This window comes from Phenylobacterium sp. T106 (assembly GCF_057219735.1).
On record NZ_JBXVWA010000016.1, the window covers coordinates 1 to 41,247 of the forward strand.

General features: G+C 71.5%; 45 protein-coding genes and 1 pseudogene. 29 read left to right on the forward strand and 17 right to left on the reverse strand.

Annotated elements, in window-relative coordinates:
- Positions 1 to 103: pseudogene (locus tag AC2D8W_RS21985) on the forward strand (IS5/IS1182 family transposase); the annotation flags it as partial.
- Positions 104 to 228: 125 nt separating this feature from the next.
- On the opposite strand, the gene AC2D8W_RS21990 reads toward AC2D8W_RS21985, so the two are convergent.
- From AC2D8W_RS21990 to AC2D8W_RS22000, 3 genes are read right to left on the reverse strand one after another with little or no spacing between them, the layout of a single operon-like run.
- Positions 229 to 1,398 (reverse strand): MFS transporter, encoded by a 1,170-nt coding sequence (locus AC2D8W_RS21990; protein ID WP_484673327.1) that lies wholly within the window; start codon positions 1,396 to 1,398, stop codon positions 229 to 231.
- Positions 1,399 to 2,058: a TetR/AcrR family transcriptional regulator gene (locus AC2D8W_RS21995; protein ID WP_293480635.1), complete on the reverse strand. Its 660-nt coding sequence runs from the start codon at positions 2,056 to 2,058 to the stop codon at positions 1,399 to 1,401. It abuts the gene before it with no gap.
- A gap of 43 nt (positions 2,059 to 2,101) precedes the next feature.
- Positions 2,102 to 3,289 (reverse strand): vWA domain-containing protein, encoded by a 1,188-nt coding sequence (locus tag AC2D8W_RS22000; RefSeq protein ID WP_293480637.1) that lies wholly within the window; start codon positions 3,287 to 3,289, stop codon positions 2,102 to 2,104.
- Between the two features lie 105 nt (positions 3,290 to 3,394).
- On the opposite strand from AC2D8W_RS22000, the gene solA reads away from it, so the two are divergent.
- On the forward strand, positions 3,395 to 4,495 hold the full coding sequence (solA, locus tag AC2D8W_RS22005) for an N-methyl-L-tryptophan oxidase (RefSeq protein ID WP_484673328.1): 1,101 nt from the start codon (positions 3,395 to 3,397) through the stop codon (positions 4,493 to 4,495).
- Between the two features lie 6 nt (positions 4,496 to 4,501).
- On the opposite strand, the gene AC2D8W_RS22010 is transcribed toward solA, so the two are convergent.
- The gene (locus AC2D8W_RS22010) at positions 4,502 to 5,500 is read right to left on the reverse strand and encodes an aldo/keto reductase (protein ID WP_484673329.1); all 999 of its coding nucleotides are present in this window, start codon (positions 5,498 to 5,500) and stop codon (positions 4,502 to 4,504) included.
- Between the two features lie 97 nt (positions 5,501 to 5,597).
- On the opposite strand from AC2D8W_RS22010, the gene AC2D8W_RS22015 reads away from it, so the two are divergent.
- Positions 5,598 to 6,494: a LysR family transcriptional regulator gene (locus tag AC2D8W_RS22015; protein WP_484673330.1), complete on the forward strand. Its 897-nt coding sequence runs from the start codon at positions 5,598 to 5,600 to the stop codon at positions 6,492 to 6,494.
- Here the strand turns inward: AC2D8W_RS22015 and AC2D8W_RS22020 are convergent.
- Both AC2D8W_RS22020 and AC2D8W_RS22025 read right to left on the reverse strand, forming a co-directional pair.
- Positions 6,491 to 6,985: a recombinase family protein gene (locus AC2D8W_RS22020; RefSeq protein ID WP_484673331.1), complete on the reverse strand. Its 495-nt coding sequence runs from the start codon at positions 6,983 to 6,985 to the stop codon at positions 6,491 to 6,493. The genes AC2D8W_RS22015 and AC2D8W_RS22020 overlap by 4 nt on opposite strands.
- A 155-nt stretch (positions 6,986 to 7,140) precedes the next feature.
- The gene (locus AC2D8W_RS22025; RefSeq protein WP_484673332.1) at positions 7,141 to 7,701 is read right to left on the reverse strand and encodes a GNAT family N-acetyltransferase; all 561 of its coding nucleotides are present in this window, start codon (positions 7,699 to 7,701) and stop codon (positions 7,141 to 7,143) included.
- Here AC2D8W_RS22025 and AC2D8W_RS22030 point away from each other — a divergent pair.
- From AC2D8W_RS22030 to AC2D8W_RS22055, 6 genes are read left to right on the forward strand one after another with little or no spacing between them, the layout of a single operon-like run.
- Positions 7,700 to 8,623, forward strand: a complete 924-nt coding sequence (locus AC2D8W_RS22030) for a histone deacetylase family protein (protein ID WP_484673333.1) — start codon at positions 7,700 to 7,702, stop codon at positions 8,621 to 8,623. The two genes, AC2D8W_RS22025 and AC2D8W_RS22030, sit on opposite strands and share 2 nt — an antisense overlap.
- A gap of 32 nt (positions 8,624 to 8,655) precedes the next feature.
- Positions 8,656 to 9,270, forward strand: a complete 615-nt coding sequence (locus AC2D8W_RS22035) for a histidine phosphatase family protein (protein WP_484673334.1) — start codon at positions 8,656 to 8,658, stop codon at positions 9,268 to 9,270.
- Positions 9,271 to 9,311: 41 nt separating this feature from the next.
- Positions 9,312 to 9,554: an exodeoxyribonuclease VII small subunit gene (locus tag AC2D8W_RS22040; RefSeq protein WP_293480652.1), complete on the forward strand. Its 243-nt coding sequence runs from the start codon at positions 9,312 to 9,314 to the stop codon at positions 9,552 to 9,554.
- Positions 9,554 to 10,432 carry a polyprenyl synthetase family protein gene (locus AC2D8W_RS22045; RefSeq protein WP_484673335.1) on the forward strand — a complete coding sequence of 293 codons (879 nt, stop codon included), beginning with the start codon at positions 9,554 to 9,556 and terminating at the stop codon, positions 10,430 to 10,432. The genes AC2D8W_RS22040 and AC2D8W_RS22045 overlap by 1 nt, the downstream gene beginning before the upstream one ends.
- Positions 10,433 to 10,448: 16 nt before the next feature.
- Positions 10,449 to 12,362, forward strand: a complete 1,914-nt coding sequence (gene dxs, locus AC2D8W_RS22050; protein ID WP_484673336.1) for a 1-deoxy-D-xylulose-5-phosphate synthase — start codon at positions 10,449 to 10,451, stop codon at positions 12,360 to 12,362.
- A gap of 13 nt (positions 12,363 to 12,375) precedes the next feature.
- Positions 12,376 to 13,167 (forward strand): thioesterase family protein, encoded by a 792-nt coding sequence (locus tag AC2D8W_RS22055; protein WP_484673337.1) that lies wholly within the window; start codon positions 12,376 to 12,378, stop codon positions 13,165 to 13,167.
- Positions 13,168 to 13,185: 18 nt separating this feature from the next.
- Here AC2D8W_RS22055 and flgH read toward each other — a convergent pair whose 3' ends face one another.
- The 4 genes from flgH to flgF are packed head-to-tail and all read right to left on the reverse strand — an operon-like array spanning position 13,186 to position 16,204.
- The gene (gene flgH / locus AC2D8W_RS22060) at positions 13,186 to 13,914 is read right to left on the reverse strand and encodes a flagellar basal body L-ring protein FlgH (protein WP_293480658.1); all 729 of its coding nucleotides are present in this window, start codon (positions 13,912 to 13,914) and stop codon (positions 13,186 to 13,188) included.
- 11 nt (positions 13,915 to 13,925) lie between these two features.
- Entirely contained in the window at positions 13,926 to 14,657 is a 732-nt protein-coding gene (gene flgA, locus AC2D8W_RS22065; RefSeq protein WP_484673338.1) for a flagellar basal body P-ring formation chaperone FlgA, read from the reverse strand.
- Positions 14,658 to 14,660: 3 nt separating this feature from the next.
- Entirely contained in the window at positions 14,661 to 15,449 is a 789-nt protein-coding gene (flgG, locus tag AC2D8W_RS22070) for a flagellar basal-body rod protein FlgG (RefSeq protein WP_293480662.1), read from the reverse strand.
- A gap of 14 nt (positions 15,450 to 15,463) precedes the next feature.
- Positions 15,464 to 16,204, reverse strand: a complete 741-nt coding sequence (gene flgF / locus AC2D8W_RS22075) for a flagellar basal-body rod protein FlgF (protein WP_484673339.1) — start codon at positions 16,202 to 16,204, stop codon at positions 15,464 to 15,466.
- A 210-nt stretch (positions 16,205 to 16,414) separates the two neighbouring features.
- On the opposite strand from flgF, the gene AC2D8W_RS22080 reads away from it, so the two are divergent.
- Genes AC2D8W_RS22080 through AC2D8W_RS22100 form a run of 5 tightly spaced genes read left to right on the forward strand, consistent with a single transcriptional unit; the run spans position 16,415 to position 22,576 of the window.
- Positions 16,415 to 17,023: a flagellar basal body-associated FliL family protein gene (locus AC2D8W_RS22080; RefSeq protein ID WP_293480666.1), complete on the forward strand. Its 609-nt coding sequence runs from the start codon at positions 16,415 to 16,417 to the stop codon at positions 17,021 to 17,023.
- Positions 17,024 to 17,055: 32 nt separating this feature from the next.
- Positions 17,056 to 18,132, forward strand: coding sequence for a flagellar motor switch protein FliM (gene fliM / locus AC2D8W_RS22085; protein WP_484673340.1), 1,077 nt, complete (start codon positions 17,056 to 17,058; stop codon positions 18,130 to 18,132).
- A complete protein-coding gene (locus tag AC2D8W_RS22090; protein WP_484673341.1) occupies positions 18,129 to 18,698 on the forward strand; it encodes a DUF6468 domain-containing protein in 570 nt (189 codons plus the stop codon). Before fliM ends, AC2D8W_RS22090 begins: the two co-directional genes overlap by 4 nt.
- Positions 18,695 to 19,648: a MotE family protein gene (locus tag AC2D8W_RS22095; RefSeq protein WP_293480672.1), complete on the forward strand. Its 954-nt coding sequence runs from the start codon at positions 18,695 to 18,697 to the stop codon at positions 19,646 to 19,648. The genes AC2D8W_RS22090 and AC2D8W_RS22095 overlap by 4 nt, the downstream gene beginning before the upstream one ends.
- A 3-nt stretch (positions 19,649 to 19,651) precedes the next feature.
- Positions 19,652 to 22,576, forward strand: a complete 2,925-nt coding sequence (locus tag AC2D8W_RS22100) for a tetratricopeptide repeat protein (RefSeq protein WP_484673342.1) — start codon at positions 19,652 to 19,654, stop codon at positions 22,574 to 22,576.
- On the opposite strand, the gene fliP is transcribed toward AC2D8W_RS22100, so the two are convergent.
- On the reverse strand, positions 22,573 to 23,367 hold the full coding sequence (fliP, locus tag AC2D8W_RS22105) for a flagellar type III secretion system pore protein FliP (protein ID WP_484673343.1): 795 nt from the start codon (positions 23,365 to 23,367) through the stop codon (positions 22,573 to 22,575). The genes AC2D8W_RS22100 and fliP overlap by 4 nt on opposite strands.
- Positions 23,364 to 23,636, reverse strand: coding sequence for a flagellar biosynthetic protein FliO (locus AC2D8W_RS22110; protein WP_484673344.1), 273 nt, complete (start codon positions 23,634 to 23,636; stop codon positions 23,364 to 23,366). Before AC2D8W_RS22110 ends, fliP begins: the two co-directional genes overlap by 4 nt.
- 87 nt (positions 23,637 to 23,723) lie before the next feature.
- On the opposite strand from AC2D8W_RS22110, the gene flgB reads away from it, so the two are divergent.
- The 3 genes from flgB to fliE are packed head-to-tail and all read left to right on the forward strand — an operon-like array spanning position 23,724 to position 24,921.
- Positions 23,724 to 24,161, forward strand: coding sequence for a flagellar basal body rod protein FlgB (gene flgB, locus AC2D8W_RS22115; RefSeq protein WP_484673345.1), 438 nt, complete (start codon positions 23,724 to 23,726; stop codon positions 24,159 to 24,161).
- 11 nt (positions 24,162 to 24,172) lie between these two features.
- The gene (flgC, locus tag AC2D8W_RS22120) at positions 24,173 to 24,592 is read left to right on the forward strand and encodes a flagellar basal body rod protein FlgC (RefSeq protein ID WP_484673346.1); all 420 of its coding nucleotides are present in this window, start codon (positions 24,173 to 24,175) and stop codon (positions 24,590 to 24,592) included.
- Positions 24,593 to 24,603: 11 nt separating this feature from the next.
- Positions 24,604 to 24,921 carry a flagellar hook-basal body complex protein FliE gene (fliE, locus tag AC2D8W_RS22125; RefSeq protein WP_484673347.1) on the forward strand — a complete coding sequence of 106 codons (318 nt, stop codon included), beginning with the start codon at positions 24,604 to 24,606 and terminating at the stop codon, positions 24,919 to 24,921.
- 28 nt (positions 24,922 to 24,949) lie between these two features.
- Here fliE and AC2D8W_RS22130 read toward each other — a convergent pair whose 3' ends face one another.
- A complete protein-coding gene (locus AC2D8W_RS22130) occupies positions 24,950 to 25,447 on the reverse strand; it encodes a superoxide dismutase family protein (protein WP_484673348.1) in 498 nt (165 codons plus the stop codon).
- A gap of 74 nt (positions 25,448 to 25,521) precedes the next feature.
- Between AC2D8W_RS22130 and AC2D8W_RS22135 the strand changes: the two genes are divergently transcribed.
- The 11 genes from AC2D8W_RS22135 to AC2D8W_RS22185 all read left to right on the forward strand — a co-directional run bounded on the left by AC2D8W_RS22135 (position 25,522) and on the right by AC2D8W_RS22185 (position 36,457).
- Positions 25,522 to 26,292: an ATP-binding cassette domain-containing protein gene (locus AC2D8W_RS22135; protein ID WP_484673349.1), complete on the forward strand. Its 771-nt coding sequence runs from the start codon at positions 25,522 to 25,524 to the stop codon at positions 26,290 to 26,292.
- 10 nt (positions 26,293 to 26,302) lie between these two features.
- Positions 26,303 to 27,847: an ABC transporter permease/substrate-binding protein gene (locus AC2D8W_RS22140; protein WP_484673350.1), complete on the forward strand. Its 1,545-nt coding sequence runs from the start codon at positions 26,303 to 26,305 to the stop codon at positions 27,845 to 27,847.
- Between the two features lie 147 nt (positions 27,848 to 27,994).
- On the forward strand, positions 27,995 to 28,903 hold the full coding sequence (locus AC2D8W_RS22145) for a PEP-CTERM sorting domain-containing protein (RefSeq protein WP_484673351.1): 909 nt from the start codon (positions 27,995 to 27,997) through the stop codon (positions 28,901 to 28,903).
- Positions 28,904 to 29,005: 102 nt separating this feature from the next.
- Entirely contained in the window at positions 29,006 to 29,269 is a 264-nt protein-coding gene (gene fliQ / locus AC2D8W_RS22150) for a flagellar biosynthesis protein FliQ (protein ID WP_293480838.1), read from the forward strand.
- A gap of 12 nt (positions 29,270 to 29,281) precedes the next feature.
- Positions 29,282 to 30,040, forward strand: a complete 759-nt coding sequence (fliR, locus tag AC2D8W_RS22155) for a flagellar biosynthetic protein FliR (RefSeq protein ID WP_293480840.1) — start codon at positions 29,282 to 29,284, stop codon at positions 30,038 to 30,040.
- Positions 30,037 to 31,122 (forward strand): flagellar biosynthesis protein FlhB, encoded by a 1,086-nt coding sequence (gene flhB / locus AC2D8W_RS22160; RefSeq protein WP_293480842.1) that lies wholly within the window; start codon positions 30,037 to 30,039, stop codon positions 31,120 to 31,122. Before fliR ends, flhB begins: the two co-directional genes overlap by 4 nt.
- A gap of 81 nt (positions 31,123 to 31,203) precedes the next feature.
- Positions 31,204 to 33,315 carry a cell cycle histidine kinase CckA gene (gene cckA / locus AC2D8W_RS22165; protein ID WP_484673352.1) on the forward strand — a complete coding sequence of 704 codons (2,112 nt, stop codon included), beginning with the start codon at positions 31,204 to 31,206 and terminating at the stop codon, positions 33,313 to 33,315.
- A gap of 60 nt (positions 33,316 to 33,375) precedes the next feature.
- Positions 33,376 to 34,428 carry a tetratricopeptide repeat protein gene (locus AC2D8W_RS22170; RefSeq protein WP_484673353.1) on the forward strand — a complete coding sequence of 351 codons (1,053 nt, stop codon included), beginning with the start codon at positions 33,376 to 33,378 and terminating at the stop codon, positions 34,426 to 34,428.
- Complete coding sequence (locus AC2D8W_RS22175) at positions 34,415 to 34,708, forward strand: hypothetical protein (RefSeq protein WP_484673354.1); 294 nt, start codon at positions 34,415 to 34,417, stop codon at positions 34,706 to 34,708. Before AC2D8W_RS22170 ends, AC2D8W_RS22175 begins: the two co-directional genes overlap by 14 nt.
- A 49-nt stretch (positions 34,709 to 34,757) precedes the next feature.
- A complete protein-coding gene (locus AC2D8W_RS22180; RefSeq protein ID WP_293480848.1) occupies positions 34,758 to 35,570 on the forward strand; it encodes an SDR family NAD(P)-dependent oxidoreductase in 813 nt (270 codons plus the stop codon).
- A gap of 149 nt (positions 35,571 to 35,719) precedes the next feature.
- On the forward strand, positions 35,720 to 36,457 hold the full coding sequence (locus AC2D8W_RS22185; protein WP_484673355.1) for a dienelactone hydrolase family protein: 738 nt from the start codon (positions 35,720 to 35,722) through the stop codon (positions 36,455 to 36,457).
- Between the two features lie 104 nt (positions 36,458 to 36,561).
- Here AC2D8W_RS22185 and AC2D8W_RS22190 read toward each other — a convergent pair whose 3' ends face one another.
- Positions 36,562 to 37,386, reverse strand: coding sequence for an enoyl-CoA hydratase-related protein (locus tag AC2D8W_RS22190; protein WP_484673356.1), 825 nt, complete (start codon positions 37,384 to 37,386; stop codon positions 36,562 to 36,564).
- A gap of 60 nt (positions 37,387 to 37,446) precedes the next feature.
- Positions 37,447 to 38,286 carry a phytanoyl-CoA dioxygenase family protein gene (locus AC2D8W_RS22195; protein WP_484673357.1) on the reverse strand — a complete coding sequence of 280 codons (840 nt, stop codon included), beginning with the start codon at positions 38,284 to 38,286 and terminating at the stop codon, positions 37,447 to 37,449.
- Between the two features lie 57 nt (positions 38,287 to 38,343).
- On the opposite strand from AC2D8W_RS22195, the gene AC2D8W_RS22200 reads away from it, so the two are divergent.
- On the forward strand, positions 38,344 to 39,207 hold the full coding sequence (locus tag AC2D8W_RS22200) for a TauD/TfdA dioxygenase family protein (protein WP_484673358.1): 864 nt from the start codon (positions 38,344 to 38,346) through the stop codon (positions 39,205 to 39,207).
- A 10-nt stretch (positions 39,208 to 39,217) separates the two neighbouring features.
- On the opposite strand, the gene AC2D8W_RS22205 is transcribed toward AC2D8W_RS22200, so the two are convergent.
- Positions 39,218 to 39,769 (reverse strand): TlpA family protein disulfide reductase, encoded by a 552-nt coding sequence (locus tag AC2D8W_RS22205; protein WP_484673359.1) that lies wholly within the window; start codon positions 39,767 to 39,769, stop codon positions 39,218 to 39,220.
- A 61-nt stretch (positions 39,770 to 39,830) separates the two neighbouring features.
- Positions 39,831 to 41,042, reverse strand: a complete 1,212-nt coding sequence (locus AC2D8W_RS22210) for a TIGR03862 family flavoprotein (RefSeq protein WP_484673360.1) — start codon at positions 41,040 to 41,042, stop codon at positions 39,831 to 39,833.
- Between the last annotated feature and the right edge of the window lie 205 nt (positions 41,043 to 41,247).

The window sequence follows — 41,247 nt, forward strand, 5'->3', positions numbered from 1 at the left end:
CCGCCTGAAGGACTGGCGGCGCATCGCTACCCGCTACGACAAACTCGCAGCCGTCTTCGCCGCGACCGTCTACCTCGCCGCCGTCGTCACCTGGTGGACCTGATTGAGTCCGGAACCTAGAGCCTCACCCGTTCAGACGGAACCGTCTGAACGGGAAAATGAGGCTCTAGATCAATAACTTGAGCGCGTTCGGATCCGAAAACCGGTTCCCACTTTTCGGAACGCGCTCTAGACCGGACCGGGACGCCGGAGGCGAAGCAGCCCCCACGCCGCGAAGGCCGCGCCCACCAGGGCCAGCAGGCCTCCATAGGCGGCGAAGGCCCATTGGTAGGTCGACCGCTGCGCCAGCAGGCCGAAGCTCAGCATCAGCACGCTGGTGGAGGCCTGCATCGTCAGGCCCTTCACCGACGCCACGGTCGCCCGCGTCTCGGGTCGCAGGGCATGCTGGAAGCGCGCGTCGGCGTTGGTGTCCACGATCCAGTAGAGGCCGACGAAGGCCATGAGGAAGCCGACCGACCATGCGCGGTAGCTCGCGGCGGCGGCGACGATCGCGAGGCCCGCCAGCATGAGCAGCCCATGCAGCACCCGTGGCGGCAGGTCGCGCAGCCTGTGCGCCAGGGCCGCGGCCACGGCGCCGACGGCCGAGATCGCCGCCACGAACAGGCCGATCGCCGGCTTGGGCAGGCCCACCTCGTGGCCGAACAGCGGCCAGTAGTCGGCGAGCGCCGAGACGACGGACTGCATGGCGGCGATGAAGACGAGCAGGCCGAGGACGCCGGGGAGCCTCGCCGCCTCGCCGGCGCCGCGCCGCAGGTGCGCCAGGTAGCCGCCCCGCCGGACGGCGGTGAGGCGCGGCGCGGGCGGCAGGGCGAGCGCCGCCGCGGCCGCGCCCAGCCCGGTCGCGATGCTGGCCCAGATGAGGGCGTCGTAGCCCAGCGACGCCGCCGCGCCCGCGCCGAGCGCCCCGGCCACCACGCCGGCGAACCTCGCGGCCTGCGTGCGTCCGAAGACGCGGATGTACTCGGCCTCCTGGCCGCGGGCCTTCAGGTCGTCGAAGACCGCCGCCTCGAAGGCGCCGGAGAGGGTGGCGCTCTTCATGCCCCAGAGCATGAGGCCCACGAGGAATCCCCAGAAGTTCGGGAAGGCCAGCCAGACCAGGAACCCCGCGCAGCGCACCACCTGGGCGATCGACATCAGCCAGCGCCGGGAGAAGCGGTCGGCCAGGACGCCGAAGGGCACCTCCAGCACCAGGCAGACCAGCGACCATGCGGCGAGCACCAGGCCGATCTGCGCCGCCGACAGGCCGCGCTCGGCGAACATCACCGTGTAGAACGGGTAGATCAGGACGAAGGCGTCGAGGAACCTCAGCGCGCAGGCGCCGAGGAGAAGCCGGCGCACCTAAGCCAGGAAGCCGGCTTCGGCGAAGTCCAGCATCCGTCGCAGCAGGGCCTCGACGTCGCCCTCGCGAGTCAGTCCGCCGGACAGGTGGTGCAGCCGGTCGAACTCGGCGAAGCGGTTGTTGTGGACCATGCCCAGCACGAAGTGCAGCCGCCAGTAGACGTCTTCCTTGGGCAGGTCGGGCCGCGCCGCCATCAGCGCGCCGGCGAACCGCTCGAGGTGGGAGACGTCGGTCTTCAGGACCTCGCGCATCTCGGCCGTGCCTTCGGACCGGGCGCGGATGATGAACTGCATCGAGATGCGGCGGTCGTTGTCGGGCGCCGCCCAGCGCATGGGCGGGGCGAAGTAGCACTCCAGGATGTCGCGGACGGGCGGCTTGCCGCCGTGGCGGCTGGTGGCCTCGTGCAGCATCCGGGCCCGCTCGCGGTTGAGCTCGCTGGTGCGCCGCCGGAAGATCTCGAACAGCAGCGCGTCCTTGGACCCGAAGTGGTAGTTCACGCTGGCCAGGTTGACGCCCGCCTCGGCGGTGATGTCGCGCACCGAGACGTTCTGGAAGCCGTGCAGCGCGAAGAGGCGCTCGGCGGCGTTGAACACCGCCTGCTTGGTCGCGGCCTGGGCCTCCTCGGTCTCGGCGGCGTCCTGAAGAAGGGGATCGGTCATGCGAATCCCTCGTGCATCCGCCAGCTTAGGCCGAAGCTGGCGCTCAGCGCGACAGCTCCTTCATCGCCTTCTCGAGCCCGTCGATGGTGAGCGGGTACATCCGGTCGCCCACGAGCTGCTTCATCAGGCCGATGGAGGGCGTGTAGTCCCAGTGCCGCTCGGCGGTGGGGTTGAGCCAGACGACCGAGTCGTAGATCTGGCTGACCCGATCCATCCAGACCGCGCCGGCCTCCTCGTTCCAGTGCTCCACCGAGCCGCCGGGATAGGTGATCTCGTAGGGGCTCATGGTCGCGTCGCCCACGAAGATGACCTTGTAGTCGTGCGGGTACTTGTGGAGGATGTCGTAGGTGTTGAGCTTCTCGGTGTGCCGGCGCCGGTTGTCCTTCCACACGCCTTCGTACAGGCAGTTGTGGAAGTAGAAGAACTCCATGTTCTTGAATTCTGAGCGCGCGGCGCTGAACAGCTCCTCACAGATCTTGATGTGGCTGTCCATCGAGCCGCCGACATCCAGGAACAGCAGGACGCTGATCTTGTTCCGGCGCTCGGGCCGCATGTTGATGTCGAGGTAGCCCTTCTCGGCCGTGCCCTTGATGGTCTTGTCCATGTCCAGCTCCTCGACGGAGCCGTCCCGGACCCATTTGCGCAGGCGGCGCAGCGCGACCTTGATGTTGCGGGTGCCCAGCTCGACCTGGTCGTCGAGGTTCTTGTACTCGCGCTTGTCCCAGACCTTGATGGCGCGCCCGTGGCGGCCCTTCTCCTGGCCGACGCGGATGCCCTCGGGGTGGTAGCCGTTGGCGCCGAAGGGGTTCGATCCGTCGGGCCGGCCGCCGCGCTGGCCTTCGCCGTCCTCGCCGTCCTGGCCCTCCTTACGGCGGCGCGCCTGCTCGGCGAGCGCCTCCATCAGCTTCTCGAAGCCGCCCATGGCCTCGATCTGCGCCTTCTCCTCGTCGGTGAGGAACTTGTCGGCGAGCCGCTTCAGCCACTCGGCGGGGATGTCGGCGATCACGTCGTCCGACAGGTTCTCCATGCCCTTGAAGACGTGGCCGAAAACCTTGTCGAACTTGTCGAGGTTCTTCTCGTCCTTCACCAGGGCCGAGCGGGACAGGTAGTAGAAGTCATCGACCGTGCGGTCGATGACCTGCTTGTCCATCGCCTCCATGAGGATGAGGTATTCCTTGAGCGTCACCGGCACCTTGGCTTCGCGGAGCTCGGTGAAGAAGCGCATGAACATGGGGGAGAGCCCCTTGGGGTCGAACGTTCGTTTGAACGCGAAGGATGGGGCGTCGGGCCCCCGATGTCCAGTGCGCGCGGGAGGCGCCGGCGGGCGGGGCGGCGCATGACGCGGACCTGCGACGTCGTGGTCGTGGGGCTCGGCGTGATGGGCGCGGCGGCGATGGCCAGCCTGTCGCGGCGCGCCGCCGTGATCGGGATCGAGCGGGCCGAGCCTGGCCACCTCTGCGGCTCGTCGTGGGGCGAGAGCCGGATGATCCGCCTGTCGAACTTCGAGAACCCCGGCTACGCGCCGCTCGTCCGGCGGTCTGTGGAGCTGTGGGACGACCTGGAGCAGGGCGGCGAGCCCGTGTTCCTGCGGGTGGGCGTGCTCGAGGCGGGGCCGGCCGACGGCGCGCTGATGGCCGGCACGCGCGCGGCCGCCGCGGCCGGGGGCTTTGCCGGAGAACCGCTGACGCCGGCCGAGGCCGGGGAGCGCTTTCCCGCGGTTGCTTTGCCGGCCGGTTGGACCGCCACGCTCCAGCCCGGCGCGGGCCTGCTGCGGGCCGACCTGGGCGTCCGTCGCATGCTGGCCGCGGCGACGGCCCGCGGCGCCGAGATGCTGTGCGGGGTGGGCGTCCGCCAGGTGAGCGACACCGCCTCGGGCGTCACGGTGGTGCTGGACGACGGCGAGCCGATCCAGGCCGCGGCCGCCGTGATCACGGCGGGACAGGAGATCGCCGAGTTGGTCCCGGCGCTCGGGCCGCACCTCCGCGTCCGCCCGCAGGTGCTCGGCTGGTACCGGGCGGAGCGGCCGCAGCTGGTCGGACCGGAACGGCTTCCCGCCTTCGCCTTCGACGATCCGGAGGGCTTCCTCTACGGCTTCCCCGATTTCGCGGGCGCGGGCGTCAAGGCCGGCTTCCACCGCTTCGACGACGATCCTGTCGATCCCGTCACCGAGGCCGAGCGGGTCCGGCGGCATCTGCAGCGCTTCCTGGGGCCGCTGGCTCCGGCGCACCGGATCGGAACCTGCGGCTACACCATCACGCCGGACGAGGAGTTCGTCATCGACCGGGATCCGGACCGCGGCAACGTGTGGTTCGCCTCAGCGTGCTCCGGCCACGGCTTCAAGTTCGCGCCCGCCATCGGCGAGATGCTGGCCGACCTGGCGCTCGGCCGGACGCCCGCATGCGACCCGTCCCCCTATGCGCTGGCCCGGTTCGCCTAGAGCGCCCTAGCCGCGCTCGCTGTCCAGGGACGGCATCATCATCGTGGGATAGCGGTCGCCCGATCCCGAGCCCTTCGGGGCCGCCGCCTCGATCGTCGCCAGCTGCTCGGGCGTGAGCTTGGCCGCGATGCCGCCCAGCGCCTCGGCCAGCCGGGCTCGGGTCCGGGCCCCGACGAGGGGCACGATGTCATCGCCCTGGGCCGCCACCCACGCGATCGCCGCCTGCGCAGGCGTCAGGCCCACGCTCTGCGCCGCCGCCCGCAGCCGCTCGGTGATGGCGAGGTTCTTCGTCAGGTTCTCGCCCTGGAAGCGGGGGGTGAGGGCGCGGAAGTCGCCCTTCGCCGGGTCCAGGTGGCCCAGCCCGTGCCCGCCGATCAGCCCGCGCACCAGGACGCCGTAGGCCGTGATCCCTATCCCCAGCTCGCGGGTGGTCTTCAGCAGGCTGTCCTCGATGCCGCGCGCCAGCAGGCTGTACTCGATCTGCAGGTCCACGATGGGATGGACGGCGGCGGCGCGCCGGATCGTCTCCGAGCCCACCTCCGAGAGGCCGATGTGGCGCACCCAGCCCGCCTGCACGCACTCGGCGATGGCGCCCACCGTGTCCTCGATGGGCACGTTCGGATCCAGGCGCGAGGGCCGGTAGATGTCGATGTGGTCCACGCCCAGCCGCTGCAGGGTGTAGGCGAGCGACGTCTTCACGGCCGCCGGGCGCGCGTCGAACCCGAGGAACGAGCGGTCGGGCGCGCGCTGGCCGCCGAACTTCACGGAGAGCACCAGTCTGTCGCGGGGCAGGGTCCTCAGCGCCTCGCCGATCAGCATCTCGTTGTGGCCCATGCCGTAGAAGTCGCCGGTGTCGACGAGGGTGATCCCGGCCTCCACCGCCGCGGCGATCGTCGCCAGGCTCTCGGCGCGGTCGGCGTCGCCGTAGAAGTCGCTCATCCCCATGGCGCCCAGGCCCAGGGCGGACACCTCGGGCCCCGTCCGGCCCAGCGTTCGCGTGTGCATCGTCGACTCCATCTTCGTCCTGGGGCGACGAGATAGCGGTCGTCGTTCAGCCGGATAACCGGCACAATCGCGCACAAACTGTGCGGGCTATCGAACAATGCAACGCTCGGACCTTACGGCGCTCGACAGCTTCGCCGCGGTGGCCCGCCACCGGAACTTTCGCCGCGCGGCGGTGGAGCTGGGCGTCTCCGCCTCGACCCTGAGCCAGGCGGTGCGCGACCTGGAGGCCCGCCTGAACGTGCGCCTGCTGAACCGGACCACGCGCTCTGTGGCGCCGACGGCGGCCGGGAGGGCCCTCCTCGAGCGGCTGGGACCTGCCCTGGCCGAGATCGCCGACGCCGTCAGCGAGGTGCGTTCGGCGCAGTCCGAGCCCTCGGGGCCGCTGCGCATCAACGCGCCCGAGCCGGCCGTCGAGCTGGTGCTGGCGCCGATGATCGCCGGCTTCCTGGCCGCCTACCCGGCGGTCCGCCTGGAGATCGTGAGCGAGACCGGGTTCATCGACATCGTGGCCGAGGGCTACGACGCGGGCGTGCGCTGGGGCGAGAGCCTGGCGCAGGACATGGTGGCGGTGTCCCTGGGGCCTCCCCAGCGATACGTGGTCGCCGCCGCGCCGGACCTGGTCGCGCGGGTCGGCGCTCCACGACATCCGCGCGACCTCCTGGAGCGGCCGTGCCTGCGCAATCGCTTCCCGAGCGGGGCCATGCCGCCCTGGGAATTCGAGAAGGCCGGGGAGACGGTGCGGGTCTCGCCGACGGGCCCGCTGGTGGCCAGCGGTCCGGGCGCCCTGATCCGCGCGGCCCTGGACGGGCTGGGCTTCGTGGCGTTGTTCGACGGCTATGTGGTCCCGCACCTGGCGAGCGGGCGGCTGGTGGAGGTGCTCGCCGACTGGTCCGAACCCTTCCCGGGCCCGTTCCTCTACTACCCCAGCCGGCGCACCCTGCCCTCGGCGCTGCGCGCGTTCGTCGACTACGTCCGGGCCGAGCGGCGGGGCTAGGCCTCGGCCGCCTCGACCGCCTTCAGCTTGCGCCACACCGTCATGCGCGAGACGCCCAACCGGCGGGCGATCTCGACCGGGCCGACGCCGGCGCGCTGAAGGGCGTGGATCTCGTCGGCGGCGGCGGCCGGCCGGCGCCGACGTGCGCCCCCGGTGGGCTCGATGGCGGCGACGGCCTCGAGGACCGCGCGCAGCGTACGCCCGCTCTCGCCCCGGCTGGTGAGCCCCGGGTGCAGGACGACCAGGGCGGCGTTCCGGCGCTCGAGACGATCCAGGGCGTCGAGCAGGCCGCGCGCGCCGGGCGCGAGGCACTCGAGGCGCGTGACCACCAGCTCATCGCCCGCGCCGATGAACTCCAGGATCGAGGTCAGCGTCTGACCGTCGCCGCCGGGCTCTTCGGCGCGCACCACCTGACAGCCCGCGGCCTTGAGGGCCGTGGTGTCGTCGTGGGCGCTCGCGTCCCGCAGCCGAACGTAACCGATCCTCAGCATCCCCACCGCCGATATCGTGACCCGCCGAATACCGTTCAACGTCCCAAACAGTGGCCGTATCGCCAAGATGCACAAAGGTTAAATCGCAGCAATGAAAGCTTAGAGCTCGTGCAGATTGCGGCAAGAATGTGTCGCAAATGCGTGAACTGTGGCGGCTAGCCAGAAAAACTATTGCCGCTTCGACGAAGGATGAACTCGCGGTCCACTGTACGGCCGACCTTGAATCCGTATTCGCCGACCTTCGCGAACCCGTGGCGCTCGTAGAACCGTTGCGCGCCGTAGTTCTCGGACCAGACGCCGATCCACACGTCCCGGGAGCCGCCGGCCTGGAGCCAGGCCATGACCTCGGCGAACAGGCGGCCGCCCACGCCGGCGCCCTGACGATCCTTCACGAAGTAGATGCGCTTGAGTTCGCCGCAGGCCGGCGTGACGTCGTCGTGGGGCAGGGCGCATGGGCCGGCCAGCGCGTATCCGATGGGGCGGTCGCCGTCCTCCACCAGCCACAGCGCCTTGGCCGGATCGGCCAGGTCGGCGCGGGTCCGCTCCAGGCTGTAGGCCTCGACCAGGTAGTCGGCGAGGTCGGCCGGGTCGTAGAGGTGGGCGAAGGTGTCGCTGAACGTGCGCGCGCCGAGCTCGGCGAGGATTTCGGCGTCCTCGGGTCGCGCCCGCCGGATCACAGGACCCGCCGCGGCGGAAGTTGGGTTAGGATGCAGCATGACCGTCGCCCTCTACACCCACCTCGACATGTTCGACCACCGGCCCGGCGAACGTCATCCCGAGCGGCCCGAACGACTCAAGGCTGTGGCCGACGCCCTGTCGGACTCCGACCTGGACCTCGCGCCGAACGATGCCCCGCTCGTCGACGAGGCGGATCTCCTGCGGGTGCACGACAAGGCCTACCTGGACGACGTCGGCGCGCGCGCGCCGACCAGCGGCCGGCTGGTGCTGGATCCCGACACCGCGATGTCCTCGGGCAGCCTCACCGCCGCGCGCCGCGCCGCGGGCGCCGTGGTCCAGGCCGTGCGCGACGTGGCCGCCGGCAAGGCGGAGCGGGCGTTCTGCGCCGTCCGACCGCCGGGCCATCACGCCGAACCCGGGCTGCCGATGGGGTTCTGCATCTTCTCGAACGTCGCGGTGGCCGCGCGCGTCGCCCAGGCGTCGGGGTTCCAGAAGGTCGCCGTCGTCGACTTCGACATCCACCATGGCAACGGGACCCAGGCCGCGCTCGGCGGCCGCCCGGGTCTGTTCTTCGCCTCCATCCAGTCCTGGCCCATGTGGCCCGGGACCGGGCACCCCTCGGAGCCGGTTGCGGACAACATCGTGAACACGGTCTCGCCCGAAGGCGCGCCCGCCGCGGTCTGGCGCAAGGCGTTCGAGCAGCTGATGGACCGGGTGGACGCCTTCGCGCCCGACCTGATTCTCGTCTCAGCCGGCTTCGACGCCCACGCCCGCGATCCCGTGGGCGGCGGCGGCCAGAGCCTGGAGGAGACCGACTTCGCCTGGGCGACGCGGGCCATCGCGGACGTGGCCAACCGGCGCGCGAAGGGGCGGGTTGTGTCCTCCCTCGAGGGCGGCTACGACCTCCAGGCTCTGGGCCGTTCGGCGCTCGCGCACGTCAGAGCCCTCGGCGAGGGGTAGGGGCGAACACCGGCCGTGCACATTCCGGATCCATGGCCAGCGTCCTGACCGAAGAGAAGACGGCCCCGCCGCTGCGGCACGGCGCGATCATCCTGGCGCGCCACGGGGAGCCGCACGTGTCGCGCAAGGTGCGGCTCTCGGCGTCCGAGTACCGCACCTTCTGGGCCAACTACGAACTGCTCGGGCTGCTGCCCGGCCAGACGCCGCCCGAGGCGCTGCGCCGCTTCGTCGACGAGTGCGGGACGCTGGTGTCGTCGACCCGCCTGCGCGCCATCGAAAGCGCCCAGACCCTGGCCGGCGAGCGCATGTTCGAGCGCCATGACCTGCTGATCGAGGCGCCGCTGCCGCCCCCGAACCTGCCCCGGTGGCTGAGGCTGTCGCCCCGGATCTGGGGCTTCCTCGCCCGCTTCTGGTGGTGGTTCTTCGATCACCACGAGGGCCAGGAGCGGCGCAGCGAGGCCGAGATCCGCGCCGACCGCGCCGCCGCCATGCTCATCGGCCTCGCCGCCGGAGGCGAGAACGTCGTGGTCCTGGCCCACGGCTTCTTCAACTACATGATCGGCCGCTCCCTGCGCCGGCTCGGGTGGCGGCTCGTGAAGAGCGAGGGCTACAAGTACTGGTCCATGCGCCGGTTCGAGCGCGGCTGAGGGGATGGATTCGCCGGCGTCCCGCGCCTAAAGGAGCAGCCATGTCCGAGCCCGCCGACATCGCCGCCATGAGCTTCGAGACCGCGCTCTCCGAACTGGAGCAGATCGTCGGCCGCCTGGAGTCCGGCCAGGCGCCGCTTGAGGACTCGATCCGCCTCTACGAGCGTGGGGCCGCCCTGAAGGCGCACTGCGAACAGAAGCTCAAGGAGGCGAGCCTGCGGGTCGAGAAGATCGTCATGGGCGCCGGCGGGACGCCCGGCGTCGAACCCGCAGAGTTCGGCTGATGGATCTCTCCCGCCGGGTGGCCGAGGCTGCCGACCTGGTCACCGTGGCGCTGGACGAACTGCTGCCGCGCGCCGACGGGCCCGAGGCGCGGCTCACCGAGGCCATGCGCTATGCGGCGCTGAGCGAAGGCAAGCGGCTGCGCACCTTCTTCGCCCTGGAGACCGGGCGGATGTTCGACCTGGACGAGACCTCGGTGCTGCGCGCCGCCTGCGCGCTGGAGTGCATCCACGCCTACAGCCTGGTCCATGACGACCTGCCCTGCATGGACGACGACGACCTGCGCCGCGGCCGGCCGACGGTGCACCGCGCCTACGACGAGATGACGGCCGTGCTGGCGGGCGACGCCCTGCAGGCGGCCGCCTTCGAGATCCTGGCCCACCCCGACACCCATCCCGACGGCGGCGTACGGGCCGAACTGGTGGCCAAGCTGGCGCTCGCGGCCGGCGCGCGGGGCATGGTGGGCGGCCAGATGATCGACATGCTGGGCGTTCGCGACGACCTGGGCGGCGTGGCCCGGATGCAGCGGCTGAAAACGGGCGCCCTGATCACCTGCGCCTTCGAGCTGCCGTTGGTGCTGGCGCACGCGCAGGAGGCCGAGCGGCACGCCCTGCTGAACTTCGCCCACGACCTGGGACTGGGCTACCAGATCGTGGACGACCTGCTGGACGCCGAGGGCAGCGAGGAATCCGTGGGCAAGGCCGTCGGCAAGGACGCCTCGAAGGGGAAGGCCAACTTCGTGACGCTTCTGGGCGTCGAGGCGGCGCGCGAACGCCTCGGGCTGCTCAAGTCCCAGACAAAAAGTCACCTGGATGCGTTCGGGCCGCGGGCTGATTTCCTGCGAGCGAGCGTCGATTTCGTGCTAGAGCGCCGCACCTGAGCCCGAGGACGTAGCGTTGCCTGAAACACCCCTGCTCGACACCGTTTCCTCGCCGGCCGACACCCGAAAGTTCTCGATCGCCCAGCTGCGGCAGCTGGCGGACGAACTGCGGGCCGAGACCATCGATGCGGTGTCGCAGACCGGCGGGCACCTGGGCGCGGGCCTCGGGGTGGTCGAGCTGACGGTGGCCCTGCACCACGTCTACGAGACGCCGCAGGACATCCTGATCTGGGACGTGGGCCACCAGGCCTATCCGCACAAGATCCTCACCGGGCGGCGGAGCCGCATCCGCACCCTGCGCCAGGGCGGCGGCCTCTCGGGGTTCACCAAGCGCAGCGAAAGCGAGTACGACCCCTTCGGCGCGGCCCACGCCGCCACGTCGATCTCGGCCGCCCTGGGCTTCGCCGCCGCGCGCGACGCCGACGGCCGGGAAAACAAGGTGGTGGCTGTCATCGGCGACGGTTCGATGAGCGCCGGCATGGCCTACGAGGCCATGAACAACGCCTGCGAGACGACCAAGCAGCTCACCGTCATCCTCAACGACAACGACATGTCGATCGCCCCGCCGGTGGGCGGGATGAGCGCCTACTTCGCCCGGCTCGTCTCCGGGGGCGGCTACCAGTCGATCCGCAACCTCGGCAAGTCGGTGGCCAAGGCCTTCCCGCGGCCGATGCGCGAGGCGGCCCGCAAGGCCGAGGAGTTCGCCCGCGGCATGGTGACCGGCGGCACGCTCTTCGAGGAGCTGGGCTTCTACTACGTCGGGCCGATCGACGGGCACGACATGGACGCCCTGGTCCACGTGCTGCAGAACGCCCGCAAGATCGACGACAAGCCGGTGCTCGTCCACGTGGTCACCCACAAGGGCAAGGGCTATGCGCCGGCGGAAAATGCGGCCGACAAGTACCACGGCGTGGTCAAGTTCGACGTGGTCACCGGCCAGCAGGCCAAGGGGCAGCCCGGCGCGCCGCAGTACACCAAGGTGTTCGCGCAGGAGCTGATCAAGCACGCCGAGCGCGATCCCAAGATCATGGCCATCACCGCCGCCATGCCGTCGGGGACCGGCCTGGACCTGTTCGGGCAGAAGTTCCCGGAGCGCACCTTCGACGTGGGCATCGCCGAGCAGCACGCGGTGACGTTCGCGGCCGGCCTCGCGGCCGACGGCATGAAGCCGTTCTGCGCGATCTATTCGACCTTCCTGCAGCGCGGCTACGACCAGGTCGTCCACGACGTGGCGATCCAGGGGCTGCCCGTCCGCTTCGCCCTCGACCGCGCAGGCCTGGTGGGCGCCGACGGCGCCACCCACGCGGGCTCCTTCGACATCGGCTTCCTGGGCCAACTCCCGGGCATGGTGGTGATGGGGCCGTCCGACGAGGCCGAGCTCGCCGCGGCGATCGCCACCGCGGTCGCGATCGACGACCGACCGTCCGCCTTCCGCTATCCCCGCGGCGAGGGCCTGGGCGTCGCGATCCCAGAGCTTGCCAAACCGCTGGAGATCGGCCGGGGCCGCATCGTGCGCGAGGGGACGGCGGTCGCCATCCTGTCGTTCGGCACGCGCCTGGGCGAGAGCCTGAAGGCCGCCGACATGCTGGCCGCCCGCGGGCTGTCCGCCACGGTCGCCGACGCCCGCTTCGCCAAGCCCCTGGACCTGGACCTGCTGCTGCGCCTGGCGCGCGAGCACGAGGCGCTGATCACCGTCGAGGAAGGCTCGATGGGCGGCTTCGGGGCGTTCGTCCTGCATGCGCTCGCCGAGCACGGCGCGCTGGACCGCGGCCTGAAGATCCGCACGCTCATGCTGCCCGACATCTTCCAGGACCACGACAAGCCCGAGGCGATGTACGCCCAGGCTGGCCTCGACGCCGAGGGCATCGTGCGCGGCGCCCTGTCTGCGCTGGGCGCCGACAACGCCAGCGTCGCCGGGCGGCGCGCCTGAGTCCCGACAGCGAATGCTTAGCTTCCGAGAGGTCATCGCTGCGCTGACCCCCACGGGCGCGGCCTACGAAATCGAGGCGCCCGAGGGCTGGCGCCAGGGCCGCACGCTCTACGGCGGGATCACCGCCGCCCTGTGCGCGGCGGCCTCGGCGGGGGCTCATCCGGGGCTGCCGCCGCTGCGCTCGGCGCAGGTGGCGCTTGTCGGTCCGGCCGGCGGCCGGATTCGGTTCGAACCCACGCTCCTGCGTCAGGGGAGATCCGCCACGGTGGTCAGCGTCGACGCGACGGGCGAGGCCGGCATGGCTGCGCGGGCGCTCTTCACCTACGGAGCGGCGCGCGAGAGCGCCGTGCGGCACGACGCGCCACGGGCGCCGGCGGTTCCCCCGCCCGAGGACTGCCCGGACTACTTCCCGAAGGGCGGCTTCGCCCCGGGCTTCTCCGGCAACTTCGAGGCCCGGCTGGCCTCCGGCGCGCGGCCGTTGACGCCCGGCGCCGACCCCGACGTCGCGATCTGGGTGCGTCACGCGGCCGACGCCGGCGACGAGGTGGAGCTGGCGCTGCTGGCCCTGGCCGACGTTCCGCCGCCCGCGGCGATGATCGCCTTCGCCCAGCCGGCGCCGATCAGCACGGCGACCTGGAGCCTGGACGTCTTCCAGCCCATCGGCGGCTCGGCCGGCGATTGGCGCCTGCTGCGGTCGATCAGCGAGCAGGCGGCCGACGGCTATTCGCTGCAGGCGATGGAGGTGTTCGACACCGCCGGCCGCCGCGTGGCCGCGGCGCGCCAGCTGGTGGCGATCTTCGCCTGAAGCCTAGGCGGCCGCCCGTCAGAACGGGCTGAACCGCTCCAGCAGGCTCTGGCCCGCCGGCGTCTTCTGCACGCGATGGATGTCGCCCCGGCCGCCGTAGCTGATGCGGGCCTCGGCGATCTGGGTGTGGCGGATGGTGTTGGCCGAGGAGATGTCTTCGGGCCGAACGACGCCGGCCACGGTGAGCTGGCGCAGGTCGGTGTTGGTGCGCACCTCCTGGGTGCCCTGGATCATCATGTTGCCGTTGGGCAGCACGCCGGTGACCACGGCCGCGATCGTCAGGCTGATCTTCTCCGAGCGGTTCACCGCGCCGGTCCCGGCGTTGTTCGTCGCCGAATTGGTCTCGATGGCGTTCGCGGGGTCGAATCCGCCCGGCAGGATTTTCCCGAGGGTCGACTCCAGGCCCAGCAGGTGCGGCACCCCGGCCTGCACGCCCGAGGTGCGTGAGCTGGACGTGGAGTTCGTGACCTTGGCGCTGTCGTCGATGTCGATCTGCACCGTCAGGATGTCGCCCACGCGGCTGGCGCGCTGGTCGTTGAAGAACGCGCGGGCGCCGACGCGCCACAGCGAATTGGCGCTGGCGGGCTGGGGAGACGGCTCGCGCACCGAGACGAACTGCTGGGTCTGCGGGACCAGAGCGGCGGGGTAGCCCACCGGCGCCAGTTCCGGGCCCTTCACGGCCTCCTTGATGGTCGAGCAGGCGGCGAGGGGGGCCATGGCGGCGATGGCGAGGAGGCGCAGGCGCATGTGGGTGTCCTTCAGCGTGCGGCGTAGCGGGTGGAGCGGGTGAGCTTCAGCTCTTCCGCCTCCGGTCCGACCGCGGCCTGGCCGGGTCCGCTGACCACGGCCTGGACGGTCTTCTTCGACGTGACGTTCTGCACGTTGATGGTCTCGCCGACGGCGCCGGCGCTCAGCGCCTTGGCCTGCAGGGACAGCGAGACGCCCTGATTGTCGTAGGTGAGGGTTACCGTGTCGTTCGCCTTGACCACCTGCGGCGCCGAGACGTCGCGGCCCATGGCGACCGCGCCCGCCCGCAGCGGCCGACGGGCGGCGAGACCGATCAGCGCCTCGGCGTCCGAGGGCGTGTCGGCCGGGGCGGCGGCCACCTTGGCCCAGATCAGGTCCTGCGGCTGGACGATCTCGCCCGTGGCGATCGAACGGGCCCAGGTCAGCACTTCGACGTTGCCGCGCGCCGCGACCGCGCCGGGGGCGGCGCCCACCACGACGATCGAGGCGAGGCCCTGGGCGTTGGCCCAGTCGAGGCCGGCGCGCGCGGCGGCTGCGCGCACGGCGCGGGCGTTGAGCATGACGGACGCGCCGGTGCGCGTGGCGACCGGGGTGCGGCCCGCGGCCCCGGCGCCCTCGAAGATCTCCCCCAGGGTGACGACGCCGTCGTCGTCCAGCGCCTGGGCCTTCAGCGTGACCGGGACGGCCGCGACGGCGGGCGCGGCGGCGACGATGAAGGCGGCTGCGAGCGCGATCGCCTTCATGGCTTACGCCTTCACCTGGTTGGCCGTGGCCAGCATGTTGTCGGCCGTCGAGATGACCTTCGAGTTCATCTCGTAGGCGCGCTGGGCGACGATCAGGGCGGTGATCTCGGCCACCGCGTCGACGTTGGAGGCTTCCGTGTAGCCCTGCACCAGGGTCCCGATGCCGGTGGAACCGGCCGTGCCGGTGGTCGGCGCGCCCGAGGCCGCCGTCTCCTTGTAGAGGTTGCCGCCCAGGGCCTGCAGCCCGCCGTCGTTGACGAAGGTGGCGAGCTCCATGACGCCGACGATACTGGGCGTGGTCTGGCCCGCCTGCTGCACCTGCACCTGGCCGGTCGCCGAGATGGTGACCGACACCGCGTCGCTGGGGATCGCGATGGCCGGCTGCACCTGGTAGCCGTCCTGGGTGACGAGCTGGCCCTGGTCGTTGACCGAGAAGTTGCCGGCCCGCGTGTACGCGGTCTCGCCGGAGGGCAGCAGCACCTGGAAGTAGCCGCGGCCGTCGATCGCGAGGTCGTACTGGTTGTCCGTGCGGGTCAGCGAGCCCTGGGTGCCCACGCGGTAGACCGCGCCCGCCTTCACGCCCGCGCCCACCTGGACCCCGGTCGGCACGATCGTGCCCTGGTCGGAGGACTGCGTCCCGGCCGCCTCGAAGGTCTGGTAGAGCAGGTCCTGGAACTCGGCGCGCTGACGCTTGAACGCCACCGTGTTCATGTTGGCGATGTTGTTCGAGATGACCTCGACGTTCATCTGCTGGGCGGCCATGCCGGTGGCCGCGGTGCGGAGCGCTTGCATCAGTCTTCAGTCCTTCACTGCAGCTTGCCGAGGCGATCGACCGCGCGACGGGTGAGGTCGCCCTGGGAGTCCATCATCCGGGCTGTGCTTTCGTAGGCCCGGCTCACCTCGACCATGCGGGTGATCTCCAGGACCGGTTTGACGTTGGAGCCTTCCAGGTGGCCCTGCCGCAGCTTCGCCACGTCGGCGGCCGGCTCGGGCTGGAGGTTGGAGGCGTTGCGGTAGAGGTTGTCGCCGGCCTTTTCGAGCGCCCCGGCGTTGGCGAACTTGAGCATACCCACCTTGCCGACGCGCTCGGCGCCCTGGCTCATCGAGCCGTCGGCGCCGATGGAGACCTGCCCCTTCTCGGGATCGATCACGATCTCGCCGCCGCTCTCGTCCGCCACGGGATAGCCCGCCTGGGTGACCAGCCGGCCGTTGGTGTCGGTCGTAAAGCGGCCGTCGCGGGTGAAGCGCGGGCCGTTCGGGGTCTGCACCTGGAAGAAGCCCTGGCCCTCGATGGCCATGTCGAGCTCGCCGCCGGTCTTGGTCAGCGCGCCCTGGCCGAAGTTGCGCGCCACGCCGTCGGCGGAGACGAACTTGATGGGCCGCGGGCCGCCTTCGGTCTTCGCCGGCGGGGCGGGGGTGGTCTTGTGCAGCAGCGACTCGACCTTGAACCCCGTGGTGTCCACGTTGGCGATGTTGTTGGCGATGATGTCCATCTCCCGACGCAGGAGCATCTGGCGCGAGAGACCGATGTAGATGGCGTTGTCCATCAGGACCCCGAAAGCGTGCGACGTTTCGCCGGTTTGGCGTGCAAGCTTCGGGCCAACTGAAAAATCGCGAAAAAACAACAACTAAGAAAGTTAACGGCGGCCGAGCGGCGGATTCTGCCGGGCAGGATTCGCGCCCGTTAAGACCTGTTAAAAACTGCTTCTTAACTAAACGGGGCCATTGCTGGTCGCGCCGACAACGGGGGCGCACGCGTGGCGAAGAAGGAGAAGAAGCCGAAGGAGGCCGAGGGCGAAGCCCCGGAGGCCGCCGAAGGCGCGGAGGGCGAGGCCCCCGCCAAGAAGAAACTCCCGCTCAAGATGCTCATCATCGCGGGCGCGGCCGCGCTCGTCGTCCTCGGGGGCGGCGGGACGGCCGCCTTCATCTTCCTGAAGCCCAAGCCGGACGAGGCCCACGCCGAGAAGGGCAAGGAGAAGAAGGAAAAGAAGGACAAGAAGAAGGACGAGAAGGGCAAGGAAGGCGAGAAGGGCGCGGCCGTGGTCCGCGAAGGCCCTGACGGCGTCGTCTTCTACACCCTTCCGGACGTGGTCGTGAACATGCAGACCGCCGACGGCAAACCCACCTTCCTGAAGCTGAAGCTCACGCTCGAGCTGCCCGACGAGGGCGCCGTCGAGGAGCTGGATCCGGCGATGCCCCGGCTCCAGGACATGTTCCAGACCTTCCTGCGCGAGCTGCGTCCGGAGGATCTCTCGGGATCCCAGGGCAGCTACCAGCTGCGCATGGAGATCCTGCGCCGCGTGAACCTGGCCATCGCCCCGTCGCGGGCCAATGCGGTGCTCATCGAGGAGATGCTGATCAACTAGCGCGCGTCCCGCGCCTGTTGCGTCCGAGAGCCATGGCGGAAGAGAACGAGACACCGACCGAAGAGGGCGCCCCGGCGAGCGCCGAGCCGGACTGGTCCGCGGCCCAGACCGACGAGGGCCAGGCGGCCGAGCGCATCCTCAACCAGGACGAGATCGACAGCCTGCTGGGCTTCGACCTCTCCGAGGACGAGATCGCCGAGCGGACGGGCATCCGCGCCATCATCAACTCGGCGCTGGTCAGCTACGAGCGCCTGCCGATGCTGGAGATCGTCTTCGACCGCCTCGTGCGGTTGATGACCACCAGCCTGCGGAATTTCACCTCCGACAACGTCGAGGTCAGCCTCGACAACATCTCCTCGATCCGGTTCGGCGACTACCTGAACTCGATCCCGCTGCCGGCCATCCTGTCGGTGTTCCGCGCCGAGGAGCTGAACAACTACGGCCTGCTGACGGTCGACTCGAACCTGATCTACTCGATCGTCGACGTGCTGCTCGGCGGCCGCCGGGGCACGGCGGCGATGCGCATCGAGGGGCGGCCCTACACCACCATCGAACGCGTGCTCGTCCAGCGGATGGTCGAGGTGGTGCTGGCCGACGCCAAGGAGGCGTTCGAGCCACTGACGCCCGTGCACTTCACCCTGGACCGGCTGGAAACCAACCCGCGCTTCGCCGCCATCGCCCGGCCGGCCAACGCCGCCATCCTGGTGAAGCTGCGGATCGACATGGAGGACCGCGGGGGGCGCATCGAGCTCCTCCTGCCGTACGCCACGCTCGAGCCCATCCGGAAGATGCTGCTCCAGCAGTTCATGGGCGAGAAGTTCGGCCGCGACAACATCTGGGAAAGCCACCTCGCCACCGAGCTCTGGACGACCCAGATGGACGTGCGCGCCGTCCTCGACGAGCAGCAGATCAGCCTCAAGAAGGTGCTGGCGCTGAAGGTCGGCGACACCCTGATGCTGAACGCCACGCCCGACAGCCTGATCGAGCTGCGGGCAGGCCAGATCCCGCTCACCCGCGGCCGGATGGGCCGCCGCAACGCCCACATCGCCGTGCGCGTCGAAGCGCCGCTTTCCCCAGCCGCCAAGCAAGCCGTCACGAGGTCGCAATGAGCCTGATCGCCATCGGCATGAACCTGCTTCTCGCCGGCCTGCTGATCGCCGCCATGGCGGTGGGCCTGCGGCTGAACCGCAGGCTCAAGGCGCTGCGGGACAGCCACGAAGGCTTCGAGGCCGCGGTCCGGGAACTGAACCTTGCAGCGGTCCGCGCGGAGCAGGGGCTCGCGGACCTGCGCGCGGCCACCGACGAGGCCACCGACATCCTGTCGGACCGCATCGAAAAGGGCCGGGCGCTCGCCCAGAAGCTCGAGAAGCTGGTCTCGGCCGCGCCCGAGCTGCCGCGCGCCGCGGCGACGCCGGAGCGGAGCGTCCGCGCCATGCCGGCCGTCGCGCCGCCGCCGCGCGCCGCCGCCAGCGAGGATCGGCTGCAGTCGCTGCTGACCATGGCCCGCCAGAGGCTGGCCGCGCAGGAAGCCGCCCAGACGAGGCCGGACCTGGACGCCGAACCCCTGGTCGGCCGTGCGCCCCTGCCGGGCCGCCGCGTGCAGCCCAGCATCGACGATGACCTGTTCGAGGACGCGCCGCTCGCCCTCGACCGCCTGGCCGGAGTCCGCCGTTGAAGTCCGTTCCGCGCATCCTCCCGCTCGTGGGCGTCGCCATCGGCGGCGTCCTGGCCGTGAACGCCCTGGCCGGCGCGCGCGACCTGCCGAGCCTCGTCTCCGGCGCGCAGGCCTGGGCCGAGGAGGCCGCCAAGGGTGGCGAGAAGGCCGGCAAGGACGCCAAGCCCGACGCCAAGGACAAGGCCGGCGAGAAGCCCGAGGCCGCCAAGGACGCGGCTTCCGCGGGCCTGCCTGCGGCGTCGATCACGCCCAAGCCGGTTTGCGCGCCCACCGCCGCCGAGCTGGCGAAGCAGGCCGGGCTGTCGCCGGCCGAGCTGCAGGTGCTGCAGAGTCTTGGCGCCCGCCGCGGCGCGCTGGACGCGCGCGAAAACGACCTCAACACCCAGCTCGCCCTGATGGCGGCCGCCGAGGCCAAGCTGGACGCGAAGATCAAGGCGCTCAACGGCCTGAAGTCCGAGGTGAACGGCCTTCTCAACCAGTCCAACGCCAAGGAGCAGGCCGAGATCGACCGCCTGGTGAAGGTGTTCGAAGGCATGAAGGCGAAGGATGCAGCGCCCCGGCTGGCGGCGCTGGACGACAGCGTGCGCATTCCGATCGCCGCCAAGATGAAGGAGCGCGCGCTCTCCGCGATCGTCGCGCAGATGCCGGCCGCCGAGGCCAAGAAGCTCACCGAGGCCCTGGCCCGCCGCTACTCGGACGCCCAGGCGGCGGCCGCGCGGGCGAGCGCCGCCGCGGCCCAGGCCCAGGCCGCGCCCGCGAAGGCCAGCGTCGACCCGACCGCGCCCGAGCCCAAGGCCGCGCCGAAGCGCCAGGCCGCCGCCAAGCCGGCGCCGAGGGCGCCGCGCGCCCCGCCGGCCCAGCAGGCCGCCGCGAAGACGCCTGCTGCGTCGGCCCCGGCGGCGGCGCCGCCGACCGCGCCTGCGGCCGAGCCCGCGGCCAAGACCGGATAGGCGATGACGCTGAAGAAGGCCCTCCGATCCGGGGTCGCCGCGGCCTGCATCGCCAGCGTCGCCGCGCCCGCCGGGGTCGCCGCACCCGCGGTCAAGGCCGCCACCCAGCGTGGCGGCCCGGTCGTGCGCGTGGCGCAGGCGGAGACCTTCACCCGGCTCGAGATCGGCGGCCGGGTCGCGGCCCGGCGCGAGGGACAGACCCTCACGCTGTCGATGCCGGGCGATCCCGACGTGGCGCGTCTGCTGACCTCGCCGCCGAAGTGGATCAAGTCGGCGACCCGCACCCGGACCGGCGGCGGCGTCCAGCTGGTCCTGACGCTCGCCGACAACGCCGACGCCAAGGTCGGCCAGGCCGACGGCGCCACCTACGTCAACGTGTTCGAGAAGGCCGAGCCCGAGCCGGCCGCGGCCCCCGAGCCCGAACCGGTCGCCGTCGCCGAGGCCGAGCCGCCGCGGCCCGACCCGCTCCCCCCGGGCGGCGTCGTCAGGATGGCGGCGAACGTGGCCAACGGGCAGGCGCAGCTGTCGTTCACCTGGGCCAATCTCGCCGGCGCCGCCGTCTTCCGCCGCGGCGACGCCATCTGGGTCGTCTTCGACGCCCCGGCCACCCTCGACGTCTCGGCCGCGCCGCAGGGCGTGCGGCCGCTGCGGGGCGTGCAGGCGTTCAAGGGCGCCGATCACGCCGCGCTGCGGATCGAGGCCGACGCCGACGCCCCGGTGTTCGTCTCGTCCGTCGGTCCCACCTGGACGATCGCGCTGGGCCCGGGCTCGCAGGCGCAGCCGTCCATCGTGCGCGTGGCGCGCGACCCGGCGGGCGGCCCGGCGGCCCTGAAGGCGCCCGTCGCCGGGGCCACGCGCGTGATCAACCTGCCCGATCCGGTGGTGGGCGACACCCTGAAGGTGGTCACGGCGCTCGGCCCGCCGAAGGGCGTTCCCAGCCGCCGCGATTTCGTCGAGGCGGCCCTGCTGCCCTCGATCCAGGGCCTCGCCGTCGAGTCGCTGGCGGACGACCTGACCGTGGCGCGCGAGGGCGAGATCGTTCGGATCAGCCGGGGCGAAGGCCTGAGGCTGTCGCCGGCCTGGGCGTCGCGCGACAAGGAGGACCTGCGCCTGGGCGCGCCGCAGCCGGCGATCATGCCGGCGCTGGTCAATCCCGACTGGGCCAAGACCGGCGAGGGCGGCTTCCTGCGCCGGTACGACGCCCTGTTCGCGGCCGCGACGGCCGAGTCGGCGAACAAGGACCGTTCGGCGCCCGTCGGCGCCCGCATGGCCCTGGCGCGCTTCCTGGTCGGATCCGAGCTGAGCTACGAGGCGATCGGCCTGCTCAACAACCTGGCCCGCGAGCATCCCGAGATGCTCGACGACCCGGAGTTCCGCGGCCTGCGCGGCATCGCCCGCACCCTGGCCCGGCGCTACGCCGAGGCCGACACCGATTTCTCCGCGCCGAGCCTCGCCGACGACCCCTCGGCCGCCCTGTGGCGCAGCTACGTCAACACCCAGCTCGCGCACTACGCCGAGGCGCGGAGCTTCTTCGCCAAGGGCGTCGAGGCATACGGCCTGGTCCCGCCGCTCTGGAAGGCGCGCTTCGCGCGCGCCGACGCGCAGGCGGCCCTGGCCCAGGGCGACCTGGCGGCGGCCGATCTGCGCGTGCGCATGGCGCTGGAGGAGAAGGTCGATCCCGAGGAGCAGCTGCGGGCCCGGCTCATCCAGGCACGGGTCATCGAGCTGCAGGGCTCCAAGGCCAGGGCGCTGAAGATCTTCGCCGCCATCGCCACGGCGCCGATCGACTCCATCTCGGCGCCCGCGGAGCTGCGGGCGACGCAGATCCGTCTCGAGCTCGGCCAGATCAACGCGGCCCAGGCAGCCAACGTCTTCGACGGCCTGCGCTACCGGTGGCGCGGCGACGGGACCGAGCTGGAGACCATCCGCGCGCTCGGGCAGCTCTACCTGGGCCAGGGACGCTATCGCGAGGCGCTGGAGGCGCTGCGGTCGGCGGGCGTGCGCATGCCGGACCTGCCCGAGGCGCTGCAGCTGCAGGCGGACCTCAACGCGGCCTTCCGGAGCCTCTTCCTGGACGGCCTGGCTGACGGCCTGGAGCCGACGCAGGCACTGGCGCTGTTCTTCGACTTCAAGGAGCTGGCGCCGCTGGGCGCGGACGGCGACCTGATGGTGCGCAAGATCGTGCGCCGGCTCGTCGACGTCGACCTGCTGCCGCAGGCGGCCGATCTCCTGAAGTACCAGGCCACCGAGCGCCTGGACGGCGTGGCCAAGGCCCAGGTCTCCACGGACCTGGCGGTCATCTACCTCATGGACCGCAAGCCCGAGGCGGCGCTGGAGGCGATCAACGCCTCGCGGACGACCGTGCTGCCGACGGCGCTGAACGCGGAGCGCCGGCTGGTCGAAGCCCGGGCGTGGACGGCCCTCGGCCGCTTCGACAGCGCCCTGGAGATCATCGAGCGCGACTCCGGCCGCGAGGCGCAGGACCTGCGCGCCGAGATCACCTGGAAGCAGAAGAATTGGGCCGTCGCCGCGCCGCTGTTCGAGAAGAGCCTCGGCGACCGCTGGAAGACCGCCACGCCGCTCACCTCGGAGGAGGAAGGCCGGCTGCTGCGCGCGGGCGTCGCCTACAGCCTGGCCGGGGACGAGGGCGCGCTCGCGCGGCTCGAGAGCCGCTACCAGGGCTTCTACGAGAAGGCGAACAACCCCGAGGCGCTGAGGATCGCCCTGTCGGGCGTGCCCAGCGGGCGCCTGTCCGTGGCCGACTTCGGACGCGTTTCGGCCGACAACGAGGTGTTCGCCGGCTGGGTGGCCAAGATGAAGGGCCGCTTCAAGACGCGGCCCGCGCCCACCGGCCAGGCCAAGGCGCCCGCCGCGCCCGCCCGCCAGGCTCAGGCCCCGTCGCCCGCCCGCCCGGCCGCCAAAGGCTAGCCTCCGCCCGCGCCGCGCTGGAAGCTCTCGACCAGACTGCCGCAGACCAGGCGCCAGCCGTCCACCAGGACGAAGAAGATCAGCTTGAAAGGCAGGCTCACGACCACGGGCGGGAGCATCATCATGCCCATGCTCATCAGCACGCTGGCCACCACCAGGTCGATGACCAGGAAGGGCACGAAAAGCAGGAAGCCGATCTCGAACCCGCGCTTCAGCTCGCTGATCATGAAGGCCGGCGTGACCACCCGCAGCGGCGTGTCCTGCACGTTCGCCGGCCGCTCGATGCGCGACAGGCGCACGAAGAGGGCGAGGTCCTCCTGCTCCACCTGCGAGAGCATGAACTGCTTCACGGGGCCGCCGGCCGCGTCGAACGCCGCGGGCAGCTCCATCTGCTGGTCGAGGAGCGGCTTGACGCCCTCGTTGTAGGACCGCTCGAAGGTCGGCCCCATGACGATGGCGGTCAGGAAAAGGGAGAGGGAGATCAGGACGGCGTTGGGCGGGCTCTGCTGCAGCCCCAGCGCGGTCCGGAGCAGGGACAGGACCACCACGATGCGCACGAAACTGGTGGTCATGATGACGATGGACGGGGCGAGCGACAGCACCGTCAACAGGCCGACCAGCTGCACCACGCGTTCGGTGAGCCCGGCGCCGGTGCCGAGGTTGACGTTCAGCGTCTGGGCCATGGCCGCGACGGGCAGGGCCATCCCGACCAGCCCGGCCAGCGCGGAGATGAGGAACGCCCGCCGCCAGTCCCGGGCGGGCAGGGTGCAGAGGGCGTGCAGGAAGCTCATCGCGCTTCGCCCTTCGGCAGCTCGGCCAGCACCCGGCCTTCGCCCAGCATGACCAGGCGCTCGACCCCGTCGCACTCCACGATGATCAGGCGCCGGGTGGGATCCAGGACCAGGCTTTCCACCACCTTCAGGCGGCGTTCCTTCTTCGGCGTCTGCAGCCGGGCCACCGCGTCGGGCCCGTAGCGGCGCAGCGCCACGGCGGCGAGGCCGATGAGGCCCAGGGTCAGCGCCAGCGCGAAGGTGGCGCGCAGGAGGCTCGGGAAATCCATGAAGACGCTATGCTCTCGAGTGCGTCCGCAGTTCGCGCCTGAGTCTCTTAAATGCGGATTAACCCTGTTTCTTCAGGATCGGCCCCCATGAACCTGGCCGAAATCCCGCTCTTCTCGATGCTTCGTGGCCGGCTGGGGTACCTCAGCGAACGCCAGAAGGTCATCGCGCAGAACGTCGCCAACGCCGACACGGCCCGTTACACGCCCGAGGATCTGAAGCCCTTCAGCTTCGACGCCAAGGTGCAGATGGCGCGCGCCGGCCAGCCGGCCGGCGGGGTCGCGCCGATGGCCGCGACGCAGGCCGGGCACCTGGCGCCCAAGTCCCAGCCCCGCGGCCTCGGCTCGCAGTGGAAGACGACGAAGACGCCCGACTCCGAGACCACGCTCAACGGCAACTCCGTGGTGCTGGAGGAGGAGATGATCAAGATGAGCGACGCGCGGCTGCACTACGACGCGGCCATCAGCTTCTACCAGAAGTCGCTCAACATGCTCCGCCTCGCGGCGAAGCCGCCCGGCCGCGCCTAGGAGCCCGCTAGATGCCCGAGATCAAGCCCACCAGCGGCGTCGCCCAGTCCATCGCGGCCTCGGCCCTGCGCGCGCAGCAGGCGCGGATGCGGATCATCGCCGAGAACCTGGCCAACGCCGACACCACGTCGAAGACGCCGGGCGGCGATCCCTACCGCCGCCAGGAAGCCATCTTCGAGCCCACCCGCATAGGCGGCGCCAAGGGGGTGCGGATGAGCAAGGTGGAGCCGGACACCAGCGCCTTCCGGCAGGAGTACGACCCCGGCCACCCCTCGGCGGACGACAAGGGCTACGTGAAGCTGCCCAACGTGAACAGCCTGGTGGAGGCCCTCGACATGCGCGAGGCGCAGCGGGCCTACGAGGCGAACCTCAACGTGATCGAGACCAGCCGCGCGCTGCAGCTGCGCACGCTGGACCTCCTGAAGAAGTAGGGGCCTAGGCCATGATCACCCCGCTCGCCGCCGCCAAGGCCTACGCCAGCGCCCAGAAGGCCATGGGCGTCGAGGACGGCCTGGGCATGGGCTCGACCGCGGCGCCCGCCCAGGGCGGCTTCGGCGACCTCGTGAAGGCGGCCATCAGCGACGCCTTCTCGGCGTCCAAGACGGCCGAGACGCAGATGGCCGCGCAGGTGGCCGGCAAGGCCGAGCTCATCGACGTGGTCACGGCCATCTCGGCCGCCGAGGCCAGCCTCGAGACCGTCATGGCGGTGCGCGACCAGGTGATCTCCGCCTACCAGGAAATCATGCGCATGCCGATCTGAGGCCGGCGCCGCGGCGTCGTCTCGCCGCCTACCGGATCTCTGCGCAGGCCACGCGCGCCCCCGCGCCCCCGATGGGCTGGCTCTTGTGGTCGTCGGCATTGGCGTGAACCACCACGGCCGAGCCGTCGGCGTCCTTCAACTTGTCCAGGGTCACCAGCGTCGTGAACACCTCGGCCGCGGCGGCTCCGTCGGCGCCGGCGTGGATGTTCGGCAGGTCGCCCAGGTCGTTCGCGGCGGGGTTCAGCAGGCCGTGGACCGCCGCCTCGGGCCCGTGGACGTGCGCGCCCGCCGTCGTGAAGTCCGACTTCGAGCAGTCGGCCTTCTCGTGGAAGTGCAGGCCGTGCCAGCCGGCCGTGAGACCCTTGGCCTCCACCTTCATCAGCACGCCCTTCGGCGCCGCCGTCAGCGTGACCGACCCAATCGTCTTCCCGGCGCCGTTCTTCAGGTCGGCCGAGGCGGTGGCCGGCGCCTGGGCCGAGGCGGACGAGGCGACAAGCAGGGCGGCGAGGACGGCGGGAAGGCGCATGGGAGAACTCCTTGGGTGTCGGGGAAGTCTAGACTGCTCGGGCGAGGCAACCCAAGCCGTGCTAGGTCTGTTCCATGGCCGTGCCCGCGATCCGCCTGTCCGACGTCGCGCTCCGCTACCCGAACGGCGTTTCGGCGCTGGAGGATATCGACCTCGAGGTCGCGCCGGGCGAGTTCGTCGCCCTGGTCGGCGGCTCGGGCTCGGGGAAGACGTCCCTGCTCAAGACCGTGAACGGGCTGGTCCGGCCGGCCACGGGCCAGGTGGCCGTGTTCGGGGAAGACGTGGCCTCCACGCCGCCGCACGTCCTGCGCCGCCGGATCGGCTATGTGTTCCAGGACATCGGCCTCTTCCCCCACCTCACGGTGGCCGAGAACATCGCCATCACGCCCAAGCTGCTCGGCTGGGACCCCGCGCGCCGCGCCGCGCGCGCGGCCGAGCTGCTCGAGCTGGTGGCCCTGCCGGCGGACGTGGGCGGGCGGCCGCCCGCGGCGCTTTCGGGCGGCCAGCGCCAGCGGGTGGGCGTCGCCCGCGCGCTCGCCGCCGAGCCGCGGCTGATGCTGATGGACGAGCCGTTCGGGGCCCTCGATCCCGTCACCCGCGACGCGCTCGGCGGCGAGTACCGCGCGCTCCACGAACGGCTCGGCCTGACGACGCTGATGGTGACGCACGACATGACCGAGGCCGTGCTGCTCGCCGATCGGATCGTGGTCCTGCAGGCCGGCCGCATCCTCGGCGACGGAAGCCCCGCGGCGCTGCTCGACGCCTCGGCCCATCCGCACGTTCGCGACCTTCTGGAAGCGCCCCGCCGGCAGGCCGAGCGCCTGCGGCAGCGGCTCGGCGCGTGAGGCCGCACTGATGGACCCCCAGCTCGCCGCCGCCTTCGAACGCCTGCCCGAGTACCTCGCGTGGCACGTGCTGCTGTCGGTGAGCGCCCTGGCCCTGGGGCTGGCGATCAGCCTGCCTCTGGCGGTGGCGGCGGCGCGGCGGCCGCGCCTGCGCTGGCCCGCCCTCGCATCCGCCAGCCTGATCCAGACCATTCCCAGCCTGGCGCTCCTGGCGCTCTTCTATCCCCTGCTGCTGGCGCTTGCCGCGCTGTCGGAGAGCCTCTTCGGGCGCGGGTTCTCGGCCCTCGGCTTCCTGCCGTCGCTTCTCGCGCTGACGCTCTATTCGGTGCTGCCGATCCTTCGGAACGGGGTGGCCGGGATCACCGGGGTGGACCCTGCCATCGTCGAGGCGGCCGACGGCGTGGGCATGACGCCGCGCCAGAAGCTGCTGCAGGTTGAGCTGCCGCTCGCCGCGCCGGTCATCATGGCCGGCGTCCGCACCGCGGCCGTCTGGACCATCGGCGCCGCCACCCTGGCCACGCCAGTGGGGCAGACCAGCCTCGGCAACTACATCTTCGCGGGCCTGCAGACCGAGAACTGGGTGTCGGTGCTGTTCGGCTGCGCCGCGTCCGCCGTCCTGGCGCTGACGGCCGACCAGCTGATCGGCCTCGTGGAGACGGGCGTCCGCAGGCGCCGTCGCGCGTTCGTGGTTGCGGGGGCCGTGGGCCTGGTCGTCGGCGCGGCCGTGGCCATGGCGCCGCTGGTCACGCGGCTCGAGGGGGGGCGCAGCTATGTGGTCGGCGCCAAGAACTTCTCCGAGCAGTACATCCTGGCCGAGCTGATGGCCGTGCGCCTCGAGCGCGCCGGCGCCGCCGTGCGCCGCAAGGAGGACCTGGGGTCTGCGGTCGCCTACCGGGCGCTCGCCGCCGGCGAAATCGACGTCTACGTCGACTATTCGGGCACGCTGTGGACCGCCGTGCTGGGGCGCACCGACAACCCCGGCCGCAAGGCGGTGCTGGATCAGCTCACCGCCGAACTCGCGCGCCGCGACGGCGTGCGGGTGCTGGGCTCGCTGGGCTTCGAGAACGCCTACGCCTTCGCCATGCGCCCGGACCGGGCGCGGGCGCTGGGGGTCGCCTCGCTCGACGATCTGGCCCGCGTCGCGCCGCGTCTCACGCTGGGGGCCGACGTGGAGTTCCTGTCACGGCCCGAGTGGAAGGCGGTGGAGTCAGCGTACGGGCTGCGGTTCCGGAACAGCCGCTCGTTCCAGCCCACCTTCATGTACCGCGCCCTGGCCTCGGGAGACGTGGACGTCATCAGCGCCTTCTCGTCCGACGGCCGGATCGCCGCGGACCGGCTGGTGGTCCTTTCGGATCCCCGGGGCGCGATCCCGCCCTACGACGCGGTGATCCTGGTGTCCCCGAAGGCGGCCGGCGACCGGCGGCTCGTCGAGACGCTGACGCCGCTGGTCGGATCCATATCCGTGGAAGCCATGCGGGCGGCCAACCTCCTGGTGGATCGCGACACCGCCAAGATGACGCCCGCGCAGGCCGCGGGGACGCTCGAGCGGCGCTGAATCGCGCGGGCGGGTCGAAAGATCACGCCTGGGAGGCGAAGGCGGTTGCCGAAGCGTCACGCAGTTCCTCTAAGGTCGGGGCGACGATCCCGGCCCAGTGGCGGCCGGGCAGGGGCCGGCTGCGGTCCGGTTTTGTGGGGGTAAGACATGAGGTTCACACGGCTTGCCGGAACGGCGCTCGCGATGTCGCTCGCCATGGGCGGCACGGCCCTGGCTCAGGGGACCATCTCCAGCGTCGGCGACGGGTTCTCGGCCGGCATCGGCGCGAACGGCGAGCTGTACAGTTCCGGCGACGGGACGGGCTTCCGGCGCAACGGCGACGGCTACGATCCGATCTATCCGGGCACGCCGCGGGATTCCTGGGGGGTCGCCGTGGTCGGCGGCGGCGGCGCCTATGGCGACCAGGCCTTCTTCGGCCCCTCCAACATCGTCAGCACGACCTCGGTGTTCGGCAGCGCGGGCGCCCTCGTCACCACCAGGACGAACCTGGGGCTCACCGTCGAGCAGGACTACAGCTTCGTCTCCGGCGGCAACATCCTGCGCATCCTCACCAGCGTCACCAACACCGGCGGAGACCTGGGCGAGGTCCTCTTCCAGCGCAACGTCGACTGGGACATCGCCCCTAACGAGACGGACGAGCGCGTGACGGGTCCCTACGGGGCGTTCGGCGCCGTGGTGGATTCGAGCTACCTGGGTTTCGAGGATCCGGACCCCAACACGCCCTATGGCTTCAGCTGCTTCGCGGGCTGTGACGCCACCGGCGATCTCGGGGGTGGGATCAAGATCAGCCTGGGCGGCCTCGCGGGCGGTGCGACCAAGCGGTTCATCTACTACTACGGCCTGAGCGACGTGGGGCAGTCGACGCAGGACCTGATCGCCGAGGGCCAGGCGGCCGGCGCCCGCTACCTCATCGCCGGCGCCAGCCATGGCGGCGAGAACTCGGCCTTCATCGGCGTCGGCGCCGTGGTGCCCGAGCCCGGCGCCTGGGCCATGATGATCCTGGGCTTCTTCGGCCTTGGCTCCATCCTGCGCCGCCGGCCAACCGCGGCGGCCTGACCGACGGACGTGGGCGACCTAGCCTTTCGTTAACCATGACGGGCCAAGAGTGAGCAGCCGCGGCGTGCGCCGCGGCGTGCTTGCTTCCCGTGAGGTTTCCGCATGAACGGCGCCGAAGTTCTGGACGTCGGACGCGACGCCATCTGGCTCACGATCCAGCTGTCGGCCCCGGTCCTGATCGTCGGCCTGATCGTCGGCGTGGGCATAGGCCTGCTCCAGGCGCTGACGCAGATCCAGGAGCAGACGCTGGTCTACGCCCCGAAGATCGTCGCCATTTTCGTCTCGCTGCTGCTCTTCCTGCCCCTGATGGGCGCCCTGATGAGCGGCTTCATGCGCAACATCGCGGCCCGAATCGCCGGCATGTAGGGCGGCGCGGCCGTGGAATCCTACGCCACAGCCCAGCAGGTCTTCGCCGCCGGCCTCGTCTTCGCGCGCCTGGGCGCTATCGTCATGCTGCTGCCGGGCATGGGCGAGACGTTCATCCCGCCGCGGATCCGCTTGGCCTTCGCGCTCGCCTTCACGCTCATGCTGTTCCCCCTGCTCGCGGGGTCCGTGCCGCCCCTGCCGGCGGACGCGGCGGGGCTCTTCGGAGCGGTGATCAAGGAAGTGCTGATAGGGCTGATGATCGGCGGCATCCTGCGCCTGTTCATGAGCTCGCTGGCCACGGCGGGCGAGATCGTTTCGCTGCAGACGACCCTCTCGTTCGCCCAGACCGCGAACCCGTCCCAGGCCCAGCCCTCGACGACGCTCAGCACCTTCCTGGGCCTCATCGGCATCACCCTGATCTTCGCCACCGACCTGCACCACCTCTTCGTGGCCGCGATCGTCGAAAGCTGGGACCTGTTCCCGTTCTCCCGCGACGTGCCGATCGCCGACGCCGGGCAGCTGGCGATCCAGACGGTGGGCCGCTCCTTCGCGCTGGGCCTGCAGCTCGCGGCGCCCGTCGTGGTGTTCTCGCTGGTCTTCAACATCGCCACCGGGCTGGTCGGGCGGGTGATGCCGCAGTTCCAGGTGTTCTTCGTCGCCACGCCGCTCAACGTGCTCCTCGGCCTTTCGGTGTTCGCCCTCAGCCTGGGCGTCGTCGGCGTGGTCTGGGTGGACCGCTATCGTGACCTCATCGGGCTCTTCTCCCGATGAGCGAGGGTCCCGATCGCGAGTCCAAGACAGAAGAAGCCACCCCGCGAAAGCTCGAACAGGCGCGGGAGAAGGGCGACGGCGCCAAGACCATGGACCTCGCGTCGTTCGCGACGCTCAGCGCGGCCGCGGCGGTCGTGATCATGGCCGGCGGCTGGCTCTCGCGCGACATGGCGGCCCAGCTGACGCCCTTCATCAGCCGTCCGGATTCGATCCCCCTCGAGGGCGGCGGCGGCGTGGCCGTGCTGCGCCACGCGGTGATGGCCGGCGCGCCGGCCCTGCTGGCGGTGATGGCCGCCACGGCCGTCGCGGGGGTCGCCGCCAATCTCCTGCAGGGCGGCCTTCACCTCACGCCCGAGAAGCTGAAGCCCGACTGGTCGAAGGTCGCGCTGGACAAGGGCTTCGTGCGCCTCTTCGGTCCCGACGGGCTGATGCAGTTCGCCAAGTCGGCGGTGAAGGTGGTCGTGATCGCCCTCCTGGCCTGGTGGGTGCTGAAGCCGGCGGCGGCCGAGCTTTCCTCGCTCTCGGCGCTCGATCCGGCGGCGATGCTCCCCTACAGCATCGACGTCCTGAAGCGGCTCGTCTTCGCGGTCGCGGCGCTGACCCTGGTGGTGGCCGCCGGCGACTGGCTCTGGCAGCGCCAGCGCTTCCTCACCCGCAACCGCATGACCCGCGAGGAAGTGAAGGAAGACTACAAGCAGACCGACGGCGATCCGCACGTGAAGGCGCGGCAGCGCCAGCTGCGGCACGAGCGCGCCCGGCGGCGCATGATGCAGGCGGTGCCCGACGCGACCGTGGTGATCATGAACCCGACCCACTACGCCGTGGCGCTCCAGTACGAGCAGGGCGAGCACGCCGCCCCGATCTGCGTGGCCAAGGGCCTCGACTCCCTGGCGCTCAAGATCCGCGAGATCGCCGAGGAGGCCGGCGTGCCGGTCATCGAGGACCCGCCGCTCGCCCGCGCCCTCTACGCGGCGGTCGACATCGACGACATGATCCCGGCGGCCCACTTCGAGGCCGTCGCCAAGATCATCGGCTTCATTCTCGGCGCCGGCCGCGACCGCGCCGCGCGAGCCGCCCGATGAGCCTTCGGACGCCGGCCGCCGCCCGGGCGGGCGCAGGCGACGTTTTCGCCCTTTTCCGGGTTCCCGGGCCCTTGTGAGACAATGCAGATCACCGATTCGCCGGAGGCGCCGACGCTCGCCATGGCCGAGCCGCCGTCCAAGACCCGCAAGACCGATCCGCTGATCGCGCTCGCGGTCCTGTTCTTCCTGCTGGCCGTAGCCTTCGCCGCGGCCCCGCTGTTGAACGCAGGGCCCGAGACGCTGGCCGGCTCGCTCCTGCTGTTCGGCCTGGCGGGCGTCTGCTGCCTGGGCCTGTTCGTGCTGCGCGGCGCGCCGGACGAGCCGGTGGAGCCCGAGACGGGGGCGGAGGCGTTCCTGGCCGCGCTCGACGAGCCCGCCGCGGTCGCCGCGCCGGACGGACGGCTGCTCACCGCCAACCCGGCCTGGCGCGCGTCGATGGGTCCCGCGCCGCGCCTGCCCAAGAGCGGGGCCGCCGCGTCCAGCCTCTTCGCCGCCCTGGCGGCGGCCCGGCGCGGGGACCTTGGGCGGGCCGCGATCAGGATGGGCGGCCAGGAGCACGAGGCGCTGGTCTCGCCGATCGGGCCGCGCCGGTTCCTGGTGCGACTGACGGGCCGCGGCAGCGGTCCCCTGGCGCTGCCGTCGTCCGCGATGGAAGTGCTGAACGCCGTCGCCTCGGCGAAGGCGCCGCCGCCCAGGGTGCTGGACGCCTTCGCCGCGGCCTCGCCCTTCGGCGCGGCCCTGCTGGAGGGCGACGACCCGTTCGAGGCCCGGATCGTGGAGGCCAACCCGGCGCTCGCTGCGGTGGCGAAGGGCGGCGAGGCGGGCCAGGTCTTCGGCGACCTGATCGAGCCGGCCAGCCGTCTGGACGCCGCGTTCCGCCTGCACGAAGGCCGCGCTGGCCCGGCGCCCCTCGAGGTGCGCCTGGCGCATGATCCTACGCGCATCGCGCACCTCTACCTCTCCCAGAGCAGCGGACGCTGGGTGGCCTATCTCGTCGACGTGTCCGAGCAGAAGCAGGTCGAGCTGCAGCTCAGCCAGAGCCAGAAGATGCAGGCCATCGGCCAGCTCGCCGGCGGCGTGGCGCACGACTTCAACAACCTTCTGACCGCCATCCTCATGCAGCTGGACGTCCTGTCGACCCGCCACCCGGTCGGCGACCCCAGCTACGAGGGGCTCAACGAGATCAAGCAGACCTCGATGCGGGCGGCGGACCTCGTCCGCAAGCTGCTGGCCTTCTCGCGCAAGCAGACGGTCCAGCGCGAGATCCTCGACGTCGGCGAGATGATCTCGGAGTCCGAGGTGCTCCTGCGCCGGCTGCTGCACGAGGACATCAAGCTGGCGACGGACTACGGCCGGAACCTGCCCCATGTGCGCGCCGACCGCAGCCAGCTCGACACCGCGATCATGAACCTCGTCGTGAACGCCCGCGATGCGATCCGCAGCCACGGCGGCGGGACGATCCGCATCCGCACCGCCCGCGTCACGCAGGAGGAGGCCCGCAACCTGGGCTATCCGTCCGCGGTGGGCGACCAGGCCATGGTCGAGGTCGGCGACGACGGTCCGGGCATCCCGCCCGACGTCATGGACAAGATCTTCGACCCGTTCTTCACCACCAAGCCGGTGGGCGAGGGGACGGGGCTGGGCCTGGCCACGGTCTACGGCATCGTCAAGCAGTCCGACGGCTGGATCGCGGTGGCCTCGAAGCCCGGGGAGGGGGCGGCGTTCCGCATCTTCCTGCCCGTCCACATTGCGCCCGCCCAGGCGGCGCCCGCCCCGCAGGCGGCCGCGCCGAAGCGCCCCGCCGCGCGCGACCTCTCGGGCGCGGGCCGAATCCTCTTCGTGGAGGACGAGGACGCCGTGCGCGGCGTGGCGGCCAAGCTGCTGCGCGCGCGAGGGTACGAGGTCATCGAGGCGGCGTCCGGCGAGGAAGCCCTGGAGTACGCCGAGACCCATGCCGGCGAGATCGACCTGATGATCTCGGACGTGGTGATGCCCGGCATGCAGGGACCGGACCTCCTGAAGCAGGCGCGCCAGTACCTGGGCGCGGCGCCGGTGATGTTCATCTCGGGATATGCCGAGAGCGAGTTCTCGGACCTGCTCGAGGGCGAGCGCAACGTCTCGTTCCTGCCCAAGCCGATCGACATCAAGACCCTGGCCGAGCGCGTGAAGCAGGAGCTGCAGAAGGCCGCCTGACCGGCGGGGGTCGGGCGCGTGCGGCTTGCCAACGCGGCGGCTGCGGGCCATGGAGCCGGGATGTCCCAGCCGCCCGCCGAGCCCCGACGCTTCACCTTCGAGCAGCTCTTCGAGCTGGCCTCCGCCGCCACCCGCGACGGGCGCTTCGGCGACGCCGAGGGCCTCTACCGCGCCCTCATGAAGGGCTCGCCGCCGCCGGCGGTGCCGCTGAACCTCGGCCTCGTCCTGGAGGACCAGGGCCGCTACGCGGACGCAGAGGCGCTCTACCGGGCCGAGCTCGCCAGGCGGCCGGGCGATCCCGAGTTCGAGCGGCGGCTGGGCTATCTGGCCCTTCGCGACGGCCGCCTCGCCGAGGGCTGGCCCCTCTACGAGCGCCGCATCCGGCCGGGCCAGCGCAAGCCCCAGTTCAGCTTCCCGGAGTGGACCGGCCAGCCCGTCGGCAGCCTGCTGATCGTGCTGGAGCAGGGCCTGGGCGACCAGATCATGTTCGCGCGGTTCGTCCGCCCCCTCGTCGAACGCGGGATCGACGTGACGCTCACCTGCCGCTCCAGCCTTACCCGCCTGTTCGAGCACCTGGGCGTCCGCCTGCTGAGCGGCGAGGGCCGTGTGGAGATCCCGCCGCACGACGCCTGGATCCTCACCGGCTCGCTGCCCTGGCGTCTCGGCGCGACGCTGGAGACCATCCCGCCCGCGCCCTACCTGCCGTCGAAGCCGGGCGGCGCCGGGATCGGCTTCGTCGGCAAGGGCAGCGCCGAGCACGTCAACGACCGCAACCGCTCGCTCCCCGACGACCTGGCGGCGCAGATCCTGGCCTGGCCCGGCGTCCGCAGCCTCGCGCCCGAGGACAACGGCGCCCGGGACTTCGAGGACACCCGCCGCATCATCGAGGACCTCGACGTGGTCGTGAGCGTCGACACGGCCGTCGCCCACCTGGCGGGCGCGATGGGCAAGCCCTGCTTCCTGATGCTGCCGTTCAATGCGGACTGGCGCTGGCTGCGGGACCGCCGGGACACCCCCTGGTATCCGTCCGTGACGATCTTCCGCCAGGCGAAGCCGGGCGACTGGGCCGGCGTGCTGGCCGAGGTGAAGGCGGCCCTGGATGCGCGGGCGTGACGCCGTGAGGGCGCCCCGGCCGCCTGTCCGCCGCGTGGCCGGCCGCGCGGTCGGCGCCTCGGCGACCGGGGCGGAGGCCGTGGGCTCGGCCGGCCTCGGCGCCGCGATCGTGGGCGCCGTGGCGCTCGGCGCGGCGGCCCTGGGCGCGCTCGCCATCGGCCGGCTGGCGATCGGACGCCTCACGGTTCGCAGCGTGCGTATCCGCCGCCTGGAGGTGGACGAACTCACGGTGGGCCGCCTGACGGTCCGCGAGGCCGACCAGCCCTTGCGCCGCCGGTGATCCCGCGCGACCCTGCCGCCAACAGAAAGAGCGGTATGGGAGGACGGCGATGGCGGGCTTCAATGCGAACGGGACGCTGAAGGGCAGGGTGGCGGTGGTCACCGGCGCCAGCCGCGGCATCGGCGAGGCCATCGCGGTGCGCCTGGCCATGGAGGGCGCCAAGGTGGTCGCCTCGGCCCGCACCGCCGAGCCCGGCGAGAGCAAGCTGCCGGGCACGCTGCACGCCACCGTGGACCGCATCCGCGCCTTCGGCGGCGAGGCCATGGCGGTCAAGGCCGACCTGTCGGACGAGGCCGATCGCGTCCGCCTCATCGACGAGGCGGTCGCCGCCTACGGCCCCGTCGACATCCTGGTCAACGACGCGGCGGTCACCTTCTTCATCCCCGTCGAGACGTTCCCCAAGAAGCGCTTCGACCTGATGATGGAGGTCCAGGTCTGGGCGCCGTTCCACCTCTCGCAGCTGGTCCTGCCCTCGATGCGCGAGCGCAAGCAGGGCTGGATCGTCAACATCTCGTCGGGCGCCGGCATCCATCCCAAGCAGCCCTACAACCGGCGGGGCGGCGGCACGGTCTACGGCATGTGCAAGGCGGCGCTGGAGCGCTTCACCACCGGTCTCGCGTCCGAGGTCTACGACGACAACATCGCCGTGAACGTGGTCTCGCCAGGCCTGGTCGACACGCCCGGCGTGGCCGTCCATGGCCTGATCAACGAGCAGACCAAGGACCGCGTGCAGCCGATCGAGTACATTGCGGAAGCCGTCTACCAGCTCTGCAAGGGCGACCCGAAGACCATGACCGGCCGCATCGACTACGCCGCGCCCTTCCTCGAGGAGCTGAACCTCAAGCCCAGCGAGCTGGCGTAAGCGCTCGGCGGTTGCAGCCGACCGTCCCGGCGAACGCCGGGACCCAGATCGCAGGGCTCCGTACGCCGGGCCGGCCCGTTCGGGGGCCGCGCGCCACGTGATCTGGATCCCGGCTTTCGCCGGGATGCTCGGTAGAAGGAAAAAGACCCATGATCGAGCAGACTGTCGACATCCCCACGAAGGACGGGGCGACCACCACCTTCATCGTCCACCCCGAGCGGGGCGGGCCGCATCCCATCGTGCTCTTCTACATGGACGCGCCGGCCATCCGGGAGGAGCTGCGCGACATGGCCCGGCGTATCGCCACCGTCGGCTACTACGTGATGCTCCCCAACCTCTACTACCGGCGCGGCGTCCTGGAGCTGGCCGACCTGCCGCCGCTGCCCGAGGCCGAGGCGCGGGCGCGCATGTTCGACCTGATGGGCTCGATCAACATCCCGATGGTCATGTCTGACACCGACGGCCTGCTGGACTTCGCCGACCGGGACGCCGCCGCAAGCCCCGGCAAGGCGGGCGCGATCGGCTACTGCATGAGCGGCCAGTACGCGATCAACGCCGCGGCCCACCATCCCGAGCGCATCGCCTGCGCCGCCTCGCTGTACGGGGTGCAGCTGGTCACCGACCGACCGGACAGTCCGCACCTGGCGGCGCAGAAGACGCGCGCCGAGCTCTACTTCGCCTGCGCCGAGCACGACAGCTACGCGCCGCTCGAGATGGTCGAGGCCCTGGACGCAGCGCTGAAAGGCCGCGCCAACGCCGAGGTCGAAATCTACCGCGGCGCCCACCACGGCTTTGCCTTCCCCCAGCGCGGCGCCGTCTACGACAAGCCCTCCGCCGAACGACACTGGGAGCGCCTCTTCGCCCTGTTCCAGCGGAACCTCGGCTAGGCGGCGCCCCTCATCGCTGCGCGACGCTGGACCTCCCCCAGGAGGGGAGGATCCGAAGGCGTGAAATGCTCTCCCTCTGGCGGAGCTCGCGAAGCGAGAGGGGGTCAGCCCTCCTTCGTGCGATAGTCCCCGAACGCGGAATCCCGCGTGTCCAGCGCCTGCTTCACGCCCTCGCGCATCTTGGCCATGAACTCGCGGCTGGCCTTGGTGTGCCAGCCCAGCGCGTGCAGCTCGGTGCCCGCCCGCAGGCCCGCGCGCATGCCCATGGCCTCCATCTGGCGGTGCACCAGCCGCTTGTTCAGCTGCGCCAGTTCGGGGTCGACCTTGGCGATCCGTTCGGCCATGGCGGTCACCGCCGGCTCCAGCTCCTCCACCGGATAGGCGCGATTGGCGAAGCCCAGCTGCGCGGCCTCGACGCCCGAGATCGAGTCTCCGGTCAGCATCAGCTCCATGGCCGCGCGCATGCCCATGAGCCACGGATAGAACTGGTTGTCGGGCGAGCTCATCGTCCGCACGGCCGGATAGCCAACCTGGGCGTCCTCGGCGATGTAGACGAGGTCGCAGGCGAACGCGAGTTCCGAGCCGCCCGCCAGGCACCAGCCATGCACCTGGGCGATGATCGGCTTGGCCAGGTCCCACATGCGGAAGCAGCCTTCCACCACGTGCCGCGCCCACTGGCCCTGGGCGCCCGCGGTGTGGAACGGCAGCTCGCCCACGCCGGCCAGGTCGTAGCCCGACGAGAAGCACTTGCCCGCCCCGCGCAGGACGATCACCCGCACTTCGGGATCCTTGTCGGCGGCCTCCAGCGCGGCGAACAGCTCGCCCCGGAGCTGGTTCGACAGCGCGTTGCGCTTCTCGGGACGGTTCAGGGTCAGCCGCCGCACGCCGGGCCCGGGGCTGTCGGTGAGCAGGATGGGTTGATCGGCCATGGGGTCCTCCTGGACCGCATTGGCCAACCGGCGCCCCAAGGTCAGTAAAGCGGTCGTTCGTCAGTCCCGCGCCGGATCCTGCGCCACGACGGGGGGAATCCAGCCGGGCTCGAGCGCCTTTCGCGGGTGCACGGAGCTGACCATCCCCATGAAGGGCGGGTGGATGTCGTAGCCCAGCAGCGTCTGCAGGCGGGGCGACATGGCGCGCGCCCGCTCGGGCGGGATCCCCAGGAAGAAGTTCTCCTGTGTGCGCCCCCAGGGCTCGCAATACTGGTTCGTGAAGCCCAGCCGGGGCCGGTCGGTGCGGTTGGCGCCGCCGCGGTGGAGACAGGTCCCGGCCATGACGAAGCAGGCGCCGGCGGGCATCTCCATCGGGACCAGCAGGGCCTCGAGCGCGTCCTGGGTGTTCGGCCGGTCTGGATCGCCGAAGTCGCCCCACAGATGGCTTCCCGGGATCACCTCGGTGCAGCCGTTGGCCTGGGTGAAGTCGTCGATCGCCCCGATCACCGTCATGCTGATGGCCGGTCGCGGGCGCGGCTGGCGATAGAAGCCGTCGTCGGTGTGCAGGTCCTGGGCCGTCTCGCCGGGGTTGATCTGGATCGACTGACTGGCGGTGAGCAGGTAGCCGGGCTGAAGGAACCGGTCGAGGATCGCCAGGATCCGCGGGTCGGCCGTCAGGTCCTCGAACACGCGCCCGCGCGCCACCAGGGTGTAGACCCGCTCGGTGCGATAGCCCTCGAAGCTGTTTCGCCCATGATGCGCGCCGATGAAGGGAGCCAGGGTCTCGCGCGCCTCTCGGAGCGTGTCGGCGTCCATGAAGTCGCGGATCACCGTGAAGCCGCGCTCGCGGATCTCGGCGACGTGGCCGTCGACGTCGAAGGGCGCCGCGGGTTTGTCCATCTGGCCTCGTCTCCCTATTGTGGCGAAGTCTAGCACGCTCCGTCCGGAGGACCGCCGATGACCGACCTGAAGATCCGCCGCGTCGCGGGCGCGCTGGGCGCCGAGATCGAGGGCGTCGACCTCGCCAGGCCGCAGAGCGACGAGACCATCGCCGCCATCCGCCGCGCCCTGGTGGAACACCAGGTGATCTTCTTCCGCGACCAGGACCTGACGCCCGAGCAGCAGGTGGCGTTCGGCCGCCGCTTCGGGCCGCTGAACATCCACCCCTACGTCGCCGGCATGGCCGAGCACCCCGAGGTGATGGAGATCATCAAGGAGCCCTCGGACAAGACCAACTTCGGCGGCGGCTGGCACTCGGACATGAGCTTCCTGGAAACGCCCGCCATCGGCTCGATCCTCTACGCGGTCGAGTTGCCGGACTGGGGCGGCGACACGCTCTTCGCGAGCCAGGCCGCCGCCTTCGGGGCCCTGTCGCCGGGCCTGCAGAGGACCCTCGAGGGCCTGAACGCCGTCCACTCCGCCAGCCGCGAGTATTCGGCCGGCGGCCATTCGGCGCAGAAGCGCGGCTCGATGAAGGTGGCCGAGGCGGACGGCTACGTCGGCGAATTCGTGCACCCGGTGGTGCTGACCCACCCCGAGACCGGCCGCAAGGCGCTCTATGTGAACCCGGCCTTCACGCTGCGGTTCGAGGGCTGGAAGGCGCGCGAGTCCAAGCCGCTGCTGGACTACCTCTTCGAGCACTGCCGCTACGAGGGCTTCACCTGCCGCTTCGCCTGGCGGCCGGGCTCGGTGGCCTTCTGGGACAACCGCTCGGTCTGGCACTTCGCCTTGAACGACTATCCGGGCCAGCGCCGCCACATGCGCCGCGTGACCGTCGACCCCTGGCCGGCGCAGGCGCGCGTGCCGGCGGCGGCGGAATAGGGGCTCCGGGTCACCCGGTCCTGGCGCCGGCCACCCGCCGCACCGCCTCATCGATGGCCCGCAGCGTCCGCTCGCCGAAGAAGCGGCCGAAGGCGGCCACGGCCTTTCCCTCGGCGTCGAAGACGTAGGTCTTGGGCAGGCTCACGACGGCCTGCTGGGTGAAGGCGGCGTAGACCGCCCGCGCGTCCAGCCCCTGCGTGTAGTTCATCTCGGCCTTGCGGCGGAACGCGTCCAGGCGGATCGGGTCCGGCCGGGCGTCCAGGTTGAGCCCGACCATCGCCAGGGCCGCTTCCGGATAGAGCAGGCGAAGGCGCGCCAGCCGGCGGCCTTCCAGCGCGCATGGGGCGCACCAGGTGGCCCAGAAGCTGACGACGGCGGGCCGTGGCGGACCCAGCAGGCGACCGAGGGTCGAGGGCTCGCCGTCCAGCCGCTTCACGGGCAGGTCGCGATACTGGCTGAGCGCGCCGGGCAGCGCCGGCTGGTCGGCCAGCCGCGAGTCGGCGGCCCGGGCGGGCGTGGCCGCGGCGGTCAGGCCCGCGATGACATGGCGCCGATCCAGCATGATGGCGGTCCCCAGCAACCGGCCATCGGTGGAGCCGCCCGCCTGAACGGCGGCTGAACGGTCAAGCTTGGCGGGACGCCCAGGCCAACACGCCGCGAGCGGCCCACGCGGCCGTGGCGAACGTCGCCTGCAGCAGGTAGCCGCCGGTGGGCGCCTCCCAGTCGACCATCTCGCCGGCCACGAACACGCCGGGCCGCGCGCGCAGCATCAGCCGCTCGTCCACCGCCCCCAGCCGCACGCCGCCGGCCGACGAGATCGCCCGCGCCAGCCCCTGCGCGCCCGTCAGCCGGATCGGCGCGGTCTTGATCGCCCGCGCCAGGGCGCCGGGCTCCGCGGGGAGGTTCCTGCCGTGCGCCTCGCGCAGCAGGTTCGTCTCGACCGGCGTCAGCTTCAGCGCCTTCCTCAGATGGTTCGACAGGGACGCGGCGCCGCGTCCCTGGCTCAGCCGTGCGGTCAGGGCGCCCACCGACATGTCCGGCCGCAGGTCGAGGGTCACCGTGGCCGATCCTTCGGCCTCGATCGCGTCCCGCAGCGGCGCCGACAGCGCATAGACCGCGCCGCCCTCGAGCCCGTAGCGGGCCACCATGGCCTCGCCGCGCACCGTCCGGCCGCCGAAGCTGAGGGCGATCCCCTTCAGCGGCTGGCCCGCAAAGCCCTGCATCACCGGGCTCCAGGTCGCGTCGAATCCCATGTTGGCCGGCCGGAAGGGCGCCACGTCCCCGACCCAGGCCGCCCACGCCCCGTCCGACCCCAGCTTCGGCCAGCTCGCCCCGCCCAGCGCCAGCACCGTGGCGTCCGGCCGCTCGGTGATCTCCCCGTCCGGAGTCGCGAACCGCAGCGCGCCGGCTGCGTCCCAGCCCAGCCAGGTCGTCCGCGTCCGCACCGTCACGCCCAGCGCCGCCAGCCGCGCGAGCCACGCCCGCAGCAGCGGCGACGCCTTCATCGCCTTCGGGAACACCCGGCCCGACGACCCGACGAAGGTCGGCTGTCCCAGCCCCTCGGCCCAGGATCGCAGGTCGGCCGGGGTGAACGCCTCCAGCATCGGGCGCGCCCAACCGGCGGCCGCGCCGTACCGGCCGGCGAAGGCCTCGAAGTCCTCGGCATGCGTGAGGTTCAGCCCGCCGCGCCCCGCCATCAGGAACTTGCGGCCGACGGACGGCATCTTCTCGTAGACGGTGACGGCGCAGCCAGCCTGCGCGAGGCGCTCGGCCGCGAACAGCCCCGCCGGGCCGCCGCCGACGACGGCGACCGAGATCGTGAGAGGCGCGCGCATGAGCCGTCTTTATCCGCGGCCCGCCCGACACGCCAATGCGAGCTGCCGCCGGCGTCCCGGCATTCACCGGGACCCCCGGCGCCTAGGACCAATCCACATTCAGGATTCCCAGATCTGAAGGGTGCTGAATCAATCCGTCTCCGGGTTTCTGATTCGGAGCGGGTTGATGGGCGTGAAGCGCTACGAGCTGAGCAGGGCGCAGTGG

What these genes read in the sequence shown, in the direction of transcription:
- AC2D8W_RS21995 (WP_293480635.1), bottom strand. Translation starts at nt 2,058, where the DNA reads ATGACCGATCCCCTTCTTCAGGACGCCGCCGAGACCGAGGAGGCCCAG.
- AC2D8W_RS22000 (WP_293480637.1), bottom strand. Translation starts at nt 3,289, where the DNA reads ATGTTCATGCGCTTCTTCACCGAGCTCCGCGAAGCCAAGGTGCCGGTG.
- solA (WP_484673328.1), top strand. Translation starts at nt 3,395, where the DNA reads ATGACGCGGACCTGCGACGTCGTGGTCGTGGGGCTCGGCGTGATGGGC.
- AC2D8W_RS22010 (WP_484673329.1), bottom strand. Translation starts at nt 5,500, where the DNA reads ATGCACACGCGAACGCTGGGCCGGACGGGGCCCGAGGTGTCCGCCCTG.
- AC2D8W_RS22015 (WP_484673330.1), top strand. Translation starts at nt 5,598, where the DNA reads ATGCAACGCTCGGACCTTACGGCGCTCGACAGCTTCGCCGCGGTGGCC.
- AC2D8W_RS22020 (WP_484673331.1), bottom strand. Translation starts at nt 6,985, where the DNA reads ATGCTGAGGATCGGTTACGTTCGGCTGCGGGACGCGAGCGCCCACGAC.
- AC2D8W_RS22030 (WP_484673333.1), top strand. Translation starts at nt 7,700, where the DNA reads ATGACCGTCGCCCTCTACACCCACCTCGACATGTTCGACCACCGGCCC.
- AC2D8W_RS22025 (WP_484673332.1), bottom strand. Translation starts at nt 7,701, where the DNA reads ATGCTGCATCCTAACCCAACTTCCGCCGCGGCGGGTCCTGTGATCCGG.
- AC2D8W_RS22035 (WP_484673334.1), top strand. Translation starts at nt 8,656, where the DNA reads ATGGCCAGCGTCCTGACCGAAGAGAAGACGGCCCCGCCGCTGCGGCAC.
- AC2D8W_RS22040 (WP_293480652.1), top strand. Translation starts at nt 9,312, where the DNA reads ATGTCCGAGCCCGCCGACATCGCCGCCATGAGCTTCGAGACCGCGCTC.
- AC2D8W_RS22045 (WP_484673335.1), top strand. Translation starts at nt 9,554, where the DNA reads ATGGATCTCTCCCGCCGGGTGGCCGAGGCTGCCGACCTGGTCACCGTG.
- AC2D8W_RS22055 (WP_484673337.1), top strand. Translation starts at nt 12,376, where the DNA reads ATGCTTAGCTTCCGAGAGGTCATCGCTGCGCTGACCCCCACGGGCGCG.
- flgH (WP_293480658.1), bottom strand. Translation starts at nt 13,914, where the DNA reads ATGCGCCTGCGCCTCCTCGCCATCGCCGCCATGGCCCCCCTCGCCGCC.
- flgA (WP_484673338.1), bottom strand. Translation starts at nt 14,657, where the DNA reads ATGAAGGCGATCGCGCTCGCAGCCGCCTTCATCGTCGCCGCCGCGCCC.
- flgG (WP_293480662.1), bottom strand. Translation starts at nt 15,449, where the DNA reads ATGCAAGCGCTCCGCACCGCGGCCACCGGCATGGCCGCCCAGCAGATG.
- flgF (WP_484673339.1), bottom strand. Translation starts at nt 16,204, where the DNA reads ATGGACAACGCCATCTACATCGGTCTCTCGCGCCAGATGCTCCTGCGT.
- fliM (WP_484673340.1), top strand. Translation starts at nt 17,056, where the DNA reads ATGGCGGAAGAGAACGAGACACCGACCGAAGAGGGCGCCCCGGCGAGC.
- AC2D8W_RS22090 (WP_484673341.1), top strand. Translation starts at nt 18,129, where the DNA reads ATGAGCCTGATCGCCATCGGCATGAACCTGCTTCTCGCCGGCCTGCTG.
- AC2D8W_RS22100 (WP_484673342.1), top strand. Translation starts at nt 19,652, where the DNA reads ATGACGCTGAAGAAGGCCCTCCGATCCGGGGTCGCCGCGGCCTGCATC.
- fliP (WP_484673343.1), bottom strand. Translation starts at nt 23,367, where the DNA reads ATGAGCTTCCTGCACGCCCTCTGCACCCTGCCCGCCCGGGACTGGCGG.
- AC2D8W_RS22110 (WP_484673344.1), bottom strand. Translation starts at nt 23,636, where the DNA reads ATGGATTTCCCGAGCCTCCTGCGCGCCACCTTCGCGCTGGCGCTGACC.
- flgB (WP_484673345.1), top strand. Translation starts at nt 23,724, where the DNA reads ATGAACCTGGCCGAAATCCCGCTCTTCTCGATGCTTCGTGGCCGGCTG.
- flgC (WP_484673346.1), top strand. Translation starts at nt 24,173, where the DNA reads ATGCCCGAGATCAAGCCCACCAGCGGCGTCGCCCAGTCCATCGCGGCC.
- fliE (WP_484673347.1), top strand. Translation starts at nt 24,604, where the DNA reads ATGATCACCCCGCTCGCCGCCGCCAAGGCCTACGCCAGCGCCCAGAAG.
- AC2D8W_RS22130 (WP_484673348.1), bottom strand. Translation starts at nt 25,447, where the DNA reads ATGCGCCTTCCCGCCGTCCTCGCCGCCCTGCTTGTCGCCTCGTCCGCC.
- AC2D8W_RS22135 (WP_484673349.1), top strand. Translation starts at nt 25,522, where the DNA reads ATGGCCGTGCCCGCGATCCGCCTGTCCGACGTCGCGCTCCGCTACCCG.
- AC2D8W_RS22140 (WP_484673350.1), top strand. Translation starts at nt 26,303, where the DNA reads ATGGACCCCCAGCTCGCCGCCGCCTTCGAACGCCTGCCCGAGTACCTC.
- AC2D8W_RS22145 (WP_484673351.1), top strand. Translation starts at nt 27,995, where the DNA reads ATGAGGTTCACACGGCTTGCCGGAACGGCGCTCGCGATGTCGCTCGCC.
- fliQ (WP_293480838.1), top strand. Translation starts at nt 29,006, where the DNA reads ATGAACGGCGCCGAAGTTCTGGACGTCGGACGCGACGCCATCTGGCTC.
- flhB (WP_293480842.1), top strand. Translation starts at nt 30,037, where the DNA reads ATGAGCGAGGGTCCCGATCGCGAGTCCAAGACAGAAGAAGCCACCCCG.
- cckA (WP_484673352.1), top strand. Translation starts at nt 31,204, where the DNA reads ATGCAGATCACCGATTCGCCGGAGGCGCCGACGCTCGCCATGGCCGAG.
- AC2D8W_RS22170 (WP_484673353.1), top strand. Translation starts at nt 33,376, where the DNA reads ATGTCCCAGCCGCCCGCCGAGCCCCGACGCTTCACCTTCGAGCAGCTC.
- AC2D8W_RS22175 (WP_484673354.1), top strand. Translation starts at nt 34,415, where the DNA reads ATGCGCGGGCGTGACGCCGTGAGGGCGCCCCGGCCGCCTGTCCGCCGC.
- AC2D8W_RS22180 (WP_293480848.1), top strand. Translation starts at nt 34,758, where the DNA reads ATGGCGGGCTTCAATGCGAACGGGACGCTGAAGGGCAGGGTGGCGGTG.
- AC2D8W_RS22185 (WP_484673355.1), top strand. Translation starts at nt 35,720, where the DNA reads ATGATCGAGCAGACTGTCGACATCCCCACGAAGGACGGGGCGACCACC.
- AC2D8W_RS22190 (WP_484673356.1), bottom strand. Translation starts at nt 37,386, where the DNA reads ATGGCCGATCAACCCATCCTGCTCACCGACAGCCCCGGGCCCGGCGTG.
- AC2D8W_RS22195 (WP_484673357.1), bottom strand. Translation starts at nt 38,286, where the DNA reads ATGGACAAACCCGCGGCGCCCTTCGACGTCGACGGCCACGTCGCCGAG.
- AC2D8W_RS22200 (WP_484673358.1), top strand. Translation starts at nt 38,344, where the DNA reads ATGACCGACCTGAAGATCCGCCGCGTCGCGGGCGCGCTGGGCGCCGAG.
- AC2D8W_RS22205 (WP_484673359.1), bottom strand. Translation starts at nt 39,769, where the DNA reads ATGCTGGATCGGCGCCATGTCATCGCGGGCCTGACCGCCGCGGCCACG.
- AC2D8W_RS22210 (WP_484673360.1), bottom strand. Translation starts at nt 41,042, where the DNA reads ATGCGCGCGCCTCTCACGATCTCGGTCGCCGTCGTCGGCGGCGGCCCG.